The organism is Paraburkholderia sp. SIMBA_030 (assembly GCF_046535245.1).
In the GTDB taxonomy this organism is placed as follows: domain Bacteria; phylum Pseudomonadota; class Gammaproteobacteria; order Burkholderiales; family Burkholderiaceae; genus Paraburkholderia.
Genome location: NZ_JAWRXB010000032.1, coordinates 1 through 57,671, shown reverse-complemented (window position 1 = coordinate 57,671; position 57,671 = coordinate 1). Strand labels below are relative to the sequence as shown.

47 protein-coding genes and 6 pseudogenes (1 of these 53 running past the window's edge) are annotated in these 57,671 nt (G+C 60.9%); 15 read left to right on the top strand and 38 right to left on the bottom strand.

All coding sequences use genetic code 11. The features are described from left to right. The 3 genes from urtC to urtA all read right to left on the bottom strand — a co-directional run. Positions 1 to 490 carry the 5' end (the start) of an urea ABC transporter permease subunit UrtC gene (gene urtC / locus SB772_RS36735; RefSeq protein ID WP_410838038.1) on the bottom strand. It extends 674 nt beyond the left edge of the window, so only the first 490 of its 1,164 coding nucleotides appear in the window; its start codon is at positions 488 to 490; the stop codon falls past the left edge of the window. An 88-nt stretch (positions 491 to 578) separates the two neighbouring features. Continuing rightward, positions 579 to 1,496, bottom strand: coding sequence for an urea ABC transporter permease subunit UrtB (gene urtB, locus SB772_RS36730; protein WP_410838017.1), 918 nt, complete (start codon positions 1,494 to 1,496; stop codon positions 579 to 581). A gap of 60 nt (positions 1,497 to 1,556) precedes the next feature. After that, a complete protein-coding gene (urtA, locus tag SB772_RS36725) occupies positions 1,557 to 2,834 on the bottom strand; it encodes an urea ABC transporter substrate-binding protein (RefSeq protein WP_410838016.1) in 1,278 nt (425 codons plus the stop codon). A gap of 192 nt (positions 2,835 to 3,026) precedes the next feature. On the opposite strand from urtA, the gene SB772_RS36720 reads away from it, so the two are divergent. Further along, entirely contained in the window at positions 3,027 to 6,458 is a 3,432-nt protein-coding gene (locus SB772_RS36720) for an ATP-binding protein (protein ID WP_410838015.1), read from the top strand. Then, positions 6,451 to 7,428: a response regulator gene (locus tag SB772_RS36715; RefSeq protein ID WP_410838014.1), complete on the top strand. Its 978-nt coding sequence runs from the start codon at positions 6,451 to 6,453 to the stop codon at positions 7,426 to 7,428. Before SB772_RS36720 ends, SB772_RS36715 begins: the two co-directional genes overlap by 8 nt. Positions 7,429 to 7,535: 107 nt before the next feature. On the opposite strand, the gene SB772_RS36710 is transcribed toward SB772_RS36715, so the two are convergent. The 3 genes from SB772_RS36710 to SB772_RS36700 form a co-directional block, all read right to left on the bottom strand. Beyond that, positions 7,536 to 8,693, bottom strand: coding sequence for a porin (locus SB772_RS36710; RefSeq protein ID WP_410838013.1), 1,158 nt, complete (start codon positions 8,691 to 8,693; stop codon positions 7,536 to 7,538). A 108-nt stretch (positions 8,694 to 8,801) separates the two neighbouring features. Next, positions 8,802 to 9,818 carry an alpha/beta fold hydrolase gene (locus SB772_RS36705; RefSeq protein WP_410838012.1) on the bottom strand — a complete coding sequence of 339 codons (1,017 nt, stop codon included), beginning with the start codon at positions 9,816 to 9,818 and terminating at the stop codon, positions 8,802 to 8,804. Between the two features lie 78 nt (positions 9,819 to 9,896). Further along, positions 9,897 to 11,225, bottom strand: a complete 1,329-nt coding sequence (locus tag SB772_RS36700; protein WP_410838011.1) for a purine-cytosine permease family protein — start codon at positions 11,223 to 11,225, stop codon at positions 9,897 to 9,899. A gap of 410 nt (positions 11,226 to 11,635) precedes the next feature. Between SB772_RS36700 and SB772_RS36695 the strand changes: the two genes are divergently transcribed. From SB772_RS36695 to SB772_RS36670, 6 genes are all read left to right on the top strand, one after another. Continuing rightward, entirely contained in the window at positions 11,636 to 12,673 is a 1,038-nt protein-coding gene (locus tag SB772_RS36695; RefSeq protein WP_410838010.1) for an aliphatic amidase, read from the top strand. A gap of 52 nt (positions 12,674 to 12,725) precedes the next feature. Then, the gene (locus SB772_RS36690) at positions 12,726 to 13,535 is read left to right on the top strand and encodes a CbbQ/NirQ/NorQ/GpvN family protein (protein WP_410838009.1); all 810 of its coding nucleotides are present in this window, start codon (positions 12,726 to 12,728) and stop codon (positions 13,533 to 13,535) included. 86 nt (positions 13,536 to 13,621) lie between these two features. Continuing rightward, positions 13,622 to 15,271: a nitric oxide reductase activation protein NorD gene (locus tag SB772_RS36685; RefSeq protein WP_410838008.1), complete on the top strand. Its 1,650-nt coding sequence runs from the start codon at positions 13,622 to 13,624 to the stop codon at positions 15,269 to 15,271. 137 nt (positions 15,272 to 15,408) lie between these two features. Next, positions 15,409 to 16,545, top strand: coding sequence for a transporter substrate-binding domain-containing protein (locus SB772_RS36680; RefSeq protein WP_410838007.1), 1,137 nt, complete (start codon positions 15,409 to 15,411; stop codon positions 16,543 to 16,545). Between the two features lie 17 nt (positions 16,546 to 16,562). After that, complete coding sequence (locus SB772_RS36675; protein ID WP_410838006.1) at positions 16,563 to 17,219, top strand: ANTAR domain-containing response regulator; 657 nt, start codon at positions 16,563 to 16,565, stop codon at positions 17,217 to 17,219. Between the two features lie 76 nt (positions 17,220 to 17,295). Continuing rightward, complete coding sequence (locus SB772_RS36670; protein ID WP_410838005.1) at positions 17,296 to 18,288, top strand: LysR family transcriptional regulator; 993 nt, start codon at positions 17,296 to 17,298, stop codon at positions 18,286 to 18,288. A 311-nt stretch (positions 18,289 to 18,599) separates the two neighbouring features. On the opposite strand, the gene SB772_RS36665 is transcribed toward SB772_RS36670, so the two are convergent. The 9 genes and pseudogenes from SB772_RS36665 to ltaE all read right to left on the bottom strand — a co-directional run bounded on the left by SB772_RS36665 (position 18,600) and on the right by ltaE (position 28,689). After that, positions 18,600 to 19,571 (bottom strand): ornithine cyclodeaminase family protein, encoded by a 972-nt coding sequence (locus SB772_RS36665; RefSeq protein ID WP_410838004.1) that lies wholly within the window; start codon positions 19,569 to 19,571, stop codon positions 18,600 to 18,602. 118 nt (positions 19,572 to 19,689) lie between these two features. Then, positions 19,690 to 19,846: pseudogene (locus tag SB772_RS36660) on the bottom strand (fumarylacetoacetate hydrolase family protein); the annotation flags it as partial. A gap of 59 nt (positions 19,847 to 19,905) precedes the next feature. After that, a complete protein-coding gene (locus tag SB772_RS36655) occupies positions 19,906 to 20,646 on the bottom strand; it encodes an amino acid ABC transporter ATP-binding protein (protein ID WP_410838003.1) in 741 nt (246 codons plus the stop codon). Between the two features lie 87 nt (positions 20,647 to 20,733). Next, positions 20,734 to 21,870: an amino acid ABC transporter permease gene (locus tag SB772_RS36650; RefSeq protein ID WP_410838002.1), complete on the bottom strand. Its 1,137-nt coding sequence runs from the start codon at positions 21,868 to 21,870 to the stop codon at positions 20,734 to 20,736. Further along, positions 21,870 to 23,012, bottom strand: a complete 1,143-nt coding sequence (locus tag SB772_RS36645) for an ABC transporter permease subunit (RefSeq protein WP_410838001.1) — start codon at positions 23,010 to 23,012, stop codon at positions 21,870 to 21,872. Before SB772_RS36645 ends, SB772_RS36650 begins: the two co-directional genes overlap by 1 nt. A gap of 213 nt (positions 23,013 to 23,225) precedes the next feature. Further along, positions 23,226 to 24,287, bottom strand: a complete 1,062-nt coding sequence (locus tag SB772_RS36640; protein ID WP_410838000.1) for a transporter substrate-binding domain-containing protein — start codon at positions 24,285 to 24,287, stop codon at positions 23,226 to 23,228. Positions 24,288 to 24,516: 229 nt separating this feature from the next. Continuing rightward, positions 24,517 to 25,659, bottom strand: coding sequence for an alanine racemase (locus tag SB772_RS36635; RefSeq protein WP_410837999.1), 1,143 nt, complete (start codon positions 25,657 to 25,659; stop codon positions 24,517 to 24,519). Positions 25,660 to 25,755: 96 nt separating this feature from the next. After that, complete coding sequence (locus SB772_RS36630) at positions 25,756 to 27,186, bottom strand: aldehyde dehydrogenase family protein (RefSeq protein ID WP_410837998.1); 1,431 nt, start codon at positions 27,184 to 27,186, stop codon at positions 25,756 to 25,758. 429 nt (positions 27,187 to 27,615) lie between these two features. Next, on the bottom strand, positions 27,616 to 28,689 hold the full coding sequence (gene ltaE, locus SB772_RS36625; protein ID WP_410838037.1) for a low-specificity L-threonine aldolase: 1,074 nt from the start codon (positions 28,687 to 28,689) through the stop codon (positions 27,616 to 27,618). A gap of 160 nt (positions 28,690 to 28,849) precedes the next feature. On the opposite strand from ltaE, the gene SB772_RS36620 reads away from it, so the two are divergent. Further along, entirely contained in the window at positions 28,850 to 29,143 is a 294-nt protein-coding gene (locus SB772_RS36620; RefSeq protein WP_410837997.1) for a hypothetical protein, read from the top strand. Between the two features lie 38 nt (positions 29,144 to 29,181). Here SB772_RS36620 and SB772_RS36615 read toward each other — a convergent pair whose 3' ends face one another. The 17 genes from SB772_RS36615 to SB772_RS36535 all read right to left on the bottom strand — a co-directional run bounded on the left by SB772_RS36615 (position 29,182) and on the right by SB772_RS36535 (position 47,914). Next, positions 29,182 to 30,360 carry a porin gene (locus tag SB772_RS36615; RefSeq protein WP_410837996.1) on the bottom strand — a complete coding sequence of 393 codons (1,179 nt, stop codon included), beginning with the start codon at positions 30,358 to 30,360 and terminating at the stop codon, positions 29,182 to 29,184. Between the two features lie 259 nt (positions 30,361 to 30,619). Next, entirely contained in the window at positions 30,620 to 31,381 is a 762-nt protein-coding gene (locus SB772_RS36610) for an SDR family NAD(P)-dependent oxidoreductase (RefSeq protein ID WP_410837995.1), read from the bottom strand. A gap of 60 nt (positions 31,382 to 31,441) precedes the next feature. Next, complete coding sequence (locus tag SB772_RS36605; RefSeq protein ID WP_410837994.1) at positions 31,442 to 32,986, bottom strand: APC family permease; 1,545 nt, start codon at positions 32,984 to 32,986, stop codon at positions 31,442 to 31,444. Between the two features lie 202 nt (positions 32,987 to 33,188). Further along, a complete protein-coding gene (locus SB772_RS36600; RefSeq protein ID WP_410837993.1) occupies positions 33,189 to 34,121 on the bottom strand; it encodes a LysR family transcriptional regulator in 933 nt (310 codons plus the stop codon). A gap of 321 nt (positions 34,122 to 34,442) precedes the next feature. Beyond that, on the bottom strand, positions 34,443 to 35,270 hold the full coding sequence (locus tag SB772_RS36595) for a TetR/AcrR family transcriptional regulator (RefSeq protein WP_410837992.1): 828 nt from the start codon (positions 35,268 to 35,270) through the stop codon (positions 34,443 to 34,445). A 123-nt stretch (positions 35,271 to 35,393) separates the two neighbouring features. Further along, positions 35,394 to 36,551, bottom strand: coding sequence for a M20 aminoacylase family protein (locus tag SB772_RS36590; protein ID WP_410837991.1), 1,158 nt, complete (start codon positions 36,549 to 36,551; stop codon positions 35,394 to 35,396). 75 nt (positions 36,552 to 36,626) lie between these two features. Then, positions 36,627 to 36,938 (bottom strand): NIPSNAP family protein, encoded by a 312-nt coding sequence (locus SB772_RS36585; RefSeq protein WP_410837990.1) that lies wholly within the window; start codon positions 36,936 to 36,938, stop codon positions 36,627 to 36,629. 89 nt (positions 36,939 to 37,027) lie between these two features. Continuing rightward, on the bottom strand, positions 37,028 to 38,167 hold the full coding sequence (locus tag SB772_RS36580; protein WP_410837989.1) for a porin: 1,140 nt from the start codon (positions 38,165 to 38,167) through the stop codon (positions 37,028 to 37,030). Positions 38,168 to 38,361: 194 nt separating this feature from the next. After that, positions 38,362 to 39,036 (bottom strand): CoxG family protein, encoded by a 675-nt coding sequence (locus SB772_RS36575; RefSeq protein WP_410837988.1) that lies wholly within the window; start codon positions 39,034 to 39,036, stop codon positions 38,362 to 38,364. A gap of 9 nt (positions 39,037 to 39,045) precedes the next feature. Beyond that, on the bottom strand, positions 39,046 to 39,927 hold the full coding sequence (locus SB772_RS36570) for an NAD(P)-dependent oxidoreductase (protein WP_410837987.1): 882 nt from the start codon (positions 39,925 to 39,927) through the stop codon (positions 39,046 to 39,048). Positions 39,928 to 39,942: 15 nt separating this feature from the next. Next, on the bottom strand, positions 39,943 to 42,297 hold the full coding sequence (locus SB772_RS36565; RefSeq protein ID WP_410837986.1) for a xanthine dehydrogenase family protein molybdopterin-binding subunit: 2,355 nt from the start codon (positions 42,295 to 42,297) through the stop codon (positions 39,943 to 39,945). Beyond that, complete coding sequence (locus SB772_RS36560; protein WP_410837985.1) at positions 42,290 to 42,778, bottom strand: (2Fe-2S)-binding protein; 489 nt, start codon at positions 42,776 to 42,778, stop codon at positions 42,290 to 42,292. Before SB772_RS36560 ends, SB772_RS36565 begins: the two co-directional genes overlap by 8 nt. Positions 42,779 to 42,785: 7 nt before the next feature. Continuing rightward, a complete protein-coding gene (locus SB772_RS36555; RefSeq protein ID WP_410837984.1) occupies positions 42,786 to 43,658 on the bottom strand; it encodes an FAD binding domain-containing protein in 873 nt (290 codons plus the stop codon). Further along, positions 43,655 to 44,758 (bottom strand): ABC transporter ATP-binding protein, encoded by a 1,104-nt coding sequence (locus SB772_RS36550; protein WP_410837983.1) that lies wholly within the window; start codon positions 44,756 to 44,758, stop codon positions 43,655 to 43,657. Before SB772_RS36550 ends, SB772_RS36555 begins: the two co-directional genes overlap by 4 nt. A gap of 11 nt (positions 44,759 to 44,769) precedes the next feature. Next, entirely contained in the window at positions 44,770 to 45,657 is an 888-nt protein-coding gene (locus SB772_RS36545; protein ID WP_410837982.1) for a carbohydrate ABC transporter permease, read from the bottom strand. A 3-nt stretch (positions 45,658 to 45,660) separates the two neighbouring features. Continuing rightward, on the bottom strand, positions 45,661 to 46,584 hold the full coding sequence (locus tag SB772_RS36540; protein WP_410837981.1) for a carbohydrate ABC transporter permease: 924 nt from the start codon (positions 46,582 to 46,584) through the stop codon (positions 45,661 to 45,663). A gap of 1 nt (position 46,585) precedes the next feature. Continuing rightward, positions 46,586 to 47,914: an extracellular solute-binding protein gene (locus tag SB772_RS36535; protein ID WP_410837980.1), complete on the bottom strand. Its 1,329-nt coding sequence runs from the start codon at positions 47,912 to 47,914 to the stop codon at positions 46,586 to 46,588. Positions 47,915 to 48,283: 369 nt separating this feature from the next. Between SB772_RS36535 and SB772_RS36530 the strand changes: the two are divergent. After that, positions 48,284 to 48,711 (top strand): annotated as a pseudogene (locus SB772_RS36530) (transposase); the annotation flags it as partial. A 74-nt stretch (positions 48,712 to 48,785) separates the two neighbouring features. After that, a pseudogene (locus SB772_RS36525) lies at positions 48,786 to 48,944 on the top strand (IS110 family transposase); the annotation flags it as partial. A 507-nt stretch (positions 48,945 to 49,451) separates the two neighbouring features. Here the strand turns inward: SB772_RS36525 and SB772_RS36520 are convergent. From SB772_RS36520 to SB772_RS36505, 4 genes and pseudogenes are all read right to left on the bottom strand, one after another. Then, positions 49,452 to 49,634 carry a hypothetical protein gene (locus SB772_RS36520; protein ID WP_410838041.1) on the bottom strand — a complete coding sequence of 61 codons (183 nt, stop codon included), beginning with the start codon at positions 49,632 to 49,634 and terminating at the stop codon, positions 49,452 to 49,454. Next, positions 49,607 to 49,808 (bottom strand): annotated as a pseudogene (locus SB772_RS36515) (hypothetical protein); the annotation flags it as partial. The gene SB772_RS36520 and the pseudogene SB772_RS36515, both read right to left, overlap by 28 nt. 99 nt (positions 49,809 to 49,907) lie before the next feature. Then, a pseudogene (locus SB772_RS36510) lies at positions 49,908 to 50,205 on the bottom strand (DDE-type integrase/transposase/recombinase); the annotation flags it as partial. Positions 50,206 to 50,293: 88 nt separating this feature from the next. Further along, a complete protein-coding gene (locus SB772_RS36505; RefSeq protein ID WP_410837979.1) occupies positions 50,294 to 50,893 on the bottom strand; it encodes a TetR/AcrR family transcriptional regulator in 600 nt (199 codons plus the stop codon). A gap of 236 nt (positions 50,894 to 51,129) precedes the next feature. Here SB772_RS36505 and SB772_RS36500 point away from each other — a divergent pair, with 236 nt between their 5' ends. From SB772_RS36500 to SB772_RS36485, 4 genes are all read left to right on the top strand, one after another. Beyond that, positions 51,130 to 52,638 (top strand): efflux transporter outer membrane subunit, encoded by a 1,509-nt coding sequence (locus tag SB772_RS36500; protein ID WP_410837978.1) that lies wholly within the window; start codon positions 51,130 to 51,132, stop codon positions 52,636 to 52,638. A gap of 16 nt (positions 52,639 to 52,654) precedes the next feature. Beyond that, positions 52,655 to 53,869 carry an HlyD family efflux transporter periplasmic adaptor subunit gene (locus SB772_RS36495; RefSeq protein ID WP_410837977.1) on the top strand — a complete coding sequence of 405 codons (1,215 nt, stop codon included), beginning with the start codon at positions 52,655 to 52,657 and terminating at the stop codon, positions 53,867 to 53,869. 13 nt (positions 53,870 to 53,882) lie between these two features. Then, positions 53,883 to 55,433 (top strand): DHA2 family efflux MFS transporter permease subunit, encoded by a 1,551-nt coding sequence (locus tag SB772_RS36490; protein WP_410837976.1) that lies wholly within the window; start codon positions 53,883 to 53,885, stop codon positions 55,431 to 55,433. Between the two features lie 81 nt (positions 55,434 to 55,514). Next, on the top strand, positions 55,515 to 55,721 hold the full coding sequence (locus tag SB772_RS36485) for a hypothetical protein (RefSeq protein ID WP_410837975.1): 207 nt from the start codon (positions 55,515 to 55,517) through the stop codon (positions 55,719 to 55,721). 559 nt (positions 55,722 to 56,280) lie between these two features. Here SB772_RS36485 and SB772_RS36480 read toward each other — a convergent pair. Together SB772_RS36480 and SB772_RS36475 are read right to left on the bottom strand one after the other, a co-directional pair. Next, positions 56,281 to 56,694: a hypothetical protein gene (locus tag SB772_RS36480; RefSeq protein ID WP_410837974.1), complete on the bottom strand. Its 414-nt coding sequence runs from the start codon at positions 56,692 to 56,694 to the stop codon at positions 56,281 to 56,283. 169 nt (positions 56,695 to 56,863) lie between these two features. Beyond that, positions 56,864 to 57,564: pseudogene (locus tag SB772_RS36475) on the bottom strand (DUF1329 domain-containing protein); the annotation flags it as partial. Positions 57,565 to 57,671: the final 107 nt, after the last annotated feature.

Below are 57,671 nucleotides of genomic sequence, written 5' to 3'. Positions count from 1 at the left end.
ACATCGCGTAGCTGATGACGAACGCGAGCGCGGTCGGCACGGCGAGGGTCGCGAGGATTGAAAATGGCAGCGAATGAAACGGCTTCCACCAGAAGGGCAACGCCGTCACCTGATTCCAGTCCATGAAGTCTGGAATGCCTGGCGTCGTCTGGGTCTTCGTCGAGATCGGGTCGGACGCCTCGAGTTTCAGGAACATCGCCATCGCGTAACCACCGAGCCCGAAGAACACGCCCTGACCGAGACTGAGGACTCCACCGTATCCCCAGGCGATGACCAGTCCGACGGCGACGAATGCATACGTCAGATACTTGCCCATCATATTCAGACGGAACGCATCGAGGGCGAGTGGAAAGATCACGAGGATCAGCACGGCCAGTATTGCGATGCCGCCATAACCGGATCCGTCGATCCAGCGCGCCAGCGTGCGCCAACCTCTCGTCGGCGCCGCGGGACCGGCCTGCGCGGACGCGCGGTCCGCCAAAGGATTCATGTCCATGTCCGTCTCTCCGAACAGGTTGATCAGCAAAGGGAATCGGCCGGTCGCCGGAAACCGGCGCCCACCGACATAGGGGAAAGCGTCACGCTCGCCGTACTTTCGAAGCGAAGAGGCCCTGCGGACGCAGCATCAGGATGATCACGACAGTGAGCAGCGTGAGCACGCGTGCGGTAGATCCCGACAGGAAAAACTCGCTGATCGACTGCATTTGCGCGATACCGAACGCCGACGCCACCGTACCGAACAGGCTCGCCGCGCCGCCGAACGTCACGACCAAAAACGAGTCCACAATGTAAAGCGAACCGCTCGTCGGGCCGGTAGAGCCGATCGCCGTGAAGGCCGCGCCCGCCACACCCGCGACGCCGCAGCCGATCGCGAACGTCATCCGGTCCGTAAGCTTCGTATTGATGCCTGCCGCGTTGGCCATGGGACGGTTTGCGACCGTCGCACGCACGCGCAGCCCCCAGCGCGAGCGATAAAGCGCGAGCAGCAATCCACCGGTCATCAGCAGCGCCAGCCCCATCACGAACAGCCCGCTCACCGGAATGTCGAGCCCCTGGGCCGGCTCCCACGAGCCCATGAGCCAGTCCGGCAGCGCGGGACTTACCTCCTTCGGCCCAAAGGTGGAGCGAAACACCTGCTGCATGCCAAGGCTCAAGCCCCACGTGGCGAGCAGCGTATCTAGCGGACGTCGGTACAGATGTCGGATCAGCGCCCATTCGGCAAGCCAGCCCGCGGCAAACGCGAGTAAGAACGCGGCCACGATCGCAAAGAAAAAATAGACCGGGGTGAACGCGTGCCACACGTTCTGAGCGAACCACGAAAACATGTACACCGTGTATGCGCCGATCGTCATGAACTCGCCGTGGGCCATGTTGATCACACCCATCTGGCCGAAGATCACGGCAAGCCCGAGCCCCATCAGCAGCAGGACGCTGAAGAGGCTCAGTCCTGCGAAGCCCTGCATCAGCGTAATGTTGAAAATATCTGAAGCGGCCATCGAAGTACTCCTGGAGCGGGGCCGCGCGTGCGCGAACCACCGTGCTGACATTGCAGGCAGTTACATGTAACCCTTTGGGAACGGGTTCGGCTGGATCGGCTCCGCGGACTGCGCGACCACCTTGAACTGGCCGTCCGGCATCCCCTCACCGATCAGCGAGCGGCTCCACAGGTGGTGATTGGGGTCGACCTTCGCGTAGCCCTGCGGTGCATTCTTGAGTTCTATACCCGCGGATGCGGCGACTACCTTGTCGACATCGAAGCTGCCTGCGCGCTCACATGCGGCCTTCCAGATCCAGGGACCGAGGTAAGCCGCCTGGGTCACGTCACCGATCACTGCGTGCGGGCCGTACTTGGCCTTGAAGGCCGCGACAAACTTCTTGTTGATATCGTTGTCGAGCGACTCGAAATATTTCATCGACGAATAGAAGCCGGCGAAATTGTCGCCGCCGATGCCAAGCACTTCATCTTCGGTGACCGACAGCGTCATCAGGAACTGCTTTTGCGGCGTGATGCCGGCGCCTTTGAGCTGCTTGTAGAACGCCACATTCGAACCACCGACCACGGTCGCGAGAATACAGTCCGGCCGCGCGAGCTTGATCTTGTTCATCAGCGAGTAGAAATCGGTCGTGCCGAGGGGGTAGTACTCCTCGCCGACCACCTTCGCATGCAAATGCTGCTCGATATGACGACGCGCGATCTTGTTCGAGGTGCGCGGCCAGATGTAGTCAGAGCCAACGAGGAAATACGTCTTCGCCTTTTTCGTCTGCGACGCCCAGTCGAGCGCCCACAGAATCTGCTGGGTCGCCTCCTGCCCCGTGTAGAACACGTTCTTCGACTGTTCGAGTCCTTCGTAGAACGTCGGGTAATAGAGCAGCCCGTTGTCCCTTTCGAAAATCGGCAGCACTGCCTTACGCGAAGCCGACGTCCAGCAGCCGAACACAGCGGCCACGTGATCGTTCTCGAGCAGCTTCTTCGATTTTTCGGCGAATGTGGGCCAATCGGAAGCACCGTCTTCCTGAATGATCTGGATCTTGCGGCCAAGTACGCCGCCCATCGCATTGATCTGGTCGATCGCGAGCCGCTCCGCCTGGATCGACCCAGTCTCGGAGATGGCCATCGTGCCCGTCGCCGAGTGTAGCTGACCGACCGTCACGGTGCTGTCAGTCACGGCCAGACCGGTCGTGTTCACCTTCGCCGTCGGCGGCACCTGCGCGAATGCCATGCGCGGCATGCCAAGCGCAACCAGCGGCGCTGCGGCCATGCCGCCCAACAGACGCCTGCGCAATAGCGAAGGGGCGTCGGGTGCATCGTCGTCGAGTCGATCGTCTACGGCCATTACATTCTCCTTGTCTGATCCGCGTTGCGGGGAGTAGTCGCCGGCAGGTCCCGCCGGTGTGTGGGCCAGAATGTATGGAGCCAAAATGGGAAGCGAAATACGTCGATTGACGTATATCCAACGACATTTATGGAACGTCACTTGCTTCTATGATCCCCGCCATGGTCGGCGCACTCTTCTGGATCATTGAACATGACACGGATGCACCAGTCTGCATCGCCGCAACCCACAACGCAGCGCATCGTGAAGATCAGGCGCGACTACAATGCATGGGTCGGCGACGAAACACTTGAAGATTACGCGCTGCGCTTCACGCCGCGCGCGTTTCGCCGTTGGTCAGAATGGCGGGTCGCGAATACCGCGATCGGCGCGGTGTCGTTCCTCGTGCTCGAGGCGATTGGTGGTTCGCTGATGGTCAATTACGGCTTCACGAATGCGGTCTGCGCGATCGTCACGGTCTCTGTCCTCATCTACCTGACCAGCCTGCCGATCAGCTATTACGCGGCGCGCTACGGCGTCGACATGGACCTGCTGACTCGTGGCGCCGGCTTCGGCTACATCGGCTCGACGCTGACCTCGCTTCTTTACGCAAGCTTCACCTTCATCTTCTTTGCGCTCGAAGCGGCAATCATGTCGCTCGCGCTGCAGCTCTACTTCCACATATCCATCGACGTCGCCTATGTGATCAGCGCGCTCGTCGTGATACCCATCGTGATGTTTGGCATCACGCTGATCAACCGCCTGCAGAGCTGGACCCAGCCGCTGTGGCTCGTGCTGTTCGTGCTTCCGTACGGCGCCGTGCTGTGGAGAAACCCCGGCCTGCTCGCCGAGTGGACGACGTTCTCCGGGCTCGCACCGCACGGGCGCGAATTCAGTTTTATCGCGTTCGGTCACGCCTGCACCGTCGTGTTCGCGCTGATCGTTCAGGTCGGCGAACAGGTGGACTATCTGCGTTTCCTGCCGCCGCTCGGTGCGCACAACCGCAAGCGCTGGTGGGCCGCACTCCTTACCGCCGGCCCCGGCTGGATCGTTCCGGGCGCACTCAAGATGCTGGGTGGCGCGCTGCTGGCTTTCGTTGCAGTTCAATCCGAAATCGACGTTTCGCATGCGGTGGAACCGACGCAAATGTATCTGGTCGCCTACCACCAGTTGCTCGATCCGCTCGGGCTCGCCAGCTGGGCGCTGCCGGCGATGACGCTATTCGTCATCGTCTCCCAGCTCAAGATCAACGTGACGAATGCCTACGCCGGCTCACTGGCATGGTCGAACTTCTTCGCCCGGCTCACGCACAGCCACCCAGGGCGCGTCGTTTGGCTCGTCTTCAACGTGCTGATCGCGTTGATGCTCGTCGAAATGGGCGTATTCGACGCCATCAGTAAAGTGCTGTCGATGTATGCGAACATCGCTATCGCGTGGATCGGCGCGCTCGTCGCCGATCTCGTTATCAACAAGCCGCTCGGTTATAGCCCCCGCCACGTCGAGTTCAAGCGGGCCCATCTGTACGACATCAATCCCGTCGGTGTGGGCGCGATGTTGATCGCCACGGTGGTCGCGGCGCTTGCCGATATCGGAATGCTCGGCGAACCCGCTCAGGCGATGTCTTCGTTCATTGCTTTCGGCGTTGCGTTCGCGTGCGCGCCGGTCATCGCGATCGCAACGCGCGGACGATACTATCTGGCACGCGAAGCCGAACCGCCCGGGAACGGCCAAACGCGGTGCTGCGTCATTTGCGAAAACGAATTCGAATACGACGATACGGCCCACTGCCCTGCATACGGCGGCACCATCTGCTCACTGTGCTGTTCGCTTGACTCGCGCTGCAACGACCGCTGCAAGCCCCACGCGCGGTTCGGATCGCAGCTCAACGCGACTGCCCGGCGGATATTTCCGCGCATCGTGCCCGGGCCAGCTTCGCTACGCATTGTCCACTATCTCAGTCTCGTGGCCGCGATGCTTGCGCTGCTCGCGATCGTGCTGTACCTCGCCGGATCGCAAAGCGTGAGCGCGCTTGCTGCGCCCCATTCCCCCCAATGGAAAATGCTCGTACAGAGCTATTTGAAGATCTTCTTCGCCCTGTCGCTGGTCGGCTGCATCGCCGCCTGGTGGCTCGTACTCGAACGCGAAAACCGGCGGGTCACGCAGGAAGAGTCGCAGCGTCAAGCCGAACTGCTGATGCACGAAATCGATGCTCACCGGAAGACGGATGCGGCGCTCAAACGCGCGACGGCAGCGGCAGAGTCGGCCAACCAGGCAAAGAGCCGATACGTCACCGGCTTGAGCCACGAGCTGCGCACGCCGCTCAACAGCATCCTCGGCTATGCCCAATTGCTGTTGCAGGCAAAACATGAACTTCCGCAGGGCCGGCTCCATGCTATCGAGACCATTCATCGAAGCGGCGAACATCTGCTTGCGCTCGTTGACGGCCTGCTCGATGTCGCGCGCATCGAAGCGGGCAAGTTGCAACTGAACGTCACGAAAGTGTCGCTGCTGGATTTCATCGCGCATCTCACCGCCATGCTCCGCCCGCAGGCTGCCGAAAAGGGGCTGAACTTCAATTTGCAAACCGTCGGCCGCCTGCCGCGCGTCGTGAAGACCGATGGAAAATGCATGCGTCAGATCCTCACGAACCTGATCGGCAATGCAATACGCTTTACGCCCGCCGGTACCGTGACCCTGCGGGTCAGCCATGCATGGGATACGTTGACGTTCGAGGTGATCGACACCGGGCCCGGTATTCCGGCCGTCGAGATCGAGCGGCTTTTCATGCCGTTCGAACGTGGTCATGCGGCGCGCGAGAGCGATCATGGCGCTGGGCTCGGCTTGACCATTTGCCGCCTGTTGACGCATGCGCTCGGCGGCAGCCTTGAAGTGGACAGCGAAGTCGGCAAGGGCACTCGCTTCATCGTGAAGCTTTTCGCGCCCGAGGCGTACGCTGTCGAAGCCGTGCGCAGAGACCTCGCGGACATCCGCGGATACCATGGGCAGCGGCGCACCGTTCTGCTCGTCGACGACTTGCCTGAACAACGCGCGATTGTGGTTCAGTTGCTCTCGCCGCTCGGCTTCCATGTCGCGGAGGCTGGAAGCGGGCCGGAAGCGCTGCAATGGCTCGGCACGCTTCCGGCCGACGCAATCATCATGGATATCTCGATGCCCGAAATGGACGGCTACGAAACGAGCCGGCTGATTCGCGAGCGCCTGCTCAGTGCGGCACCCATCGTGCTGCTGTCGGCGCATGCATTCGCCGACGACCGCGAGCGCGCGGCGACCATAGGCTGCGGTGACTATCTGGTTAAGCCTCTCGAAGTTTCGCTTCTGCTCGACAAGCTGGCAAGCCTGATGAAGCTTGAATGGATTGTCTCGCGTCAGCCAGCCGACGTCCCGATGCCGCTCCTTTCCGCTCCGCAGGCGAACAGCCGCTGCTTGCCGCAAGCTTTGCGCACGAGGCTCAGGTCGCTGCTGGACTTGGGGTACGTGCAGGGCGTGATCGAGCAGCTTGACGCCTCGGCAGCAGAACTGCCGGAACTGCATGGCCAACTGATGTCGCTACGCTCGCTGGCCCAGCGCTTCCAGTTGGCCGACTTCGCGCATCAACTTGAACTTTTCTCTAACGACTCGCATGGTTGAAGAATCCGTTGACCGCATTGATTCCATCCCGATTGGGCTTCCGGGGGACCGCACCGTCGTGCTAATTGTCGACGACACGCCGGACAATCTCGCGCTACTTTCCGATGCGCTGCATTCCACCGGCTACACCGTGCTTGTGGCCCTGGATGGCGAATCCGCACTTAAATGTGTTGCCCGCGTCACGCCCGATATTGTCCTGATGGATGCGATGATGCCCGGCATGGATGGCTTCGAAACGTGCCGACTTCTGAAGCTCGACAGGAATCGCGCGCATCTACCCGTGATCTTCATGACGGCGCTCACCGAAAGCGAACATGTTGTGCAAGGTTTCCGGGTCGGTGGCATCGACTATGTGACGAAGCCGGTCAAACCCACCGAAGTGTGCGCACGTATCGCGGCGCACGTACAACGCGCGCGCGCGCAACAGTACATGGACGCGGTGGCGGGTCTGGAAACGCGTGCAGCCGTTATCGCGACAGTGGACGGCACCATCCGGTGGCAAAACACGCAAGCGACGGCGCAACTTTCACGGTATGACGACGCACGGACGGGAAACGATGACGCGGACGACGCATCGCTCTCACGCTTGCCCGACCAGCTGCACCTGTGGCTCGCATCGTGGGTCAAGAGCGGCCGGGATACCCACACGGTTCACGAGACCAATGTGAACGGCGTGCGCCGCACGGTCCGCGTTACAGGCAGCCCGGTGCGCGGCGAATGGGTCATGATCCTGGAGGAGTTCGACGATGTGGCGAGGACGGCTTCACTGGCGGCTCAATTCGGCATCACGAGCCGCGAGGCTGACGTACTGTTGTGGCTTTCGCGAGGCAAGACCAATCGCGATATCGGCGACATCCTTGATATGGCGCCGCGCACCGTCAACAAACATCTGGAGCATTTATTCCGCAAACTTCACGTGGAAACACGTTCTGCTGCGGCAGCACTCGCAATCAAAGCCGAACAGCGGTAATTACCTTGGGTGCGAGCGCTACAGGATCAACGCTTTCAGGGCCTGGCGCGAACACGAGTCACGCGCCAGGTGGCGCCAGGCTTGAAGCCGGGCGCGATTTCGTTCACTTAAAAAGTTTCGCGAATACCCGCAACGAGCTGCGCCTGGTTGTTCGTCGCCGCCGAGCCGGCAGTGATGATGTTTGCGTACCCCAGACTCAAGCCACTGCCGCCCGAGATGTGCTGATAAGCCGCCTCCATGTAAAGCGTTGTCCGCCTGCTCAGATGATAATCGGCGTCGACCGTGATCTGTTGATTGTGCAGCGTGGCGCCCGTCGAACCTGACAGGTGCTCGTTCGTCAGGGTGTACCCTGCCCCGAGACTGAGTGCGCCACTTAGCGGATAGTGACCATAGAGGCTGTAATTGTCGAAACGCAAGTCGTCACCGTTGATATCGGAAAACCCATTGTCGCCAGTGGCAAGCGCGAGGTAGGTCGAATGCGTATACAGCACGCCGACTGCGCCCTTGCCGATATCGACGTTCGCGCCGGCGCCCCATACACGATGGTTTCCGGCAGGAAAAAAGGCGTACATGTTCGAGCCGACGGCGCCGCCGTTCGCATTCGTTCCGCTCGCCGGATTGGTTGCGTCCATGTAGGCTGCTGAAACGTGGAGCGGGCCATTGTCATAGCCGGCGCCGACGCTCAGCAGATTGTTGTTCGTGAACTGCCCCGCGTCGTTTGAAAAGGCATACATCGCACCGAAATGGAACCCTGCGATTACGGGACTCTGGTACTTGACGGAGTTGTTGATCGTGTAGCTGCCCCCGACGTTGTCGTTGTCGTAGACATGCGCCGACATGTTGCCGCCGAATGAGCAATAGGCAGAGACCGGACAGAGGTAATCAGCCAGAGGCGTGTACTGTTTGCCCAAGGTCACCGTGCCCCAGCGGTCGTCGGAAAGGCCCACCCATGACTGACGTCCGAACAAATCGTTATTGAACGCGAGCGAACCGTTGCTGAGCCCGAACTGGCTTTCGAGCGTAAAGACGGCATGCAGGCCGCCACCGAGATCTTCCTTGCCCTTGATCCCCCAAACCATGGTGTTGTTGGCGCCGTCGGCGAGTCCCAGGACCGAACCCGCATGCCCGTTGCTCTTTACGCTGTTGGTGTACTGCAGGCTTTCATCGAGTACTCCGTAAAGCGTCACGCTGCTTTGTGCATGAGCGATTGAAGCGAACATACCTGCGATTGCCAGTACTGCTAACTTTTCTTTAATGGTAGACATCAACAGACCTTTCTTATACTTACTTCAATTAGGTATCCATAAATCGAAACAACGCACGACAGCCGATACGGCGAACGGCTGTCGTCAGCGCCGCAACTGAGCTAACGTTCAGCTCGCGAGAAGCTCTCGCAATGCTTTGTCGAGCACTTCGATATCCACCGGGCTGGTTCCCGGTCCGCCGGCAAAGTGTCCCCAGACGGAATCAACAACGCGCAGTTCGGCATTGGGCATATGACTGACCTCGAAGGCGCTGTCCTCGGTCGGGAAGTAGAGATCGGTCCTGCAAGGCATGACGATCGCCTTCGCCTTGATCGACGAGAGTGCCTTGACGAAGTCGCCCCCGTAAAGCGGGTTATTGCTGATGTCGCCGTTCTGCCAGGTCCACAGCATGCCGAGCAGGTTGTTGGCGTCTTTCGAGAGCAGCCAACCTTCCCAGAAACCGACCAGGAAATCTTCGATCGACGCATAGCCAAGCGTTTCCAGATCGAGCTTTTCACGATAAAACGACTGAGACAGCCCCCAACCCGCGTAGACGCGCGACGCCGCGCGCAAGCCCTTTTCCGGTTGAACGTCGTACCAGCCGTCGCGGAACGCTGCATCCGCAGTCAGCGCTGCCTTGACGCCCTCGAGAAACACGAAGTTGTGCCGCGAGCATTTCGCGGCCCCCTGGAACGGCAGAATGCGCTCGACCATTTCCGGATACATCGCTCCCCAATGGAATGTCTGCAATGCGCCCATCGACCAGCCAGTCACGAGAGCGATCCGTTCGATACCGAACACCTCCGTGACGAGCCGCCATTGCATACGCACGTTGTCGTACGCCGTCACGTTCGGAAAACGTGCTTTGCCGTATGGAGCGGGCGTATTACTGGGCGACGACGAAAGCCCGTTGCAGAACATGTTCGGCACGACGATAAAGTACTTGCGCGGATCGAGCGCCTTGTCTTCGCCGATCAGCCATTCATTTTCGTAATGCTGGCCTGAGTACCACGTCGGGTAGACGATGACGTTGTCTTTCGCGGCATTAAGCGTGCCGTAGGTTTTGTACGCCAGCCTGGCGTCGGGAATGCGCATGCCGCTTTGCAGTACGACGTCGCCAAGAGAGAATACTTTGTAATCGGACATGTTGAAACCACCCTTAGTGAGACACGTTGATGTAGAACCTTGGGGCGGCCGCCCTCGTCGTTGAGCGCCGCCTTATAGTCAAATGCGTTCAGCAGTCGCCGCCGCTTTCTTCGACACCTGCGCGATCAAGCCGTAAGCCACCGCGCTGACCACGAATGCCGATACCGCCGTCGAGAACTCCGGAAACTGTTTTTCGACGACATACGCTGCTACCGATCCGATGATCCAGGCTGCAAAGGCCTGGGCACGCCATTGCCTGTCGATCTCGGCCCCGGGCCGCGCAATGTACAGGTCGACGATCACGATCGCGCCGATCGGCGGCACGATGATGCCGAGCACGGAAAGCCATGGAATGAAGAGCGCCCATACATTGGTCGCGGCAACCGCGATACCGGCGACCGCAAGGATGACCGCCGCGGTGCGCATCTTGACTCCGATGATCCGCGACCAGCCGACCGAAGCGTTATAAAGACAGTGTGCGCAGACAGAGCCGAGGCTGCAGAAAAGGAACACCACCGCAATCGCGCTCAGCCACGTCTCGTGTTGGTGGAGCATGTAGCCGAACATATTGTCCATTCCGAACGGCTGCGGATTGGGCAGCGCGATGGCCGCGGTCATGATGCCGCCCATCAGCATCGCGTAGCAGTTCGCAAAAGGAAATGCCGAGAATGTCACGATCCACGAGTCGCTGCCATTTTTCGCCCAGCGGTTGAAGTCCGCTGAGACGGTGCCCGCATCGACGAAAAGGCTGATGACGATCGTCAATCCGACGCCGAATGCCATCGACGAAGCCGGGTTTGTGCCACTATACGTGAACACGCTGCTCCATCCCGTATGGCCGGCCGCATCGATAGCCACCCAGGTGCCCAGAACGAGAAATAGCGGCACCGAGACCATGCCTAGCCAATGCAGGCCCCGGATGCCGACGAACGTTACGGCCAGATACAGGACGCCGGCAACGAACGTCATCAAGAAGTAGCTGGCACCCGACGACGAATGGATGAGATTGCCCGTGATGCCGGTCTGGACGGCATACCATCCGAGGAGCAGGCTCGACAGCAAGCCGGACGCCAACGCATATCCTTTGCGCCCGAACACGCGGCTTGCAAGCAGCGCGAAGTTGAGCCCGTGCTTCGCGCCAAGGCCGCCTAGCAGTCCGACATACATGAACATCAGCAGGTTACCGAGGAGCATCGCCCCGAGTCCGTGGAGAAAGCCCATGCCCGCGACGAGAATGGAGCCCGTCATCGCGCTTGTAATGATCATCGGAAAGCTGATCCATACCGTCGCTACCGACAGCACACTGCGTCGCGCCGCTTGAGGGACAGGTGTGTGTTCGTACTCTTCCCCGAGCACATGATCGAGCGCGGCTTCGCTGCCGGCACTAATGGATTGTGGAGATGACATGACTTTCTTTCTCGATGAGACCGGGGCCGTTGAGAAGTGCCTCGATCTGATTTGACCAAAAAAAGAGCCCACCCCGCACCTTCACAGGTGCGGGGTGGGCTCTATTGCCCTTGCATTCGTCGCTGTTGACGAATCGTTCGTGATGGCCAAGAGAATCAAATAGAGAAAAAACACTGTCAAGTCATTTTTCCGCGCCGGCTCTCCATGCACGTGCAACTGACAGCGCGTTGGTCCTCGTACGTTTTTGGTCGCTTGACAACTGGCCGCCTCTTCCGTAGCCTGCGTTCAATCGAACTTTCGCATTACCGCCAACACTGCCGGCAATGCGAAAAAGGCAACAAAGCCCGACCAGACCTATGAGTCTGCTCGGGCTTTTTTTTTGTTTTCCGCCCTCAATATTGGAGAAAAGCATGCGTCATGGTGATATTTCCAGCAGCAACGACTGCGTCGGTGTAGCCGTCGTCAACTACAAGATGCCGCGCCTTCACACGAGGGCCGAGGTTCTCGAGAATGCGCGCAAGATAGCGGACATGGTCGTGGGCATGAAGCAGGGGCTACCGGGGATGGACCTCGTTGTCTTTCCCGAATACTCGACGCACGGCATCATGTACGACCCCAAGGAGATGTACGAAACGGCGTCGACAGTACCAGGCGCCGAAACTGAAATCTTCGGCGCGGCTTGCCGGAAAGCAAACGTCTGGGGCGTCTTCTCGCTGACGGGCGAGCAACACGAGGAACATCCGCGCAAAGCGCCCTATAACACGCTCGTGCTCATCAACAATAAAGGTGAGATCGTCCAGAAGTACCGGAAGATCATGCCGTGGACGCCGGTCGAAGGCTGGTACCCCGGCGATTGCACTTACGTGTCGGAGGGACCGAAGGGCCTCAAAATCAGCCTCATCATCTGCGACGACGGCAATTACCCCGAGATCTGGCGTGATTGCGCAATGCGCGGCGCCGAGCTGATCGTGCGCTGCCAGGGTTACATGTATCCGGCGAAAGAGCAGCAGGTCATGGTCGCGAAAACAATGGCGTGGATGAACAACGTCTATGTGGCAGTCGCAAATGCCACCGGCTTCGACGGAGTCTATTCGTATTTCGGCCATTCCGCGATTGTCGGTTTCGACGGTCGCTCGCTCGGCGAATGCGGCACGGAAGAAATGGGCATCCAGTACGCCGAACTTTCGACGAGCCTGTTGCGCGATGCTCGCAAGAACATGCAGTCGCAGAACCATCTCTACAAGCTGCTGCACCGCGGCTACACCGGCAAGATCAACTCGGGCGAGGACATCCATGGCGTAGCGGCATGTCCGTTCGAGTTCTATGGCAAGTGGATCAACGATCCCGAAGGCACGCGCCGCGAAGTCGAGGCGCTCACGCGCACGACGCCCGGCACGCCCGAATGCCCGATCGACGGTATTCCGCACGCTGAACCGACGCACCGCTAACGATTCGGGTGCGCCGCAAACGCGCCGCACCGATTTCTCAAGGACGATGCCGATGCACGATATCCTCGCACAATATCGAATCAGGAAGACGCCCTACTACCGGCCGGTCGGTCAGGAGACGGAGCTGTTCGCCGCAGCCCACGCGCTGCGCATGCCGCTCGTCCTCAAGGGCCCGACGGGGTGCGGCAAAACGCGCTTTGTCGAGTACATGGCAGCACAATTGAACAAGCCGCTCGTGACCGTTGCGTGCAACGAGGACACAACGGCGTCGGACCTTACCGGCCGGTTTTTGCTGCGCAACGACAGCACCGAATGGCAAGATGGACCGCTGACGCTCGCCGCCCGCTACGGTGCGATCTGCTATCTCGACGAGGTCGTCGAGGCGCGCCCGGATACGCTCGTCGTCATTCATCCGCTGACCGACGACCGCCGGATCCTGCCGCTGGAAAAACGGGGGGAACTGATTCACGCACATCCAGACTTCCAGCTGATCGTGTCGTACAACCCCGGCTATCAAGCCTTTGGAAAAGACCTCAAGCCATCGACACGGCAGCGCTTTGGCGCCATGGAGTTCCACTATCCCGACGAAGCGGCCGAAGTCGATATCGTCGCGCACGAAGGCGAAGTGGAGCGCGATATCGCACTCAGGCTGGTGCGCGTTGCGGCTCAATCCCGCAAGCTTCGCGGCAGGGAAGTAGCCGAGGGCATGTCGACACGCATGCTCGTGCACGCGTGCGCATTGATTCGCGGAGGAATCGATCCCCATGCGGCCTGCGCACTCGCAATGACGCGCCCGCTTACCGATGACGACGAGGTACGCGCCGCGCTCGACGGTTTCGTGCGCGCGCAATTTGGAGCATGATTCCAATGCCGGAGGACAACGCTAGCGACGCGCGACAGCCGACAACTCGGAGCGACAGGCGCTCACCGTTTGTTGCGACGATGCGGATGCTCGAATGCTATGCGGCTGGCTTCGCGCTCCCGAATGTCGATGCAAGCGACGGGCTGAAAGACCCTGCACCGATACGCGTCGTGATCACGGCCGACATACCCGGCCAAAGCGACGCCGTTTCATTGCGGACGTCGATTGGCACAGACCTGATCCGCGTCGCCTGGGTTCCAGACTGCGACGGCCCGATTGCCGTGAGACTTTATCAGGCGTGCGTGGCTCACGCTCTCGCGCATCTGCGCTTCTCGCGCCCATCGACGCCGATCGGCTCGCGCGGCGCACTGAGAATCGCACTCGCATCGCTCATTGAGGACGCGCGAGTAGAACGCTTGATGATGCGCGAGTACCCTGGCCTGCACGATTTGTGGGGCGCATTTCACTCGGCATCGGCGGGGTATGGTCCGCAGACCTTCGCCTCGCTCGCGGCGCGCCTTGCCCGCGCGCTGCACGATCCCGGTTACAACGATCCGAACGATTGGGTCTGCAAGGGCCGTCGGCTCGTCGACGAAATCGCTGACCGTCACGAGGACATTGGGGCCCATCAGGAAGTTGCCGACATATTGGCCGTAGACCTCGCGCAAATGCGCGTGCAATTCGATGCCCTGTCATACAGCGTGGAGCCGCGTTACCGGGACGACAATACATACCTATGGGCCGTCGAAAGCGAGCCGGCGCATGCGCGGCTGGAACGCGCGCCCGATGCGGACCATCGGGCTACGGCACAATCGGACATGGCGGACTCTCAGGCCTCGCACGAAAATCCGCCGACCGATGGCGCGCTGCGTTCTTACCGTTATCCGGAGTGGCATGCCCGGGTGGGACTGCTTTTCGAGGACTGGGCTTGCGTGTACGACCGCGAGCAAACGAGCGCTCACGACAGTGTCCAGCTCCTGGAGGCGACAGACCCATCGCACCGGTTGCGCTGCCGACAGCGGCCGACCACGCCCTTTCGCGGCCGGCTGGAAGGCGACGAACTCGATCTGGCTGCCGTCATCGACCATGGCATCGCGCGACGCACAGGCGTAAGCGGCGACGGGAGAATCTTCGAGCAAAGGCGACGGACGCCGCCGAGCGTGTCGCTCCTGCTTTTGCTGGACTTTTCGGCTTCCACGAATGACAACACCACTGAAGGCACGACGACGGTTCTCGACGTCGAGAAAGCAGCTGCGGCAAAGTTGGCGTTAATTCTGGAACCGACCAGAGCCCGTATCGCCGTGCACGGCTTTTGTTCGAACGGACGCCATGATGTGCGTTACACACGCATCAAGGATTTCGACGAACCGTTCGGCGAAGCGCAGCACAGCAGGCTGCATGCCCAGAGGGGCGCCTTTTCGACGCGCGTAGGCCCGGCATTGCGGCATGCGGCGAAGCAGTTTGACAATGAACAGAGCGACGCAAGGTTGTTGATGCTCGTCACGGACGGCCAACCACGCGACGTCGACGTCCACGACTCCACTCATCTTATCGAAGACGCACGCCACGCAGTGTCCGCAGTGTCTTCGCTCGGTATCCAGCCGTTCTGCTGTGCTCTGGACAGAGACGCGGGCAAATATGTCCGCACCATTTTTGGTGCGGACCGCTACCTGATACTGGATGGCGCGCGTGACCTGGCATGGCAGATCGGCAAGGTGCTCGAAAGCTTGCGATAGCCCTATACGACTCAGCCGGGGCCGGCAACGAAGAGCCTATTACAGGCAAGCTATTTTTGTTCAGCGACAATTAGTTAGCCCCTATGCGGCTGCTGATTATTCCAGGTACGAATCAAGGCTTACAGGCGTGCACCACAGTGGCATATACCGAGACTGTCAAAGTAGGCGTACTTTTTTCCGAAACGGGCGTTACGTCGGCGATTGAATCATCGCAACTCTATGGAACGCTCTTCGCAATAAGCGAGATCAACGACGCGGGCGGCATCGGCGGAATGGAACTCGTGCCAGTCCGGTACGATCCGGCTTCGAATCCCGAGAAGTATCGGGAATTCGCGGAACGGCTTATCCTGACCAACAACGTTCAGGTGATTTTCGGCTGTTATATGTCGAGTGCGCGCAAGGCGGTAGTGCCGGTCGTCGAACGCTGGAACCGGCTGCTTTTTTATCCGACGTTGTACGAAGGTTTCGAATACTCGGAAAACGTCATCTATACCGGCGCAGCGCCCAATCAGAACAGCGTGCAGCTCGCCGACTTCATGACATCGAACTTCGGTGCTCGAGTCTATCTGGTCGGCTCGAACTACATTTACCCGTATGAGTCGAACCGCATCATGTCGGACCTCGTATCTCAGTACCGGGGCGGTGCGAAGGTTGGCGAACGATACGTCCGCCTCGACGCCGCCGAAGAGGATTTCACTGCGATAATCGACGACATTCGCGCGACAAACCCCGATTTCATATTTTCGACGGTGGTAGGAAACGCGACGCAGCACTTCTATCGCGCGTATGCGCGAGCCGGCCTCGACCCGGCGTCGATGCCTATCGCTAGCCTGACAACGTCGGAAAGCGCCGTCGAACAGATGGGCGCCGACATCGCTGAGGGCCATATCACGGCGGCGCCTTATTTTCGTTCAATCGCGTCAGCGACCAATCGTGCCTGCCTGGAGAAGTTCGGCCGAATGTACGGATGCGAAACGGTGCCGAATGCAAGCTGGGAGGCAGCTTACTTTCAGGTTCATCTCTTTGCGCGGGCAATGCGTGCCGCTGGCTCTGCGGACATCGAGACGCTGATGCCGGAGTTGCTTCGCAGCAAATTTGACGCGCCGCAGGGCCCGGTCAGTATTGATCCGTCGACTCACCATACACATTTGAATCCGCGCATCGGGCGCGTGAACCAGGAAGGGCAATTCGACATCGTCTGGGAGTCGGAGGCACCGATACGGCCCGATCCTTATCTCGTCGCCCACGCGCTCGGTGACTGGATGGTTCGATGACGCGCGGGAGCTGTTAAATGAACGACGATGACCAGGCCGGCCACGGAAGGCCGGCGCAGCCCTTGCCGATTTCGCATCTGCTAAGCGATTTGCGGTCGCTGCGTGTCTGCGTGTTCCATCCGCATGACGGCGACGGTGCGCAGCTTACGCAACAACTCGAGCGCATCGGATGCAGCGTGCAGGCTTTCTGGCCGCCATTGCAATCGCCGCCGCACAGTACCGACGTCGTTTTCTTTGCGCTTCTTCCGGACAAGTTGAACGCCATTGACGACTGGTCTGCGGACGATGACTCGCCGCCGACTATCGCGGTTCTCAACTACGAGAACCCCACTGTCATGGAGGCAATGCTGCGCATCGACGCGAAGGCTGTCGTCACTTCGCCCATCCGGTCATTCGGCCTGCTGAGCGCACTTGTTCTCGCGCGTGAGATCGGCCGTGAGCGCAAGAAGCTATGCAAGCGCATCGCGCGCCTGGAAGAAAAGATCGGCAGCGCCCGCAAAGTCTCAGAGGCTCAGGACATTCTGTGCGGCCAGCGCCGCGTCAGCAAGGACGAAGCATATAAGATCATGCGCGACCAGGCGATGGCCAAGCGTATGACAGTCGAAGATATCGCCTCGGCCATCATCAACGCAAGCGACATACTTTCATCTGGCGGCGGACGGGGTTCACGTTGACTGGCGTGAAAAAGTAATGGCAATCAATAAAGCCACGGACTAACATTCACCGATCGTCACGCTTACGCTCAAGTCAATGATCTCGACCGAGGACCTGCGTTTTTTCATCACGCTCGCGAGCGCTGCGTCGCTGGCGGATGCTGCACGTAACCTCGATGTCACGCCGTCCGCAGTTACGCAGCGACTTCGTCTTCTGGAAACCCGGTTGGGCATGCGGTTAATCGACCGATCGGGTCGGCGCATGTTGCTCACCGATGAAGGCGAGCTGCTTGCCGTCCGCGCACGACAGATTTGCGACGACATCGGCAGTTTGTCGGACGCGCTGGCGTCGCGACGCGGCACGGTGGCCGGACATCTGCGTGTGATCGCGCCGCTCGGTTTCGGACAGCGTTACGTGGCACCTGCCATTGCGCTGTTTCGTGGTCTCTATCCGGAAGTGAGCGCAAGCCTCATGCTGTCCGATCGCCCCGCGCGAGTGTCGGACCACATGTGGGACCTGATGGTCCATATCGGCGAGCTACGTGATTCGTCGCTCGTTAGCCGGCGCCTTGCGCCTAATCGGCGCATCCTCTGCGCGGCGCCGAGCTATCTGGCGCGGCGCGGTAAACCGCGGCGTCCGGAGGAATTACTCACGCATGACTGCATCGCGCTGCGCGAAAACGATGAAGACGTAACGATGTGGCGCTTCACGCCGCAACACCAAGGGGTGCCGGCGAACATCAGAATCGAGCCGGCGCTGACGAGCAATGACGGAGGCACCGTGCGCGATTGGGCGCTTGCGGGCCTCGGCATCATTTCGCGTTCCGAGTGGGACGTCGCCGAACATCTGCACGCGGGGCGGCTCGTCCCGCTGCTCGAGGCATGGATGCAGCCGGACGCAGATATCGTCGCACTGGTCAGCTCCCGGCATGGACGTTCCATGCGCGTTATGCGTTTTCTGGACTTTCTCCAGACGTCGACGTTGCAACAACCCTGGTTACGGCGCGGTGATAGCGAACAACCCCAGCGTGGCAAGAGCGGACAGGACGCAGGTGCTGCTGGATTGATAACTCCGGCGAGTGCTGCCTGACCGACCTGTGGCCGACGTCGCGCGCGGCGATGCGATCGCCACGATCAAACGCGCTAATGCACCCTAATCGCGGTAGTCGGGTTCCAGCGTGTTCAGTCTGCGTTTCACGCTATCGAGATGCTGCCGGCTGGCTTCGTCAGCGACGGACTCCATTTGCTCGAAGGTCAATCGCGCGATCTCCGGATTGACTGGCTTTAGTCGCACGCCCGTTGAAAGCGCCATCCGTTCGACTTCGCAAACCCGTTCGAGATAGTAAGGTCAACGATCTGAGCAGAGCCGGGTCTGGTCTAACGGCCGGTGAACCGATGATACTACCAGGGCCACGCCAGCGAGGTCCCCGTCCCCGTTTCACAGGCACGCTCGTGAAGCAACCGCGCGACCGTCAGATCCTGCAGGGCTATACCGGTCATGTCGAACAGGGTGATGTCGTCAGGTTGCCGGTCTATCCGGGCCTGGCCGGTGATCAAATCGCCGATCTCGATACATGCAGTGTCAGGCGCCCATTGCGTCTCGCCGATTTCGCGCGCCTGGATCCGGTCGTCGACAAAGAGGCGGCCACGCGCCAGCAGACCCGCCGGAAGTTCGCGTTTGCCTTTGGTGTCCGCGCCGACGCAGTTGAGGTGAGTGCCGGGTTGCACTGCCTGCGTGTCAAAGAGTGGCTCCTTGCCCGGAGTGGCCGTGACTACCACATCGCTGTCGGCCACCGCGGCGTTACGGTCGGTCGCATGCAGGACTTCGCAACGTCCGGCGAACTGCGCTTCAAACGAGACGTCCCGCTCGCCGTCTACGGTGACATAGCGAACGCAGGAAAGCTGTTCGAGCACACGCAATGCGAATCTGACCTGCACTTGTGCCTGTACACCTGTGCCGAATACGCACAGACGAGCACTGTTCGCACGCGCGAGGAGGGTCAAACCCAAGCCGCCGGCAGCGCCCGTGCGCATGGTCGTGATTGCATTACCGTCGATGACGCACTCAGGCCGGCCGGTTTTCGGATCGATCAAGAGAATGGTGGCCTGGTGCGGTTCGCCGCCCAAGCCGCGGTTTGCCGGCCAGAATCCGGCAGCCTTGAATCCGAGCAGATCTTGCGACTGTACGTCGCCCGATTTGATTCCGAATACGCCGCCCGTCACGAGCGGCTCCCGCACCACCGGGAAGACACGACCTTCGCCCTGACTGTGCAGAGCGAACGCCTCGCGTACCGCTTCAATTACATCGTTAGCCTTTAAGAGGGCCTCGACCTGATGTTTGTCGAGAAGCATCAGCCTCGCATCATTTCGCATAGTGGTGAACCTCTGTGGGTGAATAGTCCAATTTTTTGTGGATCATTCGGATTCGCAATGACCAACGCGTACCAACCGGATAGTCAGAGCCTCGAACGACCCTCTGTTTGACGACGCTGAGGCCCTCGATGCCAAGGCGAATCGTCTGACCTGCTTTCAGGTAGATCGGCGACGGCTTGACGCCCATTCCAACTCCCGGCGGCGTGCCGGTGGATATCACATCACCCCGGTTGCAGACTCATGCACTGGGACAGATACGACACCAGCTTCGCGACACCACCCTCACCGTGCGCCGGCGGGATACGTTGCTGGATCGGCAAGCGTCGCTGCGGCATCAATGCTTGAGCACCCGTGACAGGAACGTTCGCGTTCGCTCATGCGTGGGACTGTCGAAAATGACTGCCGGCTTGCCCTGTTCGAGCACCTTGCCGTGGTCCATGTAGATGACCCGGTCTGCCACCTCGCGCGCGAAGCCCATTTCATGGGTAACGATCATCATCGTCATCCCCGAACTGGCAAGCTCGCGCATCACTTCAAGAACCTCGCCTACCATTTCTGGGTCAAGTGCCGACGTCGGCTCGTCAAACAGCATGACCCGCGGCTCCATTGCCAGCGAACGGGCAATGGCGACCCGCTGCTGCTGTCCGCCGGAAAGCTGGGAGGGGTACTTGTCGACATGGTCGCGCAATCCAACGCGCTCGAGGAGCTTGTGGGCGATCGTTTCGGCGCGCGCACGGGGCCACCTGCGAACGCGGATCGGCGCAAGCATCACATTTTCCAGAACGGTCTTGTGCGGAAACAGGTTGAAGTGCTGGAACACCATGCCGACTTCCCTGCGGATACCGGCCAATTCCTTCCTCGACGTTCCGAACCCATCCTCCGATGGCGCCAGCTCAATGCCATCGACAATCAGTCGGCCGTCGCCGAAATTCTCCAGCCCATTGACGCAACGAATCAGGGTCGACTTGCCGGAGCCGCTTGCCCCGATAATGACAACCACTTCGCCACCCTGTACCTGCAGATCTATGTCTTTCAACACGTGAAATGCGCCGTACGATTTGTTCAGCTTGTGCATTTGGACAATCGCAGACATATCCACTCCTTCGTCAAAAATATCTTCACCCAGCAAAGAGGCCGGCCATCAATTTGTTCGACGCGCCGGTTAGCGCGCCCCTTCGCTCATCTTCAGTTCGATACGGCGAGCCCCGTACGATATGAGCGAGCCGATCGCAAGGTAAGCTGCGAACAGAAAAACGTAGACCTCATATTGCGAGCTGCTGTACTGCGGATTGGCGAGCACCGTTTGTCCCGCCTTCAGGAAATCGGTGAGCCCGATGATGAACAGCGCCGGTACGTTGTTGAACAGGTCAAGCACGTTCCCGACGAGCGCAGGAATCACCGCCTTCAACGCCTGTGGAAGAACGACGATGAAACTCTCGTCCAGCTTGCTGAAGCCCAATGACTGGGCTGCCTCCGATTGCCCCCGCGGCACGCTCTGAATACCCGCACGTACATACTCGGCGGCGTAGGCCGCGTAGAACAGTACGAAACCCGCGACACCCCGAGCCAGATCGGGAATGTGAATGTCAGGGGGAAACACCAGCGGAATAATGATCCATGACCAGTAGACGGTACAGACGAGCGGCACGGAACGCATCAATTCGATGTACCCCGAGCACGCCAGTCGCAGGCTCGAGAACCGGCTCTTTCTGCCGAATGCCAGCAGGATGCCTACCGGCAGGCTGAGCAAGGTAGCAATCACCGTCACGAGGACGCTCAGGAGCAGACCACCCCATCGGTCGACGCCGGCCGGAACCAGCAACGCGCAGAGGGCACCCACGCCCAGAAGCCACAACAGGCCCATGCCACGACCGATCCGCGGCCAGCGGCTCGTAGCGGCGCATGCTAAAAGTGCAATGGACAGGCAGCCGAACGCACCGGCGAGCCACTGCAGTTGCATCCCATAAGATACCGCGGCGGCCACCGCCAGAGCGGCTGCGATGACAACATAGCGCTTCCAGCGTTTCGCGATCAACACCAGACCTAGTGTCATGCCGAACAGTGCGCTCAGTCCAGCCCCAGCGACCAGCGCACGCCAGATCTGGTCCCCGGGAAACGTCCCAACCAGCAATACGGCCAGATTATCGACCACGACCGACCAATGCGCCGTGAACAGGACCCAGCGCGCGGCAAAGATCGCGACATACAGCGTCAGCGGAATCGACACGAGAGAGAGCAGCGAACTGGAAGGGCTCGCAAACAGGTTATGCCGCGCCCAGTAGCCGATTTTCATCGCCATTACCGTGCTCCTTTCTTCATGACATGCCGGTTGTACAGATTCGCGATCGCGCTGATGGACAAACTGATCAGCGTATATACCGCCATGACGATGATGATGCCTTCCAGCGCCCGGCCGGTCTGGTTGGCGACAGTTCCATATACACTGAACATATCGGGAAAGCCGATCGCAATCGCAAAGGAGGTGCTCTTGGCCACGGTGACGTACAGGTTGCCAAGCGACGGCAGGATGACGCGTACCGCCTGCGGCAAGACGACGACCCAGAGGGATTCGCGATGAGCAAGACCTAATGCCGCAGCGGCTTCCCACTGTCCTTTGTCGATCGATTGCACCGCGCCGCGGACCACTTCAGCCACGTACGCGGCGAAGTTCACGCCGAGTGCGATGATCAGGCTGGCCATCTCCGGAGAGAAGCCGGCGCCGCCCGACACCGAAAAGGCGCTGGCCTGCGGCATGTCGATGCTGAACGGCCGTCCAGCGAACGCCATGCCCAGCACCAGTATCCCGGCACCAGTTGCAAAAGCCGCGCGACGCCGACCTGGCGTGCGAAGCAGCACGCCAATGACGAACACGGCCGCCGCGAGTCCTGCAAACCACGCGTAGCGAGAGAAAGCCGGCGTTGCGACAAGCCACGGGATAAACACACCTTGCCGGCTCGCGATCAATGCGCCATGCAACAGCGACGCATCCGCCAGGCTCGGCAGTTGCAGCAGCACAGCGAAATACCAGAAGATGAGCTGGATGAGCAGCGGCGTATTTCGTATCAGTTCGACAAACGCCCACGCCCAGTTTTTGACAATCCAATTCCTCGACATCCGTCCAACGCCAACAATCACGCCGACAACCGTGGCAAGCACTATCGATATGAGCGTGACGACGAGCGTGTTATAAAAACCCGCAAACAGCGCCTGGGCGTACGTCTGCTGGGAATTGAACGGCACCAGCGACAGGCCATGCGGACCCTTGGCTATCGTGAGGCCTTCACTGAGGTTGAAGCCAGCGGGCTGCTCGAGAAAGTCGAGGCTAAAACCGATGCCATGGCGTCGAAGACCTGCCCATACCATGCCCAGGAAGGCCAATACGGCCGCGACCATGCCCGCAAGGATCAGCGTCTGGATCGCCGCCGCTCGTGTGTATGCCAATCTCCGCCGCTTCAACTCCGATTGTGAAGCGGGCGAAAGAGGATGGCCGAACGATCTGTTTTCCGTGCTGGACAGCTTTACTTGCGACACGGTTCCTTCTCCACTGCGTCAGAACTTCCATTACAGTCGGACAGTTCATCTGGTTTCATATCCGGACTCCGCTGGAGACGGCGGCAGGTTACTCGCCACTGGCTTCAGCGCGACTCACGCTGCTTAATACCAAGGCGGCGAATAGATCATGCCGCCTTCGTTCCAAGGCGCGTTCAGAGAACCCTTGCGCTCGATTGCATAGGGTGTCTTGGGGCCAATGTTGCGGTCGTAGATTTCCCCGTAGTTGCCGACGGACGCGATGACCTTCTGCACAAAATCAGGCTGCAGACCGAAGTCCTTGCCGAGCGTACCGCTTACCCCCAGGAATTTTTGCAGGTACGGATCTGTGGTCTTCACGAACGTTGAGAGATTGACCGACGTGATGCCGTGTTCTTCGGCTTCGAAGGTCGCATTCACAATCCACGTCAACGCAGCGTGCCAGCGAGGATCGTCCTGCGATACAAATCCAGCCAGCGGCGATTTGTCGAACGCCTCAGGGAGAATCTCGAAAGCAGCCGGACTGCTCGCATTACCGCGCCAGCCGGCCAAAGCGGACTTGTCCGTCACCATCGCGTCACAACGTCCGGAATTCAGGGCGTCGAACAGCTTGTTCGTGTCCTGATAAGTCAGCGCCTTTGTCGATGTTTTCCAGTTATGAGCCTTGAAGTAACCGGCCAGCATCTGTTCCGTTTCCGAACCTTGGGTGGTGCAGAACGTTGCGCCGTTGAGGTCGCCAATGTGTTTAACTTTCAGTGCGGTCTTGACGAGGATGCCGGTGCCGTCATAAAAGTTAGTGGGCAAGAAGGAAATGCTAAGCGCCGCCGACTCGCGCGTCGGAGTGACCGTACTATGGGCGAACACGACGTCGGCCTGTCCGGTGCGAAGCGCGTTGAAACGGCTCCGGTCCGTCACGATCACATACTGGACCTTCTTCGGATCACCTAGTACGGCGGCGGCGGTCGCCTTGCACAGGTCGACATCCATCCCTTCCATCTTGCCGGTCTTCGTATTCAGATAGCCGAATCCCGGCGTCGCGTTGTCCGTGCCGCACAACAGCGTACCGCGCTTGACCACCGTGCTCAGGTGATCTTCATCGGCGTGCGCAGCCGGCATCCCCAGAGTCAAGGCGCCGCAACTCACCGCCAGCCACGCAAAGAGACGGCCTGCATCAAAGCGAATCTTCATGACATTTCTCCCGCCCGGAAAGATGACGTCGACCGGCCTGTTCCGGGCACCATCGGCGCGACGCAAAGATACAACCAACCATTTATATTAATTTCGTATTCCTCTACATCGCTTCCATTTCACCGCTGTGCGGAATCAGCCAACACAACTTGTTGAGCCATTCTCCAACGTGAAATCCACTATGCGGATACGTGACTTGTCAGCGGGCGGATCAATTGATCGGCAATTTTCACCAGCCGTTAAATCGTGGCCACTGCGCCGCGATTTCTCGCGAGCCCGTGCGAATCAGCTCGTAGTTGGCGTGCTGGGCGGCGGTCGCGCAGGCGTGATTCGGAAGGATGCGCACCAGCGAACCGATTGGCAAGTGAGGCGGCGACGCCCCACTACCGTTTCGTACGGCGATAATCCCCTGCTCCTGATTCGCCTGGACCATGATCAGGTCTGGGTAGGGCACGCCGTCGACACTACACACGACACCATAACCCTGGTCGATGCGCTGCGACGCCGTACCGCGATCGCGCGACACCGCCATCCAGCCCGCATCGACGAGAATCCACCCCTTGTCTGCCTGGTGACCGATGACGGTGGCAAGCACACTGAGCGCGATGTCGTCGACCGTGCAAACCTGAAGACCCGTCATCACGAGATCGAAGAAGACGAACACACCCGCACGCACTTCCGTGACGCCCGTCAGGTCGGCCGCGAAATGAGCCGTCGGCGTCGAGCCCACGCTAACGACCGGGGCGGGCAGTCCCGCATCGCGCAACACCGTTGCGCAACCGACCGCGGCAGCGCGTTCGCGTTCGGCGATTGCGACGATCTCTTCGATGCTCCCGCAGGCGTACGATTCGCCCGCGTGAGTCATGACGCCGCGCAATTCCGCACCGCCGCCATGCAGCGTGTTTCCGATGGTCACCAGGTTGACCGTGTCCTCAAGCCGAACGCCGGCGCGATGACCGTCCGAGTCGATCTCGATCAGCGTTGGAATACGGTCATTCGTGCGGCACGATTGCTCGGCCACCGCACGCGCGGCGTCGACGTTGTCCACCACGACCGACAAGTCGATGCCCTGCCGGCGCAACGCAGTCACGCGCGCGAGCTTGCTGGGCACCACGCCTACACCGTAGAGGATGTCGCGCAGGCCGCCGGCGGCAAATTGCTCCGCTTCCTGCAGGGTCGAAACCGTGGCCGGTCCACCCGGACCGTCCATCACGCGGCGAGCCACTTCGATCGACTTCGGCGTCTTCAGGTGCGGGCGCAAATTGACGCCGCGTTCCGCGAGACGTGCTCGTAGACGCGTGATGTTGCGCATCATGCGGCTCTCGTCGAGCAACAATGCGGGGGTGGGTAAGCACTCGATTGAACCAGACATTGCTGTGCGCGACTCGCTACTGCTGCCCGGCGCACTCGGGTCCGTTGATATTCGTATGCTCGGCATATATCCGACTTTGGAATGGGTTGCGGGTACTTACAGCGCGACGACGCCGGTCTTGATCTGCGCAAAACTGCGCAGTCCCTCCGCGCCTTTCTCGCGCCCATACCCCGACCGCTTGAAACCGCCGAACGGCAGTTCAACGCCACCCGAAGCGCCGTAAGTGTTGACGAAGACCTGTCCCGCCAACACCTCGCGGATCATCCTGTGCGCAGTGCTCAGATCGCGCGTCCACACGCCGGCCACCAGACCGTAGTCCGTGCCATTGGCGAACTGCACCGCTTCGTCAATGTCGCGGAACCGGGTCACTGCCAGCACCGGCCCGAAGACTTCTTCCTGGCCCAGCGGGCTATCGGGGTCGACATCGTCGATCAACGTCGGCTGCAGGAAGAAGCCCTCGCCGAACACGCCGCCGTTCAGCGCGTTGCCGCCGGCGACGATCTTCGCGCCGTTGCCCCGGGCCTGTTCGAGGAACGACAGGACGCGGCTGCGTTGCGCCTGCGAGATGAGTGGCCCGAGGGTCAGATCGCTTAGCGCAGGACCGATCGTCACATCGGCAAAGGCCTGCTGGATGCGCTCCACCAGAATGTCGTGCACGCTTTCGTGGACCAGCAGCCGCGAACCGGCCGAGCATGTTTGGCCTGCCATCTGAAGAATGGCGTTGACCACGCCCGGCACGGCGCGTTCCATGTCTGCATCGGCGAACACGATATTGGGCGACTTGCCGCCCAACTCGAGAGTCACGGGAATCACGCGGTTGGCGGCCGCGCGAGCGATGGTGCGTCCCACTTCGACCGAGCCGGTGAACGAGATATGGTCGATGTCGCTGTGGCCCGTCAACGCCGCCCCTGCCGTCTCACCATAGCCGGTCACAACGTTCAGCGCGCCGGCGGGCAAGCCCGCTTCGATTGCTAGCAATGCTAGTCGGAGGGCCGTCAACGGCGCTTCTTCAGCAGGCTTCAACACACAGCAATTGCCCATCGCCAGCGCCGGTGCGATGGTGCGCGCGAAGATCTGCATCGGGTAATTCCACGGAATCACATGCGCCGTGACCCCATGCGGCTCCCATTGCGTAAAAATCAACGTATCCGCGTTCAGCGGAATGGACGATCCGTAGTGTGTTTCGACTGCGCTTGCGTAGAAGTCGAAATACCGCGCAGTGAGTTCAGCATCACGTCGCGCTTGCCGCAAAGGCTTGCCCGTCTGCAGTGCTTCAAGATGCCCCAGATCATCCCGGTCACGTTCGATCAGTTGCGCGAAGCGGCGCAAAATCCGCGCGCGGTCAGCAACCGCCACCTTGCGCCACTGATGCGACGCGCGCCGTGCCGCGCTAACGGCAAGGTCGATTTCCGCAGGACCGCAGTCCGGCGTCTCGGCGATGACCTCGCCGCTGGATGGATCCAACACCGCGACGGTGTTGCGAGTCTGAATCGACTCACCGTTGATGACTGCGGCTACCTGCTTCATTGCTTGACTCCTCGATCGTTCGTGGATGGATCGCCGCCGATAGGTTGAGACCCGTCTCTGGAAGTTTGCCGGGGCTGCTGCGCCTGCGAGCACGCGAAGGCATACGACGGAGCGGATTATTGGCAGCCAAAATGCCTCCGTGGTTAACGCCACGTAACTTCATCATTAACACCAGAGTTAAGGAGGTCTGCAAAACGACGCTATCGCGCCAAGTCGTTCAGGTACGGTTTCGTCTCACAGAATTTATGAAAGCGACGATGGCCGGGACGAAGAAACCGCGAAAGACACCGCCTGTAGGCGTGGCGCAGGTACTTGGACAGATGCAGATGGTATGAACGCCGCCCTCCCTTCGCGGTAATGCGAGGCATGATTGCGAATAGTTGAGGGAATCCGGGAGACTTCCTTACGGCTATACGGCCCGCTAAGGCGCTAGCTGCGCTCAGCGTGAGGTACGCTCGCCAAGCCACGCGAATGGCGGCCATCAAAGAAATCGCGGGCGGCAGCAAGCGCAAACGCTACGGCCTTCTCGCCGGCGTCAAGGTGCGTGACCCAGCGCTGTCGGGTTGCACCATATACTGACGTGACGCCGACACCGTGCGCGGCCAGATGGTTTGCGAAGTCCAATGCGACTTCGGCGGCAACTTCCACGAAGACGATATTTGTGGCGGGCACCGATACGGACAGACCCGGAAGTTTCGACAAACCCTGCGCGAGCGCCTTTGCATTGGCATGATCGTCAGCGAGCCGATCGATATGGTGTTCCAGCGCATAAAGGCCCGCCGCGGCGAGAATCCCTGCTTGCCTCAGGCCGCCGCCCAGCATCTTGCGCAGGCGCTTTGCTTTGACGACCATTGACGCAGGACCAACTAGCACCGATCCTGCTGGCGCGCCGAGTCCTTTGGAAAGACATACGGATATCGTGTCGAACGGGCACGCCAACATGCTGACCGGAAGCCTTAGGGCCACGGCGGCGTTAAATAGCCGGGCTCCATCCAGGTGGCAGGCGAGCCCGTGCCGACGGGCCAGCATCGTTGCAGCATCGGCGTAAGACAGTGATAAAACCTGTCCGCCGATCGTGTTTTCGAGGGTGAGCAGGCGCGTGCGCGCGAAGTGTGGATCATCCGGCTTGATGGCTTCCTCGATGTCCTTGAGCAGTAGCGAACCGTCCGCCTGGTTGTTCAGCGGCTGGGGCTGGATACCGCCCAGCACCGCTGCACCGCCCGCCTCCCAGCGGTAACAGTGGGCATTCTGGCCGACGATGTACTCGTCGCCGCGCTCGCAATGCGCCATGAGCGCGATCAGGTTCGACTGCGTACCCGACGACACGAACAGTGCTGCCTCTTTCCCGAGCATGTCAGCCATCCGTTCTTCAAGCCGCTTTACAGTCGGGTCATCGCCCATAACGTCATCGCCAACTTCGGCCGCGGCAATTGCCGCGCGCATGGCCGGACCTGGCCGGGTAACGGTGTCGCTACGGAAGTCATATCGGACTGTGGTGCTCATGGTATTCCCCTGAATGAGGGCTTCTGTTGGCATTCCGATCACGAACGGCCTATACACAACAGCGAAGAATCTGTTACATAACAGATTTACCCAACCTGATCGCGCTCATGGGAACTGCAGAATCCGTCTTGCCGCGATACAGACAACTCGCGGAACGGCTGTGGAGCAGTATCTTGCCGAAGGAATCGGTTTTGCCCCAGGGCATCTGTTTGGGCAGGCAGGCGCTTATGACGATTGCCTGCGGTTGAACGCCGGCTATCGCTGGACCAACGAACTCGAAGCCGCCGTTGAGCGGCTTGGAGTGCTGGCGAGAATTTCAACCGGTGCTTGGGTGCTAGTGAGAAAGCACTGCGAGCAGCTGGCGAAGCTTGACGACAGCAATCCGGAAGGAAGCACGAGAAGGTCCGTTGCTGGTGCGACAAGCCCGACACGTAGCCTATGCTCGTCAACTTGACAGTGCCGTGCGCCGCGTCCGCCCGACCACGTGGCGTTTTAAAATTGATGCCGCACGCCGAGGAGCACCATGGCTTCCGAATTCTTGCCTGAATCGAGGCCATAGGAGCCGATCGACGCCGTAGCCGCCGTACTGCCCCCTGCGCCATCGGCCGTTCGACCTGACGCCTTCTGGTATGCGGCCAGCGCATACAGGTCGGTACGCTTCGAGAGGGAGTAATCGGCACCCAGGCTGATCTGATTGTAGGTCGCGTCGGTCTGCGCACCGCCATCGCCCTTGGTGAAGTTGTAGCCGACGCCCAGGGTCGTTGCGGGACCCGGTTTGTAGTTCGCGTAGAGCGTAGCGTTATTAAAGTGGGTATTTGCCGACAGCGATCCTTCGCCATATGCCGCGTTGCTGTACGCCGCGCCGAACTGGAACAAACCGAGTTGATAACTCGCGGCCGCGCGAATCATGCTCAAGGACTTCGCCGAAAACAGTCCGCGATTGATACTCGAAAAATAGGGGTTGTCGGTCGTCGGTGCACTAGCGCCCGGTGCGAGCGACACGCCGCTGCTGGCCAACACGAAAGCGTTCGCGAAGTTGGCGTGAAAGTACCCGACCGCAAGATTCAGTGGACCGTTCCCATATGCCACTGCAAGCGCATAGGTCTGACCGCTCGACCCGCTGCCCGCGACCCCGCCGAGCGCATACATCCCTTCCCACTGGAAGCCCGCATAACTCGGGCTCACATACTTCACCGCGTTATTGACGCCGAGACTCGCGTCGTAGTTGTCGAGATCGCCCGGAGTCGCGAACGCCGATCCAAAGACCGCATCCTCGGTCAGCGGTTCGACGAGGTCGACGAGCGGATCGAATTGCCGGCCGAGCGTGACAGTGCCGAACGGGACGCTCGCCAAGCCGACAGTCGCGACGCGCCCGAACTCTCGCCCGTTGTTGTTCAGGGCACCGTTGCTGAGAACGAACCCGTTTTCGAGTTTAAAGACCGCGGAGAGTCCAGCGCCCAGATCTTCCGTGCCCTTCAACCCCCAAGAATTGGCGCTCAGCGTTCCGTTTATCATCTGAAACGCGCTACCCGTGCCGCCATTCGCTTTCGGCTGATTGCTCACGTAGCCGATGGCAGTATCAAGCGCGCCGTACAGCGTCACGCTGCTTTGCGCCTGTGCGGCACTGACCAGCGCACTACACCCAAGCGCAACCAGGAATTTTATCTTCATCTTTTTACTCGTCAGTTGAATTGAAACGGTATCTTCGAGATGCGGCTGCGTCTTCACCATCCCCGGAATCTCACCATTGTTCGAGAATCTCGCGCGACCCTGTCTGTACGACCGTGTAATGATCGTGCCGGGCGGCAGTCGGGCATGCGAGCGCCGCGAGCTCTTCCCCCAGACGGGCGATATTGCGTGTCGTCCGACTTTCGTCGAGCAGTAACGCGGGCGTGGCCAGATATCATCCGGTCGGGAATACGTTCAATGCCTAGCGCGCGGTAAAGCCACCGTCGAGCACGAGGTCGGCACCGACCGCGAACGAGCTCTCGTCGCTAGCCAGAAAAAGTGCGCCGTAGGCGATTTCGCGTGCGTCGGCGACGCGCATGATCGGCGCCCATGACGCCTGAGCTGCGGCGGTCTTCGCCGGGTCAAGGCTGTTGTCGACTTCCGCCTGCAACAGCGGCGTGCGCGTAATGCCGGGACACAGCGCGTTGACGCGAATATTGTGGCGGATCAGGTCGAGTGCGATCGATTTTGTGAACATCATTACCGCGCCCTTGCTGGCGTTATATGCCGGCGACTCAGGGACCGCGACGATGCCCATCTCCGAGCCGAGCGTCACGATTTTGCCGCCGCCGCGCTCGATCATCTTAGGCACCGCATGCTTGACCATAGTGAACATGCCCTTGACGTTGGTGGTCAGAACCGCATCCCACTCGTCCTCGGAAAGTTGCTCGACCGGCATCACACTGGTAATGCCAGCGTTACACACGAGGATGTCGAGACCACCATGCTCATCGACCGCGCGCTCTACCATGCGCCCGGCATCCGCCATCGAACGGACGTCGCCTGCGCAACCGGACACCTTGCCGTATTGCGTCAGCTCGTCTACCGCTGTGGCGAGAGACGCCGCATTGATGTCAGTGATCACGACATGTGCTCCCTCCTCGGCGAACAATTGCGCAATCGCCTTACCTATGCCCGACGCGCCGCCAGTAATCAGCGCGCTCTTGCCATTCAGTCTGCCCATCACAATTCTCAGGTTGGTTGCTACAAGCCACGAAGAGACGTCTGCGTGGCGAAGAAATTTTCAGACCGCCTGGTTGCTGCTACCGAGCGCCTTGCCGGCACCGCGTGTTGTTGCCGAGCTGGCCGGCAATTCGTCGAGCGATTTGATTTCGACATCGACCATTTCCGGGATCGCGTCGCCTTCGATGAAGAGCACCGCGCCCAGGCGATAGAACGCTGGCGAGCCGCGACGCTTCAGTTGCCGGCCCCAGGCCGCGGCGAGGACGATCACGGCCACGACAATCCACGGGAAAGCGGTCAACGGCGCGGCAGGCCACGGATGAACGTTCAGCCAGATCGCCGCAAGGAAAATGACGTTAGAGATGACGGGAAATGCGACATGCAGTAGCAGCGAAAACTCCTGGCGATAGCGCTTCCACATAAATACAGGCAATGCGACGTTAGTGAGGATCAGAATGGGCAACATGCCGAGCGACGACAGATAGCCGAGATTGCCGAACGCGGACATCGGGTCCCACCACAACCCTGCACCAATCCCCACCACGAGGGTCAGGATCGAGTATACGATAATCGCCACGTGAGGCGTCTTGTGCTTCGGATGAGTACGGCCGAGCGCCTTGTGAAGCAGCCCATCGCGGCCCAATGAGTACAGCACGCGGAAATTGGCGGTATGGATGGCAAGCACGACAGCGACAATTGCAGAGACGGCCGCGAGATCGACGAGATTGCCGTATACGTGCCCAAGATAGCGCACGGCGAGGTCGTGGATCGGCTCCTGAGAATTGGCAAGCTTGTCCATGTGCGCCGAGCCGTAGCCGACCACGATCGAATACATCGCGAACGTGAACCACAAACCAGCGAGCACCACGGATCCAATCAGCGCGATCGGCAGATTGCGGCGCGGATTACGACATTCCTCCGCAACGGTCAGGCACGATTCGAAGCCGAAAAATGCCATGACGATAAAGACGAATGCCTGCCCGATACCGCCGAACCCCTGATCCGCGTGCATCGGTGAGAAGCTTTCCGGCACCTGACCGGCGTCGCCACCCTTGATCACGATGACGATCAACAGGCCGCCCACTACCACGACCTCGGCGATCAACAGCGCAACGTCAAATTGCATCGACGCATGAACTGAATACCAGGCGAGAATGCCGACCAGGACTACGACGCCGATCATCAACGCCCACCACGGCACCGTGATGCCGAAGTCGTTCCGAAGTGCATTGCTGAGAAAACCGCCGAACAGATTGGTGTTGATCGGGCTTTGCAGCGCGTACGCAAACAGCATCAGCATGCCGGCTGCAAATCCGGCCTCGCGTCCAAGACCCAGCGTAATGAACTTGTAGAAGCCGCCCGCCGACGTGACACGCTTGGCGAACTCCGCGATCGTCAGCGCCATTAGCGCAATCCCCGCGGTGCCCATCACGAACACAAATGGCGAAGATACGCCGGCCTTGCCGCCGATCAACGCCGATATGAACATCACGCCGATGGTCGGCGAGATAAACGCGAGCGACATGCCCATCGCACTGATCAATCCCAACGCGTTGCGCTTGAGGCCGTCGGCCTGTGCACCCGCGCTCACCTCTTTCGTATTCATCGAATCGCTCCAGTCAGGTCAACTTGAGCGCATCGTAGGTGGCCACAAAAATGCGATCCAATGCCGAAATTTGATCACGCGATGCTGCGCGGGCATGGCGTTATCGCTCCTGCTTACGACTTATCCGGATAGGGACGAACGAAGACCGCGCGACCAGACCTGCCGATCGCAGTGACTTATTGCAGTGACTTATTGCGGCGACTCAGGCAGCAGCCGACTGAACCGCATACGTAGCGGAAGTGGCCGTCAGAACTTCCCAGAGTGCTTCGGCGCTGCTGGGCAAGCGAGCGCGTGGACGGAACAGCGTAATGTCGACGTCGAGATCCCATTCGGAAGAGCCCGCGCGCACCAGCACCCCCGATTCGAGTTCGCGACCGACCTGGCTCTTCGGCAGCCACGCAAGTCCGCGCCCATCGCGCACCATCGAGTTCAACACGCCGGCGAGCGGGGAGGCGAAGACGCGGTCGAGCCGATTAGCTGGCAGCGAGGTACGCAACAAGTTCTCGACCGCGCGGCCGATGGCAGATGTTTCGGCGTACGCCAGGTACCGGCAGCGATGCACAGACGCACTGTCCAGCGAATCAAGCGGCTCATTGTCGACGCCGGGCAGCGACAACGGCAACAAGCGGTCGAAGCCAACGCGATAGGCAAGAAAGTGTTTGGGGTCGAGGCCAATATCGACTGAAGGATGCGTGTGGCACAGCATGAAGTGGCTCATGCCCTGCAGCATCATCTGCACACACGCGTTCGCATGGCCGGTATCGAGCCGGAACTTCAGCACTTCCCCCGTCTTTTCAGAAGCGCTAATCCACTGGGGGAAAAATGTCAGCGAAAGGCTATGTGTCGCGACAAACTTGACCGTACTGGCGAGTCCCTCCGCTGCCGCACGCAACTCGTCGCGCCCCTGGTAGAGTTGGCGGGCCACCTCTTCAGCAATATCGCGGAACCGTTCACCCGCCGCAGTCAGCGCAATCGGCTGCGCGTTGCGATCGAGCAACGTGACGCCAACCCACTCTTCCAGCATCTTGATGCGCCGGCTGAACGCCGGCTGCGTCATGAAACGCAGCTCGGCGGTGCGCGAAAAATTACGCGTGGCCGCCAGGGTCAGCAAATCTTCAAGCCATTTCAGTTCCATGGATAGAAATCAGCCGTTCCGATCAAGGAAAAAACCCGCGCCTATGAAGGCGTGATCGCCGCAGGCAGATATAAGTTGAAGCAACTATTGTACCGGGCGAAATGCGTCGGATACTGGACGCCGGCGGTCCATCGCGGTGCATGAACGCGCTCGTTGCCGTCGTTGAGCGAGCTGGCGCACCGCAAACAGGCGCAAGCGCGGGTCAGCGCCGACGCCGGGACAAGTGGAACTCGGTAGTCAGCAGCTTTTGCAGCTTCACGGTGTCAGTCCACGCCGGAGGCCGTTTGCCGCGCACGTCATTCGCGCCCCCGCTTGCGCCGTTCACGCCGCTTCCAGCGCCGGCAGCAGCGAGGGAATGCTCGCGAGGAAAGCGCGCACGTGCATGGCAATCACGGCGTCGGTCGGCGTGGTGTTGTCGTTGGAATAGATGCGCCGGCGGATTGCGAGGTGCGATACCGCTCCATGCAGGAGCCAGCCAACCTCGGTCAGATGCGCCGGATCGGCGGGTACGCTGCGGCTCAATTCGTGAGCCGCCTCAGTGACGATGATCTCGAGCGCATGCGTCACGACCGCATTGGTGTAGGTCGGCGCCATCTCGAGGCCTTCAAGCGAGGAATAAAGAAACAGCCTCAACCACCGCCGGGTCAGCAACGTATCGTAGTACTCACGATAAAACGTGTTGAGTCTGCTTTCGATCGGCACACTGCGGTCTTTCAATTGAATGAACCACATTGCCTTGAAAGTCCCGGCTATCTCCCGCTTGTAAACCTCGTCGATCAACTCGGCCTTGCTGGAAAACAGGCTGTACAGCAAACGCTGCGAAATACCGCATGCATCGGCGATCGCACGGGTCTGCGCATTCAGCCCGTGCTCGGAGAAATACTCGGCGGCCTTGGCCAGCACACGCGCCTGACGCTCGGCACGCGGCAAGCGCTGCGGCGCCTTTTTCATCGGTCGCCTGACGGCAGCCTGAACCGTTCCTGTCCCACCACCCAGCTGTGCAATATCTTTGGGTTTGGCCTTCATGACGCTCCCTGTGCCTACTGATTTCCGAAAATACGTCTTCACATGACGACTTATGGTTTGATAAAGTATATCGTCGTTGGGGCGAAAGGCAGGCTTTGCCTGCCACCCGGCGTACCCCTGCATTATCTCAGGCCGGCGGTCTTCATTCCCATCAGTGGATGGGTAGCGGACCGCTGCGGGCAACGCTCCGTGTTCGGCGCCGCCGTCACCAGGCGTTTGCCGTTCGACATTGAAAGCGGCGCCGCTTTACGAACGCGCAGCGCCGAAGGCCTTCACCACGTTGACCCAATACGTCGCGCCGGTGGCCAATGCGTCATCGTTGAAGTCGTAGTGCGAGTTGTGCAATGGAGCGCCGGGTTCGGGTCCATCCACGCCCATCCACACATAGGCGCCGGGTCGTACCTGCGCCAGGAAGGCGAAGTCTTCCGATGCCATCGACGGCTTGCAATCGAGCGCAACCGCCTCGATGCCCACGGTCGCACGCGCCGCGTCGACCGCGATAGCGGCTTCCGCCTGCGCGTTGATCGTCGCGGGATAGCCGTAGTGGTAAGTCAGGGCCGCTTCGGCGCCATGCGCCCGAGCCGTCAGCGTGCCGATCTCTTCCAGCAACGCACGGATTCGCGCCTGCACGTCGGCAGAGAAGCAGCGCACGGTGCCGCGGATCAAGGCTCTGTCGGGCAGCACATTCCATGCTTCGCCGCCGTGAATCTGCGTAACGCTGACGACACAGGCTTCCTTCGGCGGAATGCGTCTGCTGACGATAGTCTGCAGCGCGATGACGACATGACTCGCGCAAACCAGCGCGTCGATTCCCTCTTCCGGCATTGCCGCGTGCGAGCCTTTGCCGTCCACGAGAATCTCGAAGGTATCGAACGAAGCCATCATGGGTCCACTGTTGATCACGAAATGGCCGAGCGGCAAACCGGGCCAATTGTGCAGACCGAATACCGCATCACATGGGAAACGCTCGAAGAGTCCGTCCTCGACCATCACGCGCCCGCCGCCGGCCACCTCCTCCGCGGGTTGGAAGATCACGTGCAGCGTGCCGTGCCAGCCGGTATCCCGGCTTAACGACGCAGCCGCACCCAGCAGCATCGCCGTATGACCATCGTGTCCGCACGCATGCATCTTGCCCCGGTGCTGGGAGCGGTGCGCAAATTCGTTGCACTCGATCATGGGTAGCGCATCCATATCCGCGCGCAGGCCGAGCGACGGACCGCTGCCTCTTGTCAGCGTTCCAACGACGCCCGTTTTGCCCACGCCCTCGGTCACTTCAAAACCATAGTCGCGCAGTACGGACGCCACCATCCGCGCTGTGGAGATTTCTTCGAAGGCGGTCTCGGGGTGCGCATGCAATGCACGCCGCCACGTCACCATCCTGTCGACCAGTTCAGAGTCAATCATTGATCACCTCACAGACAAACCGCGGCCAGCGAATAGCATTGGGCCTCCCGCGGTGTGAAAAAATTCTCAGGTGCTTCAGTCAGCCGGGCAAAACGGTGCCGGCGCAAGAAACACGGATTCCTGATGCACCAGATAGGGCAGAATGCGCGGCGTGAAAGCTTGCCAGCGCGGATCAGCGGCGAGCTTGGCGCGCTGCGCGGCGCGATGCGCGTAATCGTCGTAGCCCCAGCAGAACACGATCGAGTTCAACGTGCCGGAATCTTTCGTCCAGCACCCTTTGAGCCGCGCGTACTGACTGATGATCTCAAGCCCTTCGCGCTCGTAGATTCCAAGAAACTCACCCACCTTCCCGGCTGTAATCTGATAAGTCCGCATTTCGACCAGCATGTTTGGCCCCTGCTTGAATTCAAACGTTATGAATGACGCCCGCCGCCCGAGCCACCGCGCCGGCCGGCAGGTCCGCACCGCTTTGCCGGCTAGAAGCTGTGCCGGATGCCCACGCGCAACGCAACCTGACTGGCCGTCGACGACGGCGACAGGTAAGTCAGGTCCGCCACCGCCGCGTGCCCGGTCGAATCGATGCCGCTGGCGCGTTGCCACGCGACGATCAGATAGGTAAAGGTACGTTTGGAAAACTGGTACTGCGAACCCGCTGCCACCTGGTTGTAATGCGCGTGAGGCGAGGATGTGTAGTCGTAGGTGAGACCGGCCATGACGGCAGGAGTAAAGCGATGGCTCACGAACGCTTCGTACGAAGCGAGCGTCGCTGAACCCTGAAACGAGGTGCTCGTCGTCGCGACTGCGTTGCTAAAGCGGGTGTTGGTGTAAAGCGCGCCTAGCGTCGTCGCGCCGAACTGATAGTTGCCGCCTGCTCCGAACGTCTGCATGCTGTGAGCGGTGGCGTAGCCGCTGTAAATCGGATTCGTCACCGGGTTCGTGAACGCCTGGCCGGCGGTGGCGCCCGTTGTGCCGTCAAACCGCGTCACTGCCGGATTGTTGACGTAGAGATACGCGGCGGCCAGCTTGAGCGGGCCATTCGCATAGCTCAGACCGAAGCCGTACTGCCGCGACGAACCGACCGAGCCCGCCACCCCGCCAAAGCTATATAGCGCGCCGGCTGTGACTCCGTGGTAGGTCGGGCTGATGTATTTGACGGTATTGCTGACCGGATACGTGCCCCAGATTCCGTCGACGTCGCCCGCATGCGACGATAGCGAACCGCCGAACGACTGCGCGGAGGTGAGCGCCTGCAGATTCGTCACCATGAAGTCATACTGCCGGCCAAGACGCACGCTGCCGTAGTTGCCGGACAATCCGACATAAGACTGACGCCCAAACAGCCGGCCGTTATATCCGAACTTGCCGCTGTTCATATCGAAACCGCTCTCGAGCTGGAAGATCGCGGTCGTGCCGCCCCCCAGATCCTCGCTGCCGAGCAGCCCGAACTTGCTTCCGCCCAGCCCGCCACTGAAGGTCTGGTAATTGGCATGGCCGCCCTGATTGTTCGTGTAGGTAATGCCGTCGTCCGCGACGCCGTATAGCGTCACGCTGCTTTGCGCATGCGCCGTTTCTGCCAGAAATCCCAATGCCATTAGTACAACTATGATTTTGTTCATGAAATTTCCCGTCGAATGAAAAATGGATTTGATCAAAGGTTGAACTACCGAACGAACAAGGTTGCTACTGGAACGGCTTGTACTCCGCGCGGAATGCGGCTCACACCGGGCTCGGAACGATCACCGGCTCGCCGCTACCGAAAAGCGGCACCCGATCTGCGCGCAGCCGGGTGCCGCTGTCACAGCGCGGTCTATCAGGCCACGTGCCCAATCACAAACCCGACCAGCAAACCGATCAGCCCCGAACCTGCGCCGACCAGCCAGATCCGTATGCCCCGCGTCGCGCCGGCTTGACGCGTGGCCGCGGGCGAGAGCATTTGGAGAGGCTCCTGCCGTCGAAGGTCTTCGGCCAGATGGCTGCTATCTGGCGATTGTTGCGGCGCCGGCGTCGGCTGCGCGCTTTCCATGGGTTCCGCGGGTACTCCGGCGTCCTGCTCGATGTGCTGCTTAAGCGCGCCAAAGAAAGCCTCGAGGTTTTTCCCCGCTGCGGACTGAATCAAGCGTGATCCCACGCTCATCAGCTTTCCACCGATTTCGACATCAGCGTCGTACACCAGCACGGTGGTTCCGGCCTGCGGTTCGAGTTGCACGCGCGCCGTCACCTTTGCAAAGCCGACCGCGCCGGCGTTGCCGGTTCCGACGATCGTGTAAGCCCTGGGCGGATCGAGGTCCGACAGCTCCACATTGCTTTTGAAAGTCGCCGCGACCGGGCCCACGCGAATCTGCACGGTCGATTCGAAATGCCGGTCGTCGAGCATCGCAAGCGATTTGCATCCCGGCAAACACGCCTCGAGTACGGCAGGATCGTTCAGCGCGCGCCACACCGTTTCAGGCGCAGCCGGCAACACGCATTGATCAGCTAGCTTCATCGTCCTGCCTCAGTTCCCGTACAGTTTGAACAGCGCCTGGGTACCGCTACGCGCGTGGCCTTCTTCAGCCAGTTTCCCGTACAGACCTCGCACGAGTTGCAGACCCGGCAATTCGCGCCCCATGTGCGCTGCTTCCTCGTGCGCAATTTTCATATCCTTGATGAAATGCTCGATGAAGAAGCCAGGCGCAAAGTCACCCTTCGCGATGCGCGGCCCCATGTTGTTCAGTTGGAACCCTCCCGCCGCGCCGCCGCCGATCGCGTTGAGCACGGTCTGTGCGTCGAGCCCGGCGCTCTGCGCGTAGGCCAGCCCTTCGCAGACGCCGAGTATCGTCGAGGCGATGACGATCTGATTGCACAGCTTGGTGTGCTGACCGGCGCCCGGCCCGCCTTGCAGCACGATGTTGGTCCCGAGGCAGCGCAGCACGGGATCCACCTGCGTGAGCACGCCGGCGGCGCCGCCCACCATGATCGACAGGCGTCCTTCGCGCGCGCCGATGTCCCCGCCGGAGACCGGCGCGTCGAGCATATGCACGCCGCGTGCCGCGGCTTGTGCAGCCAACTCCTCGGCCAGTTGCGGACTCGAGGTGGTCATGTCGATCAGCACCGCATCGCGCCGCGCGTGCATGATGAGACCGTCGTCGCCCAGATACAGCGCGCGCACGTCAGCCGGTGTGCCGACGATCGTGATCACGATGTCGGATGCTTCGGCCAGCGCTGCAGGACTCGCCTGCCACGACGCACCCGCCTCGATCAGCGGCTCGGCCTTGGCGCGTGTACGGTTGTAGACGTGCAACGGATAGCCCGCCGCGGCGAGCCGCCCCGCCATCGAGGCGCCCATGATGCCGAGGCCGATAAAGCCGATAGCGGGTTTGCTTACAGGTTGATTCATGATGATCGGATAAAGTTAGTGTTTGTCGCGCAACAGATCGCGCAACATCATGGGTGTCAAAGGATGGCGGTCCGCAACGGCGCCGAACGGCGCGAGCGCGTCGTTCACCGCGTTGGTCAACGCGCCGAGCGCTCCCATCACGCCGCCTTCGGCCATCCCTTTGATGCCCGCGGCGGTCGCGCGGCTTGGCGTATGCAATGGGATGATCTCGAGATTGGGCAATTCCGCCGACGTGGCGATCATGTAGTCGGCCAGCGAGCCGGTCAGATTCTGTCCCGTTTCGTCGTATCGCACATGCTCGAACAGCGCGCCGGACAGGCCCATCGCCACCGCGCCATGCTGCTGCCCTTCCACCACGGTGGGATTGAGCAGCGTGCCGCAGTCTTCGGCGATAACGTAGCGCGCGATGCGGATCGCACCGGTGGCTGTGTCGAGCTCGATCTCGCATCCGTGCGCCGAATTCGAATACGTCATGGCCGGCGGATCGTAGGTAAGGTGAAACTCCAGGCCGGGCGTCAGGCCTTGCGGCAGTGAGGTGGGGTCCATATAAGCGCGCTGCGCCACGTCAGCGAGCGTCAGACCCGCATCGACCCAGCCGTCGCCGCTGCGGTGTTCGACTCGTGCTTCCACCAGACGCAGCGAGTCCGCATCCGGCAAGCCGAGGCAACCGGCGGCGATCGAGAGGACTTTGCGGCGGGCGTCGAGCGCGCACAGGTAGAGCGCACCGCCACCTGCCGTGCCGCTGCGGGCGCCGCGGCTGCCCATGCCGTATGGCGCGACGTCGGTGTGGCCCAGATGAATCCGCACGCTCGACGGATGAACACCAAGACCCTCGGCCACCGCGTTCGCCATCGCACTCTCATAGCCTTGTCCACTGGGACCCAGACCCACCGACGCATTCACGACGCCGCTGGGTTCGATACGAATCCAGCTAGCCTCATGTCCCGAGCCGGGAATGCCAGCCGACTTGTAAAAGCGCGAACCGTAAGTGGTGGGTTCGACGACGTTGCACAGGCCGAGTCCGAGGAAGCGGCCGGCCGCACGCGCAACCCGTTGACGTTCGCGAAACGCCGGGTAATCGAACGCCGCCACCACCGCCTCGAATGTTTGCGAAGGCGTGATGTCATGCAGTAGTTCGCCGGTCGCCGTGCGATACGGCAACTCCTCCGGAGTCAGCAGGTTGCGGCGGCGCACGTCGACAGGGTCCAGCTTCAACTCGCGTGCAATCGCCTCCATCGTGCCTTCCATGACCCAACTGGTGATGGACATCGGCGCGCGCATCGGCGCGTTGCCGCATTTGTGGCTGAGCACGACCTTCACATCGAACGCGTAGTCCTGCAGACGGTACGGTCCGCTCAGCACCATCGCGACGACGCGCGCGAGATAGTTCGCCGGAAAGAAGCAGTAAGCGCCGAAGTCTTCGCGAATCTCCAGATCGAGTGCGAGCAGCGTGCCGTGCTCATCGACGGCAGCGCGCGTGCGGCAAAAGTCCTCGCGCGAGTTAGCCGCAGCGGTCAGGTTCTCGATACGATCCTCGCGCCAGCGCACAGGCCGCTTCAAATGGCGCGCGAGCGCCGCGACGGTCAGCTCTTCGCGGTACAACGCGATTTTCTGACCGAACGACCCGCCGACATCAGGCGAAATCACCGTTACCTGCGACTCGCTGAGTCTCAGCCGCTGCGCCAGTTGCGTTCGCAAAGGATGCGGAACCTGCGTGCCGATATGGAACGTCAGATGGTCGCGCCCGGCGTCCCACACCGCCGCGCAACCGCGCGTTTCGATTGGCACGTGGGTCTGGCGCTGCTGCTGGAACGTCGCTTCGACCACCCGGTAAGCCTGCTTTCCGGCGCTTTGCGGGTCGCCATGCGAGTAGGTCTGGTGCGACACGAGGTTGCCGGGCACGTCAGGGTCCACCTGCGGAGCATCCGCGTGCAATGCCTGCCACATGTCGGTTACCGCGGGCAACGCCTCGGACTCGACCGCGACCTGTTCCGCGGCGTCTTCAGCGAGGTAGCGATCGGAGGCCACCACACAGGCCACGAGATCGCCCTGAAAGCGCACTGTCTCGATCGGCATCGCCGCGAATTCGACCGGCAGCAGTCCGTCGATGGGCGCGGCGACACGCATTGGCGTGGTCCACTGCGCCAACTCCCGGCCCGTGACGACGGTTACGACGCCAGGCATGGCCGCCGCCGCCGCGGTATCCACCGAGACGATCCGCGCGTGCGCGTGAGGCGAGCGAACAAAGCATACGTGCAGGGCGCCCGCGATTTCGACGTCGTCGAGATACCGGCCATAACCCGTTAGCAGACGATAATCTTCGGTGCGCGGCACCGGCTTGTTGAGATAACGAAACGAGTGCTCAGACATCGGCTGTCTCTCCACGCATGCGGCTCGCCGCGAGCAGAATTGCCCGCACAATGTTCTGGTAGCCGGTACAGCGGCACAGGTTGCCGGAAAGCACTTCGCGCACCTCGGTCTCGGTCGGGTCTGGATGCTCCCGCAGATAGGCCTCGAACGTCATGACGATGCCCGGCGTGCAAAAGCCGCACTGCAGACCGTGACACTCGTGCAGCGCGCGCTGAAGCGGCGAGAGCCGGCCATCCTGCGCGACGGCCTCGATAGTCGTGAGCCGCGCGTCTTCCATCTGTACCGCGTAGGTCAGGCATGAGCGCGCGGGGCGGCCGTCGATCAACACAGTGCATGCGCCGCATACGCCATGTTCGCAACCGACGTGCGTGCCGGTCAAACGGCAGTCTTCACGAAGCGCATCTGACAGCAGCTTGCGGGGCTCGCACACCACGTCGTGACGCGCACCGTTCACATTGAGATAAATGGCTTTTTTTTCCATGAGTCACTTAAAGGTCTTGCTGACGGTCAGCCGTCACGCGTCGCAACGCTCGGGCCGTTAGCGCCTTCACGAGGTCGCGCCGGTAAGCGGCGCTGACGTCCTGCTGGTCGAGCGGATCGATGGCGTCCGCCACTGCCTCGGCGATGCTGTCGAGAGTCAGCGCATCGGCCGTCGCGCCGACGAACGCGTCGGCCACGCCTTCCGGCGCGAGCGGCACATCCCCAACGCCGCCGACGCCGATACGCAAGCGGGAGAATCTGTTGTCGTCGAGCACCGCGGTCACCGCACAGGCCGCAATCGCGAAATCGCCATGCCGCCGGCTAAAGGCTTCAAATGCGTGCCGCTCGCGAGGCAGCACCACCGGAAAGCGCACCGCGCGAATAATTTCTTCGGCGGCGAGATCGGTGGTCATCACCGCGATGAGAAATTGCGCCGCCGGCACCTCGCGCGTTCCGTCCGGTCCGGCAATCTCGATACGCGCCCCGAGCGTGCTTGCGATAAGCGGCATCTGCGCGGCCGGATCGGCATGCGCAAGACTTCCGCCAAGCGTGCCGCGCTGTCGAATCGCGTAATGACCGATCGTCGCGGCGGCTTCCGCAAGTACCGGGCAGGCGGCGCGCACGATGCTGCTCGTGGCGACCGCGTGATGGCGCGTCATTGCACCGATCACGAGCGTGTCGGCCTCGCGGGTGATGCCCGCGAGTTGCGGCACCGCATTGAGATCGACGACATGTGCCGGCTGCGCAAAGCGCATGTTCATCATCGGTGCAAGGCTTTGTCCTCCAGCGATGACCTTGGCGTCGAATCCATGCAGCGCAAGAAGCGACAGCGCCTCATCGAGCGTGCGAGGCCGGTGATACGAGAATACAGCGGGTTTCATGCGTTATGCGCCTTCAGGTTCACGCCGCTCGTCTGGTCGAAGATGTGCAATCTGCGGCGGTTGACCGCCAGGGTTACGCGTTCGCCGACCTTGCACGCGCGCTCCTTGTCGACACGGAAAAACATTGACCGGCCCGCACACTGCATGCCGATGAATTGATCTGAACCCACCGGCAGCAACGACGCGATGTCGCCCGTCAGCGCGCAGTCCGTCGCGTCACCATGCTCGTCGATATCCTCGGCACGGATGCCGATCGATACAGCCCGACCACTGCACCCCGCGAGGCTGCGCTGAACGTCTCGATCGAGCGCGAGAGAAAAATCGCCGCAGCGGAAATGCAAGCCGTTATCGCCTTGCATCAGCAGGCCATCAATCAAGTTGATCGGTGGACTGCCGAGGAAATTCGCGACGAATTTATTCGCGGGACGCTCGTAAATGTCGTCGGGCGTGCCGATCTGCTGCACCACGCCCTGGCGCATCACGACGATGCGGTCGGCAAGCGTCAGCGCTTCCGCCTGGTCATGGGTGACGTACACGAAGGTCGTCTGCATCGACTGGTGTAATGCCTTGATGTGCGCTCGCATCGACACACGCAACGCCGCATCGAGGTTCGAGAGCGGTTCGTCCATCAAAAAGACAGCGGGCTGGCGCACCATCGCGCGCCCGAGCGCGACGCGCTGGCGTTGCCCGCCCGACAGTTGCCCTGGCCGCCGGTCCAGCAGATGAGTGATCTCCAGCGACTCGGCCGCCGCCCGCACCCTGGTGTCGACCTCCTGCCTGGGATGCTTGCGCATTCGCAGACCGAATGCGATGTTGTCGTACACAGTCTTGTTCGGATACAGCGCATAGCTCTGGAACACCATCGCCACATCGCGCTGGTGCGCCGGCAAGCCGTTCACTTCGGTATCGTCGAACCGCAAGCTGCCTTGCGTGACTTCTTCGAGTCCTGCGATCATGTTGAGCGTCGTCGACTTGCCGCAGCCGGACGGTCCGAGAAGGACGAGAAACTCTTTGTCCCTGATCCGCAGGTCGAGGTTGTCCAATGCGACATGCCCGTTCGCATACCGCTTGCCCACCTGCTGAAATTCAATTTGAGCCATGACGTCTCCCGTTATCCCTTTACCGCACCCGCGGTCAGACCCGACACGATGTAGCGCTCGAACACCACCGCGATGATCACCGGCGGCACGATCGCGACCACGCCGGCCGCATTGATGAATGAAAAGCTCGTGGTGAAATCGGATGTGAACGACGCGACGATGATCGGCACCGTCTGCGATGCAGCGGTCTGCGTAAACATCAATGCAAACAGGAACTCGTTCCAGCTCGTCAGGAATGTGAAGAGGATGACGGCAACGAGCGAAGGTAGCGCGAGCGGCAGAAATACCTTCAGCATCGTCTGGATTCGCGAGCATCCGTCGACCCGCGCCGCCTTGTCGAGTTCGTCGGGCAGCGATTCGAAATAACTGAGCAACATGAAGACGCTGAACGGGATCGTGATCGCCAGGTAGGTGACGATCAGCGCTCCGACACTGTCGAGCAGTCCGAGTTTGCGCACGAACAGGAAGAACGGCACGACAAGCGCGATATCGGGAATCACGCGTGTGGCAAGCATGAAATACACCGACAGATCGCGGCCGATATAGCGGATCTTGGCCATCGCATAAGCGGCGGGAACGCTGACGAGCAGGTTGAGCACCACCACCGCTGCAGCGACCACGAGGCTGTTACGCAGCGCGGGCAGCAGGTATTGCGCCGTGGACGGGATAAACGCCGCATTGACGTCGTCCGACGCTGTTCCGAAGCTCGCCGCGACGATCGCCTTGAAGCTCGAAAGCGCCGGCGGATGCGGAATCCAATGCGGCGGAATAGACGTAATGTCCGCTTCGCGCTGTAGTGAGGACGACAGCAGCCAGGCGACCGGTGCCAGCACATACAGCAACATCAGGACCGACCCGGCAAGAAGCACAAGGCGCTTGATAACGAGAGAAGATGACATCGGCTAGATCCTCTTGCCGAGCAGGCGAATGATGACGTACGACATCGCGAATGTGGCGAGCGCGAGCACATAGGCGACCGCCGCACCCGTACCGAACGACAGATTGCGGAATGTGTCGGCGTAGATGTGCCAGGACAGTACGTGCGATGCGTCAGCCGGACCACCCTCTGTCAGGATGAAGAAGAGGTCGAAGTGCCGCACCGCCATCATGGCCTCGTAGATCATCACGAGCATGAATCCCGGACGCATGGCCGGCAGCGTCACGTGCACAAAACGATGCAGCACGTTGGCGCCGTCAACGCGCGCCGCGGCGTACAGGTCCGACGGAATGGACTTCATCGTGACCAGCAGCAGGATGGTCGCGAGCGGCACTTCCTTCCAGACAAACGCGTTGCAGATGAGCGCCAGCGTTTTGTGCGTGTCGCCCAACCACACCATGTACTGGCCGATCACGCCAAGCTGCATCAGCAGTCCGTTTAGCGCGCCGTATCCCGAGTCGTAGATCCATTTCCACATCAGGCCGTCGACGACATAGGGAATCGCCCATGGAATCAGCAATGCCGTCGACAGGATGCGTCGGCCGGGAAACTCCTGATTCAGCAGCAGCGCAAACAACGTTGCGATGACCATGATCGCGAGGACCGACACGACGGTGAACCACGCCGTGCGCTTCACGGCGGCCCAGAACATCGGGTCGCGGAAGGTCTGGACATAGTTGCCGAGACCGACGAACGAGCCGCTGTTCGCGCGCGTCAAGTGGATGTCGAACAGGCTGATCCAGAACGAGTATAGGATCGGGAACACGGCGACCGCGAACAGCACCACCATCATCGGAGCCAGAAGCAGCATCGCGCTGCGTTGATCCGAGGTCGCGACGGCGTGTCTCGCGGTCCAGCGGCGACCCAACGTTTGAATACTCGTATCCATCTCAGGCCTTGCTCAGTGCTGTCCACTTCTGAGCGGACGACTTCAACGCGTCGGCCACGCTGGACTGACCGAGAATAGCGGACTGCCATGCCGTGCCGTTGGTCTCGTCCCATTCCCCGAACCAGCGCGTGATCACGTCCTTCTTGCGAGCCAGGTCCTGCTGTTTCTGGAACATCGAAAAGTCGCCGTACTTCTCATACGCGGTATGGACTTCCGGATCGTTGAAGAGCGGCTTGACGCCGAATGCCGTGCCCGTATCCAGGAACATCGCTTTCTGGAACGCATATTGGCCGTCGAACCGGCCGCCAAACGCCTCGATGAGGCGTGCCGCCTCCGCGGCCCGCGTCTTGTTGGCGCCAGCGGCGGCGCTCATTGCATGCATCCGCATCCACGCGACGGTGGCATGTGAACCGTTCGGGCCGGCCGGCATCAACGCCTGCCTGATATGACCGGCGACCCGCGACTGCCGCGGGTCGTTGAGCGCCTGGATGCGGTAGCGCGGCAACAGCGCGAATGCGTGATTGCCCGAGGCGACGGCCTTGAAACCGTTCAGTTCGCCGAGCTCGACACAGGCAGGCGACACGATCTTGTGCCTGTTGACCGCATCGGCAACCCATTGCAGCGACGTGACCGCTCCGTGCTTCGGATCGTCCATCACCGCCCTGCCGCCGTCGTCGACAAAGCGGCCGCCGTTGGAGAACACAAGCGATGACATGAACTCGATCAGCCAGCTTTCTCGCGCCATCGACAGCATCAGCGGGTACTGCGACAAGCCTGCATTCTTGATCTTCAGCGATTGCGCAACCAGTTCGTCCCACGTTGCGGGCGGCGCCGCAATGCCAACCTTGGCCAGCTTGTCTGCATCGTAGAGAAACGCCATGTAGTCGGTGTAGTAGGTGAGGCCGTACTGACGCCCCTTGTAGCGCATCGATTGCGTGCAGAAATCCTGCACTTCGCCGTTGTACGCGAGAAGCCGCGGAAACCCGTCGAGCGGTGCGAGCCAGCCCGCGTCGGCCCACTCGGGCAGCCAGCCGTCCGACACCCACAGCACATCGATCGGCGCCTGACCGACAAATTTCGTCACCATCGCCTCGCGATACTGGGCGAACGGGAGATTGTTGTAGTTGACGTTCAGCCCCGATTCCTTCTGAAACGACACCAGCATGCGTTTCACCGTATCAACGCCGGCCGACCAGGTGTGGAGATTCACGCTGTCGGCAGCGAGGGCGCGCGACATTCCGCCCAGCAGACCCGAAGCGGCGAGTCCCGCGCCCGCCGACAGTTGTAGAAATCGACGACGACCATTCCCGACCCTCTTCACGTTACTCATGGCTTCGCTCCGACCGCCTGCGCGGCGCTGTTCACATTGGCGTAGCCGCTGGTTCGGCTACCTCTTGGGAAGCGAAGATAGTACTGAGAAAATAAATCGTCAATTGACGACTTTAATATCTTCTTAAATTCATGAAATTTGCCACAGAACCTGGTCGCCGATTCATTAACTCATGATTTGTCGTACTTTTTGACGCTGCACAAGCAGATTCGTAGGAAACGTCTCCATGTTAGTAGTCGTCATATGATGATCATTGACAGAAATCCGGATGCCAACAGTGCCGCGGCCGCGCAAGCCGGCGAATTCCCACGCTCGCCTGATTTGCCAGCGGGCCGCGGCGCGCCGGCGGGGTCAACAGGCGGCGTCCCGGCGGTGCTGGACAAGGCCATGCCCGGCGTACTTGAGACGTTGACAGAGCGCCTGCCGGCGATGCTGATCGACTCGCTGCGCGAGCAGTGGAACGGGCTGGCAGATATTGACAGGCAGATTGCCGACATCGAACGACGGTTGAAAACCTGGATGAAAGAGGACAAGGCGTGTCAAGCGGTCGCCGAAATTCTGGGCGTTGGCCTGCTGACGGCGACTGCGGCGGTCGCAACGATGGGCGATCCGAAATCGTTCAGATCTGGACGGGAGTTTGCTGCCTGCATCGGAATCGTGCCCAGGCAGACAGAAACGGCCGGGAAGGGGTCCAGTTGGGCAGTATCAGCGAAAGGGGCGACACGTATTTGCGCACGTTGCTGATTCACGGTGCCCGCAGCGTGCTGACACACGCGAACGAGCCTGGTCCGTGGGTGGCAGGCCTGTGCTGAGCCGGCGCGTCAGCCGCGTCAAGCTGCTGGAGGCGGCCGTCGGCATACCCTGCTGCCGCATCGTGATGGAAGCCTGTGGCGGGGCACACTACTGGGCGCGCCGATTCTCTGCAATGGGACATCGCGTGCAGATCATTGCTCCGCGGTTCGTCAAACCTTTCGTCAAATCCCAGAAGAACGATCGCAACGATGCCGAGGCGATCGCCGAGGCGCCATCGCCCTCGCGAAAGATGGTGTGACGGTGCTAGTTCAGTATGGCAGGTGAGAGAAGGAAGCCGATGCGGTGGTCGTAGAACACATTAAAGATGTCACCCATTGAAAGGCCAAGGTCAAGAGGCAAATACCCGCCTCTCAGGCCTGTCCCTGCTTGTGTGAAGCAATTTCAACCACGTCTTCACGTTGAAGCGCACGAGTCGCATCCGATTTTTCTATCATCTGGTTGCAGCGCTGGTCTGCACCAGTCATCCATCGGGATCAAGGCGAGGGCCGGTGCTCTGGCGTTTGCCCCTGGCTCATGTAGAGCCCCAGAAAACCATCGGTACCAGACGCTGTCCACGGGAGTATTCACCAAGTTCGGCATATTGCGTTAGCAGTGCCATGCTTATTTCGGCTCATGGTCTGGGCGTCCCAGCATTCGTCAACGGAAGGTGGCAGGAGTGCGTGGCCCAATCACTTGCCCTAGCTTACGCCAACAAATTTACCGCGCTTACGATCTCCTGCCAGATTTAACCAAAACATTTCGTGACCTCAAAGGTTTTGCCGTCACGTAGCATGTAGAACGCGGCACGCGCGAGCTTGTGTGCGAGCGCCTTCATGGCCACGACAGGCATGCGCCGGGCTCTTTTGCGCTCATAGAAGCGTTTGGCCTGCGGACAGCTGCGCATTGCGATGGCGGCACCAGCAGCCACACGCGCTCGATTTCAAATTCATGCTCAAAACTACATTGATGCAGCCGAAAGGGCAACTGCGCGTGTGTGGACCGGAAACTGGCAGCGTATGCTACCGAGTGGATCGCGAACGACAACCTTCAGCCGTACATCGAGCCGATGACGATCGAATTCGACTACCTGGTACGGCCGCGTCGGGGGTTCAACGCTGAAGCGAACTGGCAGCTCCTGAAAAAGCTTTGGCCGCAGCCAGCGCGCTTCGCCCGGAGCATGAAGTCCACCGTCTGGCCGGCCCACCGCGCGATAAAGGTAAACCCACTTCCCGCGGATCTTCAGATAGGTCTCTCAACACGCCATGACTGCCCTGACCGTATCGCAAAACGATTCCAGCGCTTCACGAACTCAGGTGTAAAGCGCTGCACCCAACGCATGATCGTCGTGTGTGCCAGCGACAAACCTCGCTCGGCCATTATCTCGATCAATCGCGCGGGCTGAGCTTGTAGCGTAGGTACCAGCGAACGCACAGAACGATGATCTCACGATCAAAATGGCGTCCACCGAACAACTTCTCCAAACTCTTTAGTTTGCTCACTGCTGGACATCAGGTCGTTTTTGCTCCGACAACTTTAACCGATTCGCCGAACACATTTGCACCAGAGCCCTTGCAGCTTCGGTCGGTGCTACCCCTCATAGGCAGCCATGAAAACGTCCACCGCCCGGTTCACCACTTGGGTGATGTTGCGTGCCGACGTATCCGTCGGCACGCCGAGAAGACATAGCTCGGCCAGTTCGGCTTCGAATAGCGCGCGAAGATGCGCCGTCGCGACCGTGACATTGCATTTGCGCACGTGGCCCGCTTCGCACGACTGCTGCAGGAAGTTCGCCACCGTTTGCCAGCCGAGTTTCGGTCCGCGTTCGTAAAACAGCGCGCCCACGTGCGAGCGGCCGCCTTCATGAATGGCGAGGCGCCGTACCGCGAGCAACTGCGGCTTGAGGATGGCGATCAGATAGTGCTTGCCGAAGCTCGTCAGCGCCTCGCGGATCGGCACCGATGTCTTGAGCAGCGCGAACGCCCCTTTGATTTCGTGCGCGGCACACTCGTGCATCACTTCGAAGAACATCTCTTCCTTCGACTGGAAATAGCCGTACAGCGTCGCCTTGGACGCGCCGGCACGCGCCGCGATGTCGGACATCGACGCCTGCTCGAAGCTTGTTTCGCTGAACACCTCAAATGCGGCGTCGACGATCGCCTGCCGCTTTTCTTCCGTTTTCTTTCTCATTCCCGAGGCTTCCCTGTGCTTTGCCGGAAGGTTCATGAAATCTGTCCGTGCGTCATGTTACCAAAGGCCGTTGCCGGACTTCGCCCTCAAAACTGAACCGATCAGTTTATTTTAATTGACACGCCAATATCCGCATAACTAAACTGCGCGGTATTGTTAAGGACGAGACTGAGATCGTGAAAGAAGCTGCGGTAATCGGAGAGAGGGCGCGTTTGGTACGAACCACGAAGCCGGCCATGACGCTTGTCGCGGCGCTTGTCGTCAGCGTGCTGGCGAGCGCATGCGCGCAATTTCCCGACATGCCGCCAAAGCCGTCGCCAAAGGATGCGAGCCGCTACGAGACCGCGCGCAGTTTCGGCACGGGTACGGGCGAGGGCGCGCAGCCCACGTGGCCCACGGAGCAGTGGTGGCTGCGCTACAACGATCCGCAGTTGAACGCGCTGATCGCCGAAGCGCTAAAGGGCGAGCCGACCCTGGCGATCGCGCAGGCGCGTCTGCACAATGCCGAAGCGTCGGCGCAGGAAGCGGGCGCTGCGCTGTTGCCTGAAATCAGCGCGCAAGGGTCGGTCGAAAAGCAGAAGCAGAGTTACAACAACGGCGTGCCGCCCGCCTTCGTGCCGCGCGGCTGGCGCCCGTACGGCACAGCCGAACTCAACTTCAGCTACGAGATCGACTTCTGGGGCAAGAATCGCGCGTCGCTTGCCGCGGCCACGTCGGAACTCGACGCGGCGCGCGCCGATGCCGCCCAGGCTCGCATGGTGCTGGCGGCGTCGATTGCCGACGCGTATGCGGATCTCGCGCGCCAGTTCGCCGAACGCGACAGCGCCGAAGCGGCGGTCAAGGTGCGCACGCAATCCGCGCAACTGTTCGCCGAACGCTTCGCCAACGGACTGGAGACGCAGGCCGGCGTCAAGCAGGCGGAATCGAAGCAGCAAAGCGCGCGCGCCGATCTTTTCGAACTCGACGAATCGATCGCGCTCACCCGCAACCGGATTGCCGCGCTGATGGGCGACGGTCCCGATCGTGGCCTCGCCATCGGCCGTCCGGCGGTGGATCTGACGCAGCCGGCCGGCATGCCCGCCGACCTCGCGCTCGGCCTGCTGGGTCGCCGTCCCGACGTCGTGATCGCCCGCTTGCGCGCGGAAGCGGCGAGCAAGCGGATCGACGTCGCCAGGGCCGGCTTCTATCCAAACGTGAACCTCTCCGCGATGATCGGCTTCCAGTCGCTCGGCCTGAACATGCTGACGCGCGCCGGTTCGGCGGTCGGCAATGTCGGCCCGGCCGTCACGCTGCCCATCTTCAACGGCGGCCGCTTGCGCGGCGAGTTGCGCGGCGCGCGCGCGAATTACGAGGAAGCCGTCGCCAACTACGACGAAACGCTGACCAAGGCGCTGCGCGACGTCGCCGATGTCGCCGTCAGCAAACGCGCGCTCACCGACCGGTTGCAGGCGACGCAAGCGTCGTACGACGCGGCCGCGCAATCGCATCGCGTTGCGCTCGAGCGCTATCAGGGCGGTCTGTCCGGCTATCTCGACGTGCTGAGCGCCGCCGACACGCTGGTGAGCGCCGAGCGCCAGCTCGCCGACATGCGCTCGCGCACCTTCACGCTCGACGTCTCGCTCGTGCGCGCGCTCGGCGGCGGTTATCAGGTTGACGCGCAGGCCAATGCACCAACCACCACGCCGTCCGCCGCCGCAACGAACCCAGAAGCGAACCCGGAAGCGAATCCGAAAAATCAAAGCTGATCCCAAGGACCAGAACATGTCTCAAAGCCATTCCCCCGTGGCCGACGCGCCGTCCATGCCGAGCGCCGACCATTCGACCTATGCCGGCGAGAAGACCACGACGGCCGCCGCGCCCGTCGCTCGCCGCCAGAAGCTGTTCGCCTTGCTGGGCGCGGTCATCGTGCTGGCCGGTCTCGCTTATGGCGGCTACTGGTACTTCATCGGCTCGCGTTACGTGTCGACCGACAACGCGTACACCGCGGCCGAGATCGCGTCGATCACGCCATCGGTGAACGGCATCGTGCAGCGCGTCGCCGCGGTCGATACGCAGCATGTCCGCAAGGGCGACGTGCTCGTCGTGATCGACGACACCGATGCGAAGCTCGCGCTCGAACAGGCCGAAGCCGAAGTGGGACGCGCCGAGCGCAAGGTGCGCGGCTACCTCGCGACCGACGCCGGTCTCGCCGCCCAGGTGGCGGCGCGCGCCGCCGACGAAGCGCGCATGAACGCACAAATCGCGTCGGCCAAGGCCGATTTCGACCGCGCGGCGATCGATCTGAAGCGCCGCGAAGCGCTCGCGCATTCCGGCTCGGTGTCCGGCGAGGAACTCAGCAACGCGCAGACCTCGTTTGCGAGCGCCCAGGCGGCGCTGATGGCGGCCCGCGCCAACGCCTTGCAGGCGCAGGCGAGCCGTGCGGCGGCCATCGGTTCACAGGACGCCAACAAGGTGCTGTTCGCTGACACCACCGTCGACACCAATCCCGAAGTGCTGCTCGCGCGCGCCAAGCGGGACCAGGCGCGCGTCGATCTGCAACGCACGGTGTTGCGTGCGCCGGTCGACGGCGTCGTCGCGCGCCGCCAGGTGCAGGTGGGGCAGCGGGTCGAGCCGGGCGCGTCGCTGCTGTCCGTCGTGCCGGTGGATTCGCTGCACGTCGACGCGAATTTCAAGGAAGTTCAGCTCGACAAGGTGCGGATCGGTCAGCCGGTGGAACTGACGTCCGACCTGTACGGCGGCAAGGTCATCTATCACGGCAAGGTCGCCGGACTGGCCGGCGGCGCGGGCTCCGCGTTCGCGATGATTCCCGCGCAGAACGCGACCGGCAACTGGATCAAGGTGGTCCAGCGGTTGCCGGTGCGGGTCGCGATCGACCCGGCCGATCTGCGCGCGCATCCGCTGGGCGTCGGCCTGTCGATGGAAGCGACCGTGGATACGCGCGACAGCGGCGTCGACAACGCGACGCCCGCAAGCTGAGGCCGCGCCCGCCATGTCATCCAGTCAAACGCATCAAACGCGGGATATCCCGTTGCCGCCGCTCAGCGGCGGCATGCTGATCGGCGCGGCGTTGTTGCTGGCCGCCGCCAACTTCGTCGCGGTGCTGGATACGACGATCGCGAACGTGTCGGTGCCGACCATTTCCGGCGCGCTCGGCGCGTCGTCCAGCCAGGGCACCTACGTCATCACGTCCTACGCGGTGGCCGAAGCGATTACCGTGCCGCTGACCGGCTGGCTGGCAAACCGCTTCGGCACGGTGCGCGTGTTCATCACGTCGCTGATCATGTTCGGCCTGTGTTCGGCGCTGTGCGGCATGGCGACTTCGCTCGAAATGCTGGTGCTGTTCCGCGTGTTTCAGGGACTCGCCGGCGGGCCGCTGATGCCGCTGTCGCAAACGCTGCTGCTGCGTATTTTCCCGAAAGAGAAAGCGGCCACGGCGATCGGCTTGTGGAGCATGACGACGCTGGTCGCGCCGGTGCTAGGCCCGATCCTGGGCGGCGTGATCTGCGACCGCACGCACTGGGCGTACATCTTCTATATCAACGTTCCCGTCGCGCTGATCTGCGGGTATCTCGGCTGGCGTTTGCTCAAGCGCTACGAGACGAGCCTGATGCGCGTTCCAATCGACGCCATCGGTCTCGCGCTGCTCGTCGTATGGGTCGGCGCGTTGCAAATCCTGCTCGACGAAGGCAAGGACCACGACTGGTTCGCGTCGACGGAAATCCGCGTGCTCGGCATCATTGCGGCGATCGGCTTCGCGTCGTTCCTGATCTGGGAGCTGACGGACCGTCATCCGGTGGTCGACCTGCGGGTGTTTCGTCATCGCGGCTTTAGTGCGAGCGTGGTCACGATCACGCTGGCGTTCGGCGCGTTTTTCGGCGCGACCGTGCTGACGCCGCTGTGGCTACAGAGCTACATGGGCTACACGGCGACGTGGGCGGGGTGCGCCACGGCGATGACCGGCATCCTCGCCGTGCTCTCGGCGCCGCTCGCGGCCAACCTGTCGTCCAGATTCGACGGACGCTGGCTGGTGTTCGCCGGCGTGATGTGGCTCGGCGCGATCACGCTGTGGCGCACGCACGCGAACACCGACATGACGTTCTGGCAGGTGGCGTTGCCGCTGCTGCTACAAGGCGTCGGTTTGCCGTTCTTCTTTGTGCCGCTGACGGGTCTCGCACTGACCAGCGTCGACGAGCCCGAAACGGCATCGGCGGCGGGACTCATGAACTTCTGCCGGACTTTCGGCGGCGCCATTGCAACGTCGCTGGTCAATACGGTTTGGGAAGACCGGACCAAGTATGACCGGGCGGAATTGTCGGGACTGGTCGATCAGGCCGGCCACTTCTCGACCATGCTGACGAATTCCGGCTGGAGCGCCAGCCAGGCGCAGGCGCAGATCAGCGACGTCGTCCAGTCGCAGGCCGTGATGCTCGCGACCAATCAGCTCTTCGCGATTGCAGGTGCGTGTTTCATTTTCGCCGCGCTGGCGGTGTGGCTCGCGCCGAAACCAACGCGGGTCGCGGATACGTCGCAGGCGCACTGAAGGTCCACGAGAGTGCATGCCGACGCAGTGCCTGCTTCAGTGGCGGCCCGGCATGCAGCGATTCCAGATGGTGGGGCAACCATGATGAACGACGACGACACTGGACGTTCCCGCACCATATGGGACGAGATGATGATGCTCCGCATGAGCGTTTCCGCCATTCGCAAGGCGCAGGGCAAACCCAATCCGTCGGACTACGAAGCGAACACCGCCCAATACGAAATGGTGGTAAACGACTACGTGGACGACCTTGAGCGCGCGATGCGCGCCGCATGGCCGGACAGATGACTTTGCCGGCTGTTGGCGTTCACAATTGATGGGAGTGGACAAAAACTGGGGGAACGCGACTTTTTTGCCCTAGGCTACCTTCGACACCCGTTCGGCGAGGTGAAGAATGGACATGCATTGGACGATTTACCTGCAGCGGGACGGTACCGACGAGAAAGTGTCGTTAGCCAGATTTCAGCACCCATTCGAAGGAGCGACCCCAGCCGACTTCGGATTGTCGATGTCTGAGGCAAGAAGTCTGCTTTCCAGTCTTCAACATGCGGTGATTCAAGACCAGATCCGTGCTTACGACGCTCGGCGTCGCGGCTGCAGGCATTGCGGGCGATACCGCCGCACAAAAGACTGGCGCCCTCGGGTGTTTGCGACCGCGTTGGGCAGTGTCAAAGTGCGAGTGCCCCGGGTGATATCGTGCTTGTGCGCCCCTGAACCGTTCGACGAGAACGAAGAGTCAGCGGATCTTCGATTCTCCGAGTGCCCGATAGAAAGTTTGCTACCGGGACGACGTACACTGGAGCTTGCATACCTGTGTGCGAAGCAAGGCGCTGCCGTTTCCTACCGGTCAGCTACGCGCAATGTCGCCGATCTCACCGGGTTGCACACCCTGTCTCACGCCACTGTTCGCAAAGAGACGCTCAACTGCGGTGAGCACATTGAAAACGACCAGTTCCACGTTATCGCCGGCCGTGTCGAATGCGAGGGGATAGCGGCTCGACGATTCGCTTGTGCTCTCCAGCGCCCTAGCCTGACACGCGTGCCGCTCCACCACGATGACCTGCGTCTTGCAATTGACTGAACGGTAGTCACGGCGGTGCCGCTGGAAGAGATGCGCAGGCTCGAAGAGCTTGTCGCTGCTGCACTCGACCAGTGTGGCTGGGTCCGTGGCACCGCGGACTCCTGACTGGTTCCATATCGGCATGAACAGCTTGGATTCTTCGTGCGGATACCTGCGCCGGCGGTCAAATTCGTAAGCCACGACCCATTAATACTATCGTTTGCCATCGTGACATCGTAAGCGTTTGCTCCCCACTAAACAAGTAGCAGTCCGAATGATGACAATGTCTTGAATGCTCGCGCTACCATGATCTACCCCTTGCCTAATGTCAACTAGTCCTGGGCGCGCGCTGCGCCCAGGCTCTGTTTTTCTATCGCTCGCTCACGCTTTGAAGGCTGTCGGACGTGTAGTAATCGTCTTTAAAACGGAGATCTGACGATTCCTCAAACCAGTGAATATCAGTCCCCGTCCCGATAGTCGACTGATCGGACACGTATCGACCGTTGCTCAGGTCGTATTGCACGAAGGCCTCGGCATCGCATGCGCCATGGAGTTCATAGACAGGAATAAGGTACGCTTCCTTGACCTTCCAAAGCTTTCCTTGTGCGTCGTAATCTTCAGCGGCTATAGCTACGCCAGAGTCCTCGTCGATATAGAAGACTTTCTTTGACGCGACATGCCGCACGCCCGACGCGAGCGTTGCCTCAACAACGTATACTCTATGGAGCTCATAGCGACGGGCCTCCGGACTTACACCGTCCGGTTTAAATACTTCGTCAAATTTTGCTTTGATGTTGTACATTCCAAAGTCGTTATAGGGCACGTAAATCTCTTTTTTTCCAACCATTTTCCATGTGAAACGGTCCAGCATGCCGTTGAACAACCACGGCTCATCCACCGTGTACTGATTCTCGAAACCGATCTGCGGCGTGTCATACGCGTAGGCAGGCATCCGGCGAACCCGCCGCTGACCGGGAAGTAATAGTACGTGTCGCTCACCTTGTCGAAGTAATCCCGCTGCACAAGCCCCTGCCCCGCCAATGCCGCAGGTGTGTCGTACGCAAAGAAGATTCCATATAAAATTCCTGCTTGCTGGGGTACTACTACTACTACTACTACTACTACTACTACTACTACTACTACTACTACTACTACTACTACTACTACTACTACTACTA

Coding starts and splice junctions, on each gene's coding strand:
- SB772_RS36695 (WP_410838010.1), top strand. CDS start 11,636: ATGCGTCATGGTGATATTTCCAGCAGCAACGACTGCGTCGGTGTAGCC.
- SB772_RS36570 (WP_410837987.1), bottom strand. CDS start 39,927: ATGAATCAACCTGTAAGCAAACCCGCTATCGGCTTTATCGGCCTCGGC.
- SB772_RS36715 (WP_410838014.1), top strand. CDS start 6,451: ATGGTTGAAGAATCCGTTGACCGCATTGATTCCATCCCGATTGGGCTT.
- SB772_RS36720 (WP_410838015.1), top strand. CDS start 3,027: ATGACACGGATGCACCAGTCTGCATCGCCGCAACCCACAACGCAGCGC.
- SB772_RS36595 (WP_410837992.1), bottom strand. CDS start 35,270: ATGCAGGGGTACGCCGGGTGGCAGGCAAAGCCTGCCTTTCGCCCCAAC.
- SB772_RS36560 (WP_410837985.1), bottom strand. CDS start 42,778: ATGGAAAAAAAAGCCATTTATCTCAATGTGAACGGTGCGCGTCACGAC.
- SB772_RS36565 (WP_410837986.1), bottom strand. CDS start 42,297: ATGTCTGAGCACTCGTTTCGTTATCTCAACAAGCCGGTGCCGCGCACC.
- ltaE (WP_410838037.1), bottom strand. CDS start 28,689: ATGAGCACCACAGTCCGATATGACTTCCGTAGCGACACCGTTACCCGG.
- urtA (WP_410838016.1), bottom strand. CDS start 2,834: ATGGCCGTAGACGATCGACTCGACGACGATGCACCCGACGCCCCTTCG.
- urtB (WP_410838017.1), bottom strand. CDS start 1,496: ATGGCCGCTTCAGATATTTTCAACATTACGCTGATGCAGGGCTTCGCA.
- SB772_RS36590 (WP_410837991.1), bottom strand. CDS start 36,551: ATGATTGACTCTGAACTGGTCGACAGGATGGTGACGTGGCGGCGTGCA.
- SB772_RS36505 (WP_410837979.1), bottom strand. CDS start 50,893: ATGAGAAAGAAAACGGAAGAAAAGCGGCAGGCGATCGTCGACGCCGCA.
- SB772_RS36635 (WP_410837999.1), bottom strand. CDS start 25,659: ATGTCTGGTTCAATCGAGTGCTTACCCACCCCCGCATTGTTGCTCGAC.
- SB772_RS36640 (WP_410838000.1), bottom strand. CDS start 24,287: ATGAAGATTCGCTTTGATGCAGGCCGTCTCTTTGCGTGGCTGGCGGTG.
- SB772_RS36665 (WP_410838004.1), bottom strand. CDS start 19,571: ATGCGAAATGATGCGAGGCTGATGCTTCTCGACAAACATCAGGTCGAG.
- SB772_RS36710 (WP_410838013.1), bottom strand. CDS start 8,693: ATGTCTACCATTAAAGAAAAGTTAGCAGTACTGGCAATCGCAGGTATG.
- SB772_RS36600 (WP_410837993.1), bottom strand. CDS start 34,121: ATGGAACTGAAATGGCTTGAAGATTTGCTGACCCTGGCGGCCACGCGT.
- SB772_RS36705 (WP_410838012.1), bottom strand. CDS start 9,818: ATGTCCGATTACAAAGTATTCTCTCTTGGCGACGTCGTACTGCAAAGC.
- SB772_RS36580 (WP_410837989.1), bottom strand. CDS start 38,167: ATGAACAAAATCATAGTTGTACTAATGGCATTGGGATTTCTGGCAGAA.
- SB772_RS36500 (WP_410837978.1), top strand. CDS start 51,130: ATGACGCTTGTCGCGGCGCTTGTCGTCAGCGTGCTGGCGAGCGCATGC.
- SB772_RS36615 (WP_410837996.1), bottom strand. CDS start 30,360: ATGAAGATAAAATTCCTGGTTGCGCTTGGGTGTAGTGCGCTGGTCAGT.
- SB772_RS36485 (WP_410837975.1), top strand. CDS start 55,515: ATGATGAACGACGACGACACTGGACGTTCCCGCACCATATGGGACGAG.
- SB772_RS36605 (WP_410837994.1), bottom strand. CDS start 32,986: ATGAATACGAAAGAGGTGAGCGCGGGTGCACAGGCCGACGGCCTCAAG.
- SB772_RS36555 (WP_410837984.1), bottom strand. CDS start 43,658: ATGAAACCCGCTGTATTCTCGTATCACCGGCCTCGCACGCTCGATGAG.
- SB772_RS36675 (WP_410838006.1), top strand. CDS start 16,563: ATGAACGACGATGACCAGGCCGGCCACGGAAGGCCGGCGCAGCCCTTG.
- SB772_RS36540 (WP_410837981.1), bottom strand. CDS start 46,584: ATGGATACGAGTATTCAAACGTTGGGTCGCCGCTGGACCGCGAGACAC.
- SB772_RS36495 (WP_410837977.1), top strand. CDS start 52,655: ATGTCTCAAAGCCATTCCCCCGTGGCCGACGCGCCGTCCATGCCGAGC.
- SB772_RS36585 (WP_410837990.1), bottom strand. CDS start 36,938: ATGCTGGTCGAAATGCGGACTTATCAGATTACAGCCGGGAAGGTGGGT.
- SB772_RS36610 (WP_410837995.1), bottom strand. CDS start 31,381: ATGGGCAGACTGAATGGCAAGAGCGCGCTGATTACTGGCGGCGCGTCG.
- SB772_RS36490 (WP_410837976.1), top strand. CDS start 53,883: ATGTCATCCAGTCAAACGCATCAAACGCGGGATATCCCGTTGCCGCCG.
- SB772_RS36650 (WP_410838002.1), bottom strand. CDS start 21,870: ATGGCGATGAAAATCGGCTACTGGGCGCGGCATAACCTGTTTGCGAGC.
- SB772_RS36690 (WP_410838009.1), top strand. CDS start 12,726: ATGCACGATATCCTCGCACAATATCGAATCAGGAAGACGCCCTACTAC.
- SB772_RS36700 (WP_410838011.1), bottom strand. CDS start 11,225: ATGTCATCTCCACAATCCATTAGTGCCGGCAGCGAAGCCGCGCTCGAT.
- SB772_RS36685 (WP_410838008.1), top strand. CDS start 13,622: ATGCTCGAATGCTATGCGGCTGGCTTCGCGCTCCCGAATGTCGATGCA.
- SB772_RS36630 (WP_410837998.1), bottom strand. CDS start 27,186: ATGAAGCAGGTAGCCGCAGTCATCAACGGTGAGTCGATTCAGACTCGC.
- SB772_RS36655 (WP_410838003.1), bottom strand. CDS start 20,646: ATGCACAAGCTGAACAAATCGTACGGCGCATTTCACGTGTTGAAAGAC.
- SB772_RS36670 (WP_410838005.1), top strand. CDS start 17,296: ATGATCTCGACCGAGGACCTGCGTTTTTTCATCACGCTCGCGAGCGCT.
- SB772_RS36535 (WP_410837980.1), bottom strand. CDS start 47,914: ATGAGTAACGTGAAGAGGGTCGGGAATGGTCGTCGTCGATTTCTACAA.
- SB772_RS36575 (WP_410837988.1), bottom strand. CDS start 39,036: ATGAAGCTAGCTGATCAATGCGTGTTGCCGGCTGCGCCTGAAACGGTG.
- SB772_RS36545 (WP_410837982.1), bottom strand. CDS start 45,657: ATGTCATCTTCTCTCGTTATCAAGCGCCTTGTGCTTCTTGCCGGGTCG.
- SB772_RS36550 (WP_410837983.1), bottom strand. CDS start 44,758: ATGGCTCAAATTGAATTTCAGCAGGTGGGCAAGCGGTATGCGAACGGG.